The sequence below is a fragment of the Sphingobacterium spiritivorum genome (assembly GCF_016725325.1).
Taxonomy (GTDB): Bacteria; Bacteroidota; Bacteroidia; order Sphingobacteriales; family Sphingobacteriaceae; genus Sphingobacterium.
In genome coordinates this window covers 864,340-922,010 of the sequence record NZ_CP068083.1, presented here as the reverse complement: position 1 = coordinate 922,010, position 57,671 = coordinate 864,340, and the positions used below count along the sequence as shown (strand labels likewise).

At 40.3% G+C, this 57,671-nt stretch carries 51 protein-coding genes (2 of these 51 only partly in view); 21 read left to right on the top strand and 30 right to left on the bottom strand.

The window, feature by feature from the left end; translation table 11 throughout:
* A protein-coding gene (locus I6J02_RS03760; protein ID WP_201680520.1) for a HesB/IscA family protein crosses the window boundary here: on the bottom strand, window positions 1–316 show its 5' portion. Its footprint begins 38 nt before the window's first position; the window shows 316 of its 354 coding nt (coding positions 1–316); it begins with the start codon at window positions 314–316; the stop codon falls past the left edge of the window.
* A 98-nt stretch (window positions 317–414) separates the two neighbouring features.
* On the opposite strand from I6J02_RS03760, the gene I6J02_RS03755 reads away from it, so the two are divergent.
* The 9 genes from I6J02_RS03755 (at window position 415) to purE (ending at window position 8,630) form a co-directional block, all read left to right on the top strand.
* On the top strand, window positions 415–951 hold the full coding sequence (locus tag I6J02_RS03755; RefSeq protein WP_201680519.1) for a hypothetical protein: 537 nt from the start codon (window positions 415–417) through the stop codon (window positions 949–951).
* A 179-nt stretch (window positions 952–1,130) separates the two neighbouring features.
* Window positions 1,131–2,402, top strand: a complete 1,272-nt coding sequence (gene glyA, locus I6J02_RS03750) for a serine hydroxymethyltransferase (RefSeq protein ID WP_201680518.1) — start codon at window positions 1,131–1,133, stop codon at window positions 2,400–2,402.
* A 253-nt stretch (window positions 2,403–2,655) separates the two neighbouring features.
* Complete coding sequence (locus I6J02_RS03745; RefSeq protein ID WP_201680517.1) at window positions 2,656–3,249, top strand: RNA polymerase sigma factor; 594 nt, start codon at window positions 2,656–2,658, stop codon at window positions 3,247–3,249.
* A 271-nt stretch (window positions 3,250–3,520) separates the two neighbouring features.
* Window positions 3,521–4,213 (top strand): zinc metallopeptidase, encoded by a 693-nt coding sequence (locus tag I6J02_RS03740; RefSeq protein ID WP_002992692.1) that lies wholly within the window; start codon window positions 3,521–3,523, stop codon window positions 4,211–4,213.
* Between the two features lie 186 nt (window positions 4,214–4,399).
* Entirely contained in the window at window positions 4,400–5,737 is a 1,338-nt protein-coding gene (ffh, locus tag I6J02_RS03735) for a signal recognition particle protein (protein ID WP_201680516.1), read from the top strand.
* A gap of 123 nt (window positions 5,738–5,860) precedes the next feature.
* The gene (locus tag I6J02_RS03730) at window positions 5,861–6,457 is read left to right on the top strand and encodes an NADH-quinone oxidoreductase subunit A (protein ID WP_201680515.1); all 597 of its coding nucleotides are present in this window, start codon (window positions 5,861–5,863) and stop codon (window positions 6,455–6,457) included.
* Window positions 6,454–6,957, top strand: a complete 504-nt coding sequence (locus tag I6J02_RS03725; protein WP_002992697.1) for an NADH-quinone oxidoreductase subunit B — start codon at window positions 6,454–6,456, stop codon at window positions 6,955–6,957. The genes I6J02_RS03730 and I6J02_RS03725 overlap by 4 nt, the downstream gene beginning before the upstream one ends.
* A gap of 15 nt (window positions 6,958–6,972) precedes the next feature.
* A complete protein-coding gene (locus tag I6J02_RS03720; protein ID WP_201680514.1) occupies window positions 6,973–8,115 on the top strand; it encodes a 5-(carboxyamino)imidazole ribonucleotide synthase in 1,143 nt (380 codons plus the stop codon).
* 5 nt (window positions 8,116–8,120) lie between these two features.
* Window positions 8,121–8,630 (top strand): 5-(carboxyamino)imidazole ribonucleotide mutase, encoded by a 510-nt coding sequence (gene purE, locus I6J02_RS03715; RefSeq protein ID WP_201680513.1) that lies wholly within the window; start codon window positions 8,121–8,123, stop codon window positions 8,628–8,630.
* Window positions 8,631–8,672: 42 nt separating this feature from the next.
* Here purE and I6J02_RS03710 read toward each other — a convergent pair whose 3' ends face one another.
* The 4 genes from I6J02_RS03710 to bshA form a co-directional block, all read right to left on the bottom strand.
* Window positions 8,673–9,653 (bottom strand): sugar phosphate isomerase/epimerase family protein, encoded by a 981-nt coding sequence (locus I6J02_RS03710; RefSeq protein WP_201680512.1) that lies wholly within the window; start codon window positions 9,651–9,653, stop codon window positions 8,673–8,675.
* A 100-nt stretch (window positions 9,654–9,753) separates the two neighbouring features.
* On the bottom strand, window positions 9,754–10,317 hold the full coding sequence (gene frr / locus I6J02_RS03705) for a ribosome recycling factor (RefSeq protein WP_201680511.1): 564 nt from the start codon (window positions 10,315–10,317) through the stop codon (window positions 9,754–9,756).
* A gap of 30 nt (window positions 10,318–10,347) precedes the next feature.
* Window positions 10,348–11,052, bottom strand: a complete 705-nt coding sequence (pyrH, locus tag I6J02_RS03700; RefSeq protein ID WP_201680510.1) for a UMP kinase — start codon at window positions 11,050–11,052, stop codon at window positions 10,348–10,350.
* A gap of 77 nt (window positions 11,053–11,129) precedes the next feature.
* Complete coding sequence (gene bshA, locus I6J02_RS03695; protein WP_201680509.1) at window positions 11,130–12,266, bottom strand: N-acetyl-alpha-D-glucosaminyl L-malate synthase BshA; 1,137 nt, start codon at window positions 12,264–12,266, stop codon at window positions 11,130–11,132.
* A 279-nt stretch (window positions 12,267–12,545) separates the two neighbouring features.
* Between bshA and I6J02_RS03690 the strand changes: the two genes are divergently transcribed.
* From I6J02_RS03690 to I6J02_RS03675, 4 genes are all read left to right on the top strand, one after another.
* Complete coding sequence (locus I6J02_RS03690; RefSeq protein ID WP_201680508.1) at window positions 12,546–13,259, top strand: DUF1003 domain-containing protein; 714 nt, start codon at window positions 12,546–12,548, stop codon at window positions 13,257–13,259.
* A 32-nt stretch (window positions 13,260–13,291) separates the two neighbouring features.
* A complete protein-coding gene (gene arfB / locus I6J02_RS03685) occupies window positions 13,292–13,702 on the top strand; it encodes an alternative ribosome rescue aminoacyl-tRNA hydrolase ArfB (protein ID WP_201680507.1) in 411 nt (136 codons plus the stop codon).
* Between the two features lie 155 nt (window positions 13,703–13,857).
* Window positions 13,858–14,229 carry a BlaI/MecI/CopY family transcriptional regulator gene (locus I6J02_RS03680; RefSeq protein WP_201680506.1) on the top strand — a complete coding sequence of 124 codons (372 nt, stop codon included), beginning with the start codon at window positions 13,858–13,860 and terminating at the stop codon, window positions 14,227–14,229.
* Between the two features lie 35 nt (window positions 14,230–14,264).
* Window positions 14,265–15,905 (top strand): M56 family metallopeptidase, encoded by a 1,641-nt coding sequence (locus I6J02_RS03675; RefSeq protein WP_201680505.1) that lies wholly within the window; start codon window positions 14,265–14,267, stop codon window positions 15,903–15,905.
* A gap of 72 nt (window positions 15,906–15,977) precedes the next feature.
* Here I6J02_RS03675 and I6J02_RS03670 read toward each other — a convergent pair whose 3' ends face one another.
* Window positions 15,978–16,988, bottom strand: a complete 1,011-nt coding sequence (locus I6J02_RS03670; protein ID WP_201680504.1) for a LacI family DNA-binding transcriptional regulator — start codon at window positions 16,986–16,988, stop codon at window positions 15,978–15,980.
* Between the two features lie 242 nt (window positions 16,989–17,230).
* Between I6J02_RS03670 and I6J02_RS03665 the strand changes: the two genes are divergently transcribed.
* The 4 genes from I6J02_RS03665 (at window position 17,231) to I6J02_RS03650 (ending at window position 24,699) form a co-directional block, all read left to right on the top strand.
* Window positions 17,231–20,416: a SusC/RagA family TonB-linked outer membrane protein gene (locus I6J02_RS03665; protein WP_201680503.1), complete on the top strand. Its 3,186-nt coding sequence runs from the start codon at window positions 17,231–17,233 to the stop codon at window positions 20,414–20,416.
* Between the two features lie 36 nt (window positions 20,417–20,452).
* Window positions 20,453–22,225 carry a RagB/SusD family nutrient uptake outer membrane protein gene (locus tag I6J02_RS03660; protein WP_201680502.1) on the top strand — a complete coding sequence of 591 codons (1,773 nt, stop codon included), beginning with the start codon at window positions 20,453–20,455 and terminating at the stop codon, window positions 22,223–22,225.
* Window positions 22,226–22,246: 21 nt separating this feature from the next.
* Window positions 22,247–23,812, top strand: coding sequence for a DUF5123 domain-containing protein (locus tag I6J02_RS03655; RefSeq protein WP_201680501.1), 1,566 nt, complete (start codon window positions 22,247–22,249; stop codon window positions 23,810–23,812).
* Window positions 23,813–23,916: 104 nt separating this feature from the next.
* Window positions 23,917–24,699 (top strand): rhamnogalacturonan acetylesterase, encoded by a 783-nt coding sequence (locus I6J02_RS03650; RefSeq protein ID WP_201680500.1) that lies wholly within the window; start codon window positions 23,917–23,919, stop codon window positions 24,697–24,699.
* Window positions 24,700–24,779: 80 nt separating this feature from the next.
* Here the strand turns inward: I6J02_RS03650 and I6J02_RS03645 are convergent, their stop codons facing one another.
* The 11 genes from I6J02_RS03645 to I6J02_RS03595 all read right to left on the bottom strand — a co-directional run bounded on the left by I6J02_RS03645 (window position 24,780) and on the right by I6J02_RS03595 (window position 39,993).
* Window positions 24,780–26,399 (bottom strand): NADP-dependent glyceraldehyde-3-phosphate dehydrogenase, encoded by a 1,620-nt coding sequence (locus tag I6J02_RS03645; RefSeq protein ID WP_201680499.1) that lies wholly within the window; start codon window positions 26,397–26,399, stop codon window positions 24,780–24,782.
* An 83-nt stretch (window positions 26,400–26,482) separates the two neighbouring features.
* A complete protein-coding gene (locus tag I6J02_RS03640) occupies window positions 26,483–27,916 on the bottom strand; it encodes an MFS transporter (protein WP_201680498.1) in 1,434 nt (477 codons plus the stop codon).
* 14 nt (window positions 27,917–27,930) lie between these two features.
* On the bottom strand, window positions 27,931–28,596 hold the full coding sequence (locus tag I6J02_RS03635) for a bifunctional 4-hydroxy-2-oxoglutarate aldolase/2-dehydro-3-deoxy-phosphogluconate aldolase (RefSeq protein ID WP_201680497.1): 666 nt from the start codon (window positions 28,594–28,596) through the stop codon (window positions 27,931–27,933).
* Window positions 28,586–29,641, bottom strand: coding sequence for a sugar kinase (locus I6J02_RS03630; protein ID WP_201680496.1), 1,056 nt, complete (start codon window positions 29,639–29,641; stop codon window positions 28,586–28,588). The genes I6J02_RS03635 and I6J02_RS03630 overlap by 11 nt, the downstream gene beginning before the upstream one ends.
* A gap of 6 nt (window positions 29,642–29,647) precedes the next feature.
* On the bottom strand, window positions 29,648–31,048 hold the full coding sequence (gene uxaC / locus I6J02_RS03625) for a glucuronate isomerase (protein ID WP_201680495.1): 1,401 nt from the start codon (window positions 31,046–31,048) through the stop codon (window positions 29,648–29,650).
* Between the two features lie 59 nt (window positions 31,049–31,107).
* The gene (locus I6J02_RS03620; RefSeq protein WP_201680494.1) at window positions 31,108–32,754 is read right to left on the bottom strand and encodes a UxaA family hydrolase; all 1,647 of its coding nucleotides are present in this window, start codon (window positions 32,752–32,754) and stop codon (window positions 31,108–31,110) included.
* Between the two features lie 6 nt (window positions 32,755–32,760).
* Window positions 32,761–34,272 (bottom strand): tagaturonate reductase, encoded by a 1,512-nt coding sequence (locus I6J02_RS03615; RefSeq protein ID WP_201680493.1) that lies wholly within the window; start codon window positions 34,270–34,272, stop codon window positions 32,761–32,763.
* An 11-nt stretch (window positions 34,273–34,283) separates the two neighbouring features.
* A complete protein-coding gene (gene pelA, locus I6J02_RS03610) occupies window positions 34,284–35,315 on the bottom strand; it encodes a pectate lyase (RefSeq protein ID WP_201680492.1) in 1,032 nt (343 codons plus the stop codon).
* Window positions 35,316–35,328: 13 nt separating this feature from the next.
* The gene (locus tag I6J02_RS03605) at window positions 35,329–37,239 is read right to left on the bottom strand and encodes a glycoside hydrolase family 105 protein (protein WP_201681644.1); all 1,911 of its coding nucleotides are present in this window, start codon (window positions 37,237–37,239) and stop codon (window positions 35,329–35,331) included.
* 10 nt (window positions 37,240–37,249) lie between these two features.
* Window positions 37,250–38,962, bottom strand: coding sequence for a glycoside hydrolase family 28 protein (locus I6J02_RS03600; RefSeq protein ID WP_201680491.1), 1,713 nt, complete (start codon window positions 38,960–38,962; stop codon window positions 37,250–37,252).
* A 68-nt stretch (window positions 38,963–39,030) separates the two neighbouring features.
* Window positions 39,031–39,993 (bottom strand): pectinesterase family protein, encoded by a 963-nt coding sequence (locus I6J02_RS03595; protein ID WP_201680490.1) that lies wholly within the window; start codon window positions 39,991–39,993, stop codon window positions 39,031–39,033.
* Window positions 39,994–40,247: 254 nt separating this feature from the next.
* On the opposite strand from I6J02_RS03595, the gene I6J02_RS03590 reads away from it, so the two are divergent.
* Genes I6J02_RS03590 through I6J02_RS03580 form a run of 3 tightly spaced genes read left to right on the top strand, consistent with a single transcriptional unit; the run spans window position 40,248 to window position 43,795 of the window.
* Window positions 40,248–41,876, top strand: a complete 1,629-nt coding sequence (locus I6J02_RS03590) for a glycoside hydrolase 43 family protein (protein ID WP_411028020.1) — start codon at window positions 40,248–40,250, stop codon at window positions 41,874–41,876.
* Window positions 41,876–42,862, top strand: coding sequence for a pectinesterase family protein (locus tag I6J02_RS03585; protein ID WP_201680489.1), 987 nt, complete (start codon window positions 41,876–41,878; stop codon window positions 42,860–42,862). Before I6J02_RS03590 ends, I6J02_RS03585 begins: the two co-directional genes overlap by 1 nt.
* 15 nt (window positions 42,863–42,877) lie before the next feature.
* Window positions 42,878–43,795, top strand: a complete 918-nt coding sequence (locus tag I6J02_RS03580; RefSeq protein WP_236582275.1) for an alpha/beta hydrolase — start codon at window positions 42,878–42,880, stop codon at window positions 43,793–43,795.
* A 19-nt stretch (window positions 43,796–43,814) separates the two neighbouring features.
* Here the strand turns inward: I6J02_RS03580 and I6J02_RS03575 are convergent, their stop codons facing one another.
* The 13 genes from I6J02_RS03575 to I6J02_RS03515 all read right to left on the bottom strand — a co-directional run bounded on the left by I6J02_RS03575 (window position 43,815) and on the right by I6J02_RS03515 (window position 56,527).
* A complete protein-coding gene (locus tag I6J02_RS03575) occupies window positions 43,815–44,108 on the bottom strand; it encodes a chaperone modulator CbpM (RefSeq protein ID WP_236582274.1) in 294 nt (97 codons plus the stop codon).
* 3 nt (window positions 44,109–44,111) lie between these two features.
* The gene (locus I6J02_RS03570) at window positions 44,112–45,026 is read right to left on the bottom strand and encodes a DnaJ C-terminal domain-containing protein (RefSeq protein ID WP_201680486.1); all 915 of its coding nucleotides are present in this window, start codon (window positions 45,024–45,026) and stop codon (window positions 44,112–44,114) included.
* A gap of 57 nt (window positions 45,027–45,083) precedes the next feature.
* Window positions 45,084–47,774 (bottom strand): carboxypeptidase regulatory-like domain-containing protein, encoded by a 2,691-nt coding sequence (locus I6J02_RS03565; protein WP_201680485.1) that lies wholly within the window; start codon window positions 47,772–47,774, stop codon window positions 45,084–45,086.
* A 185-nt stretch (window positions 47,775–47,959) separates the two neighbouring features.
* Window positions 47,960–49,522: a M28 family peptidase gene (locus I6J02_RS03560; RefSeq protein WP_201680484.1), complete on the bottom strand. Its 1,563-nt coding sequence runs from the start codon at window positions 49,520–49,522 to the stop codon at window positions 47,960–47,962.
* Window positions 49,523–49,576: 54 nt separating this feature from the next.
* On the bottom strand, window positions 49,577–50,017 hold the full coding sequence (gene rpiB, locus I6J02_RS03555) for a ribose 5-phosphate isomerase B (protein WP_201680483.1): 441 nt from the start codon (window positions 50,015–50,017) through the stop codon (window positions 49,577–49,579).
* A 5-nt stretch (window positions 50,018–50,022) separates the two neighbouring features.
* Entirely contained in the window at window positions 50,023–50,901 is an 879-nt protein-coding gene (gene tatC, locus I6J02_RS03550; protein ID WP_201680482.1) for a twin-arginine translocase subunit TatC, read from the bottom strand.
* 75 nt (window positions 50,902–50,976) lie between these two features.
* Window positions 50,977–52,341 carry an acetyl-CoA carboxylase biotin carboxylase subunit gene (gene accC / locus I6J02_RS03545; protein WP_201680481.1) on the bottom strand — a complete coding sequence of 455 codons (1,365 nt, stop codon included), beginning with the start codon at window positions 52,339–52,341 and terminating at the stop codon, window positions 50,977–50,979.
* 75 nt (window positions 52,342–52,416) lie between these two features.
* Complete coding sequence (gene accB / locus I6J02_RS03540; RefSeq protein WP_201680480.1) at window positions 52,417–52,896, bottom strand: acetyl-CoA carboxylase biotin carboxyl carrier protein; 480 nt, start codon at window positions 52,894–52,896, stop codon at window positions 52,417–52,419.
* A 76-nt stretch (window positions 52,897–52,972) separates the two neighbouring features.
* On the bottom strand, window positions 52,973–53,962 hold the full coding sequence (locus tag I6J02_RS03535; RefSeq protein WP_201680479.1) for a beta-ketoacyl-ACP synthase III: 990 nt from the start codon (window positions 53,960–53,962) through the stop codon (window positions 52,973–52,975).
* A gap of 6 nt (window positions 53,963–53,968) precedes the next feature.
* Window positions 53,969–54,907: a phosphate acyltransferase PlsX gene (gene plsX / locus I6J02_RS03530; RefSeq protein WP_201680478.1), complete on the bottom strand. Its 939-nt coding sequence runs from the start codon at window positions 54,905–54,907 to the stop codon at window positions 53,969–53,971.
* Between the two features lie 104 nt (window positions 54,908–55,011).
* Complete coding sequence (gene rpmF, locus I6J02_RS03525) at window positions 55,012–55,203, bottom strand: 50S ribosomal protein L32 (protein ID WP_002992760.1); 192 nt, start codon at window positions 55,201–55,203, stop codon at window positions 55,012–55,014.
* Between the two features lie 14 nt (window positions 55,204–55,217).
* Window positions 55,218–55,754 carry a YceD family protein gene (locus tag I6J02_RS03520; RefSeq protein WP_201680477.1) on the bottom strand — a complete coding sequence of 179 codons (537 nt, stop codon included), beginning with the start codon at window positions 55,752–55,754 and terminating at the stop codon, window positions 55,218–55,220.
* Between the two features lie 122 nt (window positions 55,755–55,876).
* On the bottom strand, window positions 55,877–56,527 hold the full coding sequence (locus tag I6J02_RS03515; RefSeq protein ID WP_201680476.1) for an epoxyqueuosine reductase QueH: 651 nt from the start codon (window positions 56,525–56,527) through the stop codon (window positions 55,877–55,879).
* 152 nt (window positions 56,528–56,679) lie between these two features.
* Here I6J02_RS03515 and I6J02_RS03510 point away from each other — a divergent pair, with 152 nt between their 5' ends.
* Window positions 56,680–57,671, top strand: the 5' portion of a protein-coding gene (locus I6J02_RS03510; RefSeq protein WP_201680475.1) for a hypothetical protein. The gene runs 166 nt beyond the window's last position; only the first 992 of its 1,158 coding nucleotides appear in the window; it begins with the start codon at window positions 56,680–56,682; the stop codon falls past the right edge of the window.

Below are 57,671 nucleotides of genomic sequence, written 5' to 3'. Positions count from 1 at the left end.
TTGCATTCGGATTATTAAATGTAAATCCTCTTGCATCGAGACCATTTCTAAAATCTACTTCCATACCGGCCAGATATAAGCCGTGTGCTTTATTCATAAAAATACGGATCCCCTGGATTTCGTATTCTGTATCTCCCTCTTTCTTTTGGTCAAAACCTAATATATAGCTCATACCTGAGCAACCACCGCCTTCGACACCAACACGTAAACCGAAGTCTTCCGAAATCTCTTGTTGGTCTCTTAACTTTTTTAATTCCTTAACAGCACCTTCTGTCAGGGTAAGTGGAGCTTTATCAACAATATTCTCTGTACTCATCGTTATTTATTTTAAAGTCAACTAAACAAAAATACATATTTTTAGCCAGTTTTGTGATTGAACACAATTTTTGACACTTTGTAAACATTATAAGGGATATGGATTATATTGAATTTTTTAAGAATTTGTTTTTAATTGCTTTTGGCGTTTGTGCCGGATTAATCCTTGCATTCAGGCTAGTGTGGCCTAAGATAGAGGCTCTGATTATCAAAATAAAAATGCTGGATAAGAAAATGTCGGATCAAAAGGGAAGTGCGACAGGTGAAAGAGAGCATTTAAAAGCAGGTGCATATGAGCGGTTATTGTTGTTTACGGGTAGAATAGAACCCCGTAACTTAATAGCCCGCCATCTGGAGGAGAACCAAAACGTGCGAACTTTACATTTACGGCTGATTCAGGAAGTAGAAAATGAATTTCAGTATAATTTTACACAACAGCTGTATGTTTCTGCTGATGCCTGGGAAGCCGTCAGACTGCTGAAAGAAAATACAGTGATTCTGCTGAACAAGGCATTGAACGATGCTACAGATACACAGGAAGCATATGCGGAAGAGGTGTTGAAATTTCTGAGTACTTTACGTCCCGATCCTTATCAGACCACACAATTGATTCTCAAGCAGGAAGCTAACCGGTAAAAAGGGGATTTACCGCTATTAGCAATAATCCGTTACATACATAGTTCTATGCCAAAATCAAAATTATTTTGACGATTGGTTGAAATAAATAAAATCTTGACACTGAATATTTTTAAGTATTGTACTATATTTGCATTTTCAATCTAAAAGTATAATAATTCACTATTTAAAAGAATAAAATGGAAAGAGATCAGGCCATATTTAATCTTATCAACGACGAGTTGAAGCGTCAGGAAGAGGGCATTGAATTAATTGCATCGGAAAACTTTGTTTCGAAACAAGTTATGGAAGCGGCAGGTTCAGTATTGACCAACAAGTATGCAGAAGGCCTTCCGGGCAAAAGATACTATGGCGGATGCGAAGTCGTTGACGAAATTGAGACGATTGCCATCGATCGCGCAAAGCAATTGTTTGGTGCTGAATGGGTGAATGTTCAACCACATTCAGGAGCACAGGCTAATGCTGCGGTTTTCCTTGCTATTTTAAAACCGGGAGATAAGATTCTAGGTTTTGATCTATCTCATGGCGGACACCTTACTCATGGTTCTCCGGCAAACTTTTCAGGTAAATTGTATGAGCCTGTATTCTACGGTGTAGAAAAGGAAACAGGACTTATCGACTATAAACAATTAGAAGAAACTGCACGTCGCGAAAAACCAAAAGTAATTATCTGCGGTGCCTCCGCTTACTCACGTGACTGGGATTATGCACGTATTCGTAGTGTAGCAGATGAGATCGGAGCATTGGTTGTTGCTGATATCTCTCACCCTTCAGGATTGATCGCACGCGGTTTGTTAAATGATCCGCTTCCTCATTGTCATATCGTAACTACTACTACCCATAAAACACTTCGCGGACCACGTGGAGGGATGATCATGGTGGGGAAAGATTTCGAAAATCCATGGGGAATCAAGACTCCAAAAGGAGAAATCCGTACAATGACTCAATTATTAGATCTTGCTGTATTCCCGGGTACGCAGGGTGGACCATTGGAGCATACTATCGCTGCAAAAGCTATTGCTTACGGTGAAGCACTATCTGATGATTACATGAACTACATTGTTCAGGTGAAGAAAAATGCTGCAGCTCTTGCTCAGTTTTTTGTAGAAAGAGATTATAATATTATTTCAGGAGGTACTGATAACCATTTAATGTTGGTAGACCTTCGTAATAAAGATATTTCAGGTAAAGAGGCTGAAGCTGTATTAGGTAAAGCTGGAATCACCACAAATAAAAATATGGTTCCTTTTGATACACGTTCTCCATTCGTCACTTCAGGCGTACGTTTTGGTACTGCTGCTATCACTACCCGCGGAATCAAGGAAGCAGAAATTCTTCAGATTGGTGAATTGATCGACAGTGCGATCAATAATCACGCAAACGATGCTGAACTGGATAAAATCCACAGCAAAGTGAGAGAAATGATGGCTGAATTTCCGCTTTACAAATAGGAAACAGAGGTATGATAAATAAAGAGGCATTGTAATACATTACAATGCCTTTTTTGATAAAATACAAGTGTAAAGCAAATGTGAAGAAATGTTAAAAAACAGTTCTTAAATTTGAATAACCAATTATTTTCTTTTGATTTGAACTATCAAACAGAACAAAAAACTAAAATAAAATCGCCTATAGGGAAAATTTACTCTTAAAATTCAGTGCTTATTAATAGAATGCTAACTGTTAAATGTTGGGGAAAACGTTATGAAACTATTAAATAAAAAGAAGAGTGATCAAGAGTTAATTCATGCTTATATAGGTGGTGATGAATCTGGTTTGGAAGTTTTGCTGGACCGATATAAATCAAAAATCTATACTTCTATTTATCTTCAGGTTAAGGATGAACATCTTGCAGAAGATATCTTTCAGGAAACCTTTATTAAGGTAATCAATACATTAAAGGCTGGTCGTTATAATGATGAGGGTAAGTTTTTGCCCTGGGTGATGCGTATTGCACATAATATGGTAATTGACCATTTCAGACGCGAAAAGAGAGCGCCTTCTGTGGTAAATGCAGATGGTTTTGATATTTTCGAAGTGCTGCAGTTTGCAGATGAAAATGCGGAATCCAGAATGGTGAAAAATCAACGTGATATCGATTTACGCAAAATTATACAACTCTTGCCTGACGATCAGAAAGAGGTGCTTATTATGCGTCATTTCTGTGAAATGAGCTTCAAAGAAATTGCAGATATTACAGAGGTCAGTATCAATACAGCATTAGGGCGGATGCGCTATGCATTGAGTAATCTGAGACGAATGATTGAAGAGCATAATATGATTCTTCAAACAGGATAAGAACGTGTTTTAAATATTCATTTTATTAAATGTTTAATGATTAAAATCGTCCGGTTGATAATTCTTCCGGACGATTTTTTTTGTTCTCCAGAGATTTTTATCAATTTCAGAAAATAATAAAATGAATAATCGTCATGTGTAGCTCACAAGTAACAGTTCTTTTTGAGACATTCTGTCATTTTTGTATCTTAGGGGTTGCAAAAGTTCCGATCTGCAACGATTGGAATATGATTTGATAAGATTTATATATAAACAGAAAAACAGAAAAGATATGTATATAATATTATTTGTGGGCATCATGATTGTGAGTTTTGTTGTCCAGTGGAGATTTAAGAATAAGTTTAAGCAGTATTCAGAGACACCTTTATCAAGCGGGTTGTCTGGGAAAGAGATCGCTCAAAAGATGTTAAATGATAATGGCATTTATGATGTGCAGGTGATATCTGTGGATGGACAGTTGACAGACCATTATAATCCGCAGAATAAAACTGTAAATCTTAGTCCTGAAGTGTATGAAGGCAGAAGTGTGGCTGCAGCAGCGGTCGCAGCACATGAATGCGGTCACGCCGTTCAGCATGCCACAGCTTATTCATGGCTGCAGTTCAGATCGGCGATGGTGCCGGTTGTAGGCTTTGCCTCGAAACTGACTTCCTGGATTCTGATGGCAGGTGTTATTATGTTTGCTATATCCAAGGGAGGTAATTACTGGTTGCTTGCCATAGGTGTGGGTGCTTTGGCTATTACGACAGTATTTAGTTTTATAACTCTTCCTGTCGAGTTTGATGCCTCTAACCGTGCTTTGGCCTGGTTGAATACCGCTGGTATTACCCATAGCAGGGAAGAACATGACGGAGCAAAGGATGCATTGAAGTGGGCTGCAATGACTTACGTGGTTGCTGCATTATCTGCATTAGTCACGTTACTTTATTATGCTTCCATTCTGATGGGGGGACGAAGAGACTAAACTTCTTCATCGTTGTTTAATATTCAAAAGGCAAATGACTATCATTTGCCTTTTTGATTTTCAAAACAGACAAGGGTTGATGGATACAGAGCTGTCCGAAGCAAATCTTTACATGTAAAGTATGTTATTCATTTCAAGGCAATTTTGTAACTTTGTCCCTTATCAAGAAAAAGACTTTCAATTATCATGTTTCAGAATCTTCAGGATAAACTAGATAGAGCCTTTAAAGTATTAAAAGGTCAGGGTAATATTACAGAAATCAACGTCGCGGAGACAATGAAGGAAATCCGTAAGGCCTTATTGGATGCGGACGTTAACTATAAAACAGCTAAAAGTTTTACAGATGATGTAAAACAAAAAGCGCTTGGTCAGAATGTACTGACCAGCATCTCTCCGGGTCAGTTGCTGACCAAGATCATGAATGATGAGCTGACCGAACTTATGGGCGGGGCAGTAACGGAATTGGATATATCAAAAAATCCTACTGTTATTCTTATTGCTGGTCTTAACGGTGCAGGTAAAACTACGTTTTCAGGAAAGCTTGCCAGTTACCTGAAAGATAAAAAAGGAAAGAAACCTTTATTGGTTGCGGGTGACGTATATCGTCCTGCAGCTATTGACCAGTTAGAAGTGTTAGGTGGTCAGGTAGGGGTTCCTGTATTTGTAAACCGTGAATCTAATGATCCTATTGCTATTGCGCAGGCCGGTGTGGAAGAAGCAAAACGTAATGGTCATAATGTGGTGATTATCGATACGGCCGGACGTCTGGCTATCGATGAAGCACTGATGGTTGAAATTACTGCTGTAAAAGAAGCAACCAAGCCTCAGGAGATCTTATTTGTTGTGGATTCGATGACAGGACAGGATGCTGTAAATACAGCTAAGGCATTCAACGACCGTCTGGACTTTACAGGAGTAGTACTGACTAAGTTAGACGGTGATACCCGCGGCGGTGCGGCTTTATCTATTAAATCTGTTGTCAATAAGCCAATCAAATTTATCGGTACAGGAGAGAAGATGGAGGCACTGGATGTCTTTTATCCGGATCGTATGGCTTCCCGTATTCTGGGGATGGGTGACGTTGTATCTTTAGTAGAACGTGCTCAGCAGCAATTTGATGAAAAGCAGGCTGCGGAACTTCAGAAAAAAATACGTAAGAATAAATTTGATTTCAATGACTTTAAATCCCAGATTCAGCAAATCAAGAAGATGGGTAATATGAAAGACCTGATGGGAATGATTCCGGGCGTTGGTAAGGCTTTAAAAGACGTAGAGGTAGATGATAATGCTTTCAAACCTATTGAAGCGATTATTGATTCTATGACTCCTTTTGAGCGTGAAAATCCGGATGCAATTGATCAGAAACGTCGTATCCGTATCGCAAAAGGATCCGGTACAGACATCAATGAAGTTAATAAACTGATGAAACAGTTTGGTGACATGCGTAAAGTAATGAAGCAGATGTCTAATCCGGCTATGGCGGCTAAAATGATGCGTAATATGCCTAAAATGCCGGGCAGATAGTGAATATGTCAACAGGCACGTTTTTTTAAGTAATAAAAAAACGAGATTATAAAATTACAGGAAATAAGCAAAGTCTGTCAGACTTTGCTTATTTTAGTAATAAAAAAATGCTAATTTTGTGTTATGGATGATCCCGCGCAGTTATCAGAATACGGCAAGATCCTTATCATTGCTTTGGTAGGAATCCTGTTGGTGTGTGCGACCATATTTCTTGCGAAATTAATTTCCCCTAAAAAACCTAATCCCGAAAAATTAAGTACATATGAATGTGGTGAGGAATCTCAGGGAACTGCCTGGATTCAATTTAATCCCCGTTTTTATGTAATTGCCTTAGTCTTTCTATTGTTTGATGTCGAATTGATATTTGTATTCCCCTGGGCTACTGTTTTCGGACAGAGCGAATTTATTAATGCTGATATGCGTTGGGGATGGTTTACCATGATCGAAATGGCAATGTTCCTTGGGATTTTAGTTTTAGGGTTAGTATATGTCTGGCGTAAAGGAGATCTGGATTGGGTGAAACCTACACATGTACGACCATCGGTACAGGTGAATATTCCGGCAGGAGCTTATGACGCATTGAATAATAAGACATACGCTGTCCGGGATTATAAAGCGACTGCTCAAACTGCAGATGAGACATCCGATCAGCCTAAAGTAGAAAGCAAACCGAAAATCGGGTTCAAACCTGCATTTAAAAAACCGGGAGCATCAACATGAGCATAGAAAATCAATTACAAAATAATGGTGTAGTAGTGGCTAAGCTGGATGACCTGCTTAATTGGGCAAGACTATCATCTATGTGGCCTGTCAGTTTTGGTATTGCCTGCTGTGCGATTGAAATGATGGGTGCTATGGCCTCAACATACGATCTGGATAGACTCGGTGTATTTCCGAGGCCTTCTCCGCGTCAGTCAGATGTCATGATCATTGCCGGCACAGTTACCTTTAAAATGGCTGACCGTATCCGTAAGCTTTATGAGCAGATGCCAGAACCTAAGTATGTAATTTCGATGGGTTCATGTTCCAATTGCGGAGGTCCTTACTGGCAGCACGGTTATCATGTCGTAAAAGGAGTGGACAGGATCATTCCGGTCGATGTATATGTACAGGGCTGTCCTCCACGTCCGGAAGCATTAATTGGTGCATTTTTAGAATTACAAAAGAAAATAGAAAAAGAAAGTATTTTAGGTGAAACCTTGTTTCACGCTAGCGTATAAAAGATAAAATTATTTATGGCAAAAGATTTTTATGGTGAGTTGCAATTAGGGATTTTGGGCGGCGGACAATTGGGACGCATGGTCATCCAGGAAGCAATTAATTATAATGTTAATATACACGTCCTCGATCCGGATAAGAATGCCCCATGTCGCAAATTGTGTAACCGATTCGAAGTTGGATCATTAGGCGATTTCCATACCGTATATAATTTTGGTAAAGATCTCGATATGCTTACTATTGAGATTGAAAAGGTAAATGTGGATGCATTGGAAAAACTGGAGGAAGAAGGTGTGCAGGTATTTCCGCAATCACGTGTTATCAGATTAATTCAGGATAAAGGTTTACAGAAGCAATTCTTCAAACAAAATGACATTCCTACAGCGCCTTTTCAGCTGATTTCTACAAAGGAGAATCTCCTGAATGCAAATATTAGTATTCCTTATATTCAGAAATTGAGAAAAGACGGATATGATGGAAAGGGAGTGAAAAAGATTTCTTCACAAGAAGATCTGGAACATGCATTTGAAGAGCCGAGCATGATAGAGGAGTGGATTGATTTTGAAAAAGAGATTGCTGTGATCGTTGCCCGTAATGACAGAGGAGACATTTCAGCATTTCCGTTAGTTGAAATGGAATTCAACCCACAAGCTAATCTGGTCGAGTTTCTGATCTCTCCGTCAACATTGAGTTTTGAAATTCAGCAACAGGCAGAGGAAATTGCTAAAAAGATCGCCAATGATCTGCAGATTGTAGGGTTACTGGCTGTCGAAATGTTCTTAACAAAGCAAGGCGAGATTCTGGTAAACGAACTGGCTCCGAGACCTCATAACAGCGGCCATCAGACGATAGAAGGAAACTATACTTCTCAGTTTGCACAACATTTACGGGCTATTTTTAATTTGCCTTTGGGCAATACCAGCACACGTAGCAATGCAGTGATGATCAATTTGTTGGGGGAAGAAGGATATGAAGGCCTGGCAAAATATGAAGGGATAGAAGAAATCCTGGATATGGAAGGTGTGTATCTGCATTTATATGGTAAAAAGTATACAAAGCCTTTCCGGAAAATGGGCCATGTATGTATTGTGAATGATAACAGGGAACTGGCTATCAGCAATGCCCGGAAAGTTCAGGAAATATTAAAAGTAAAAGCATAAAAATAATGAGTTCAGATAATAAGCCTTTAGTGGGGATTATAATGGGAAGTAAATCAGACCTTCCTGTCATGCAGGACGCGGTGGAAGTCCTTAAAACATTGGGTGTATCTTTTGAAGTGACTATCGTGTCAGCACACCGTACGCCTCAGCGTATGTTTGATTATGCAGCAAGTGCTGCGGAGCGTGGCCTCAAAGTCATAGTGGCTGGTGCAGGTGGAGCTGCTCATTTGCCGGGCATGGTTGCTTCTATTACACATTTACCTGTCATCGGAGTACCTGTTAAATCTTCAAATTCCATTGATGGCTGGGACTCTGTATTGTCTATTCTGCAGATGCCTAATGGTATACCTGTAGCAACAGTAGCACTGAATGCAGCAAAGAATGCCGGAATACTAGCAGCTCAGATTCTGGGTACATCAGATACTGAACTGACACAAGCGCTTGTCCGATTCAAAAAGGAATTGGGAGACAAGGTTGAGGAAACGGCTCTTGAAGTTGAGAAAATGAAATTTTAATGAAAACAAAAAAGGGAAGTTTAAACTTCCCTTTTTTGTTTTCTATTTGATCTTTGATAAGGTGTTCTCTACATAATCGTAGCTCTTTTGGATACTGGCAAATTTATCGGCCATATAAATATCGTCCTGTTCTACAAAGGCATACTTCAGACCAGATTTGTCTGCATATTTTACAATATTTGTAAAATCTATATTTCCGGTACCTACTTCAGCATATTTGATTTCTTTTATAATATCTCCGAATCCGAGTTTGTCCTGTTCTCCTCCAACTATCGGTTTGGTAAAAGCTTTGTCCATATCTTTCACGTGCCACATAGAGAAGCGGTTTGGATATTTTTCAAAGTAAGATTGAGGGCTTAATCCTGATTTTTCAATCCAGTACAGATCCAGCTCAAAGTCTACCAGCTCAGGTTCAGTAAATGCTATCAGGATATCTAATCCTTTTGTTCCGTTTGGCTGATCTCTGAACTCCCAGAAGTGATTGTGATAGCCCATTTTAATACCTGATTTTTTAGATATTTCTCCGGCTTTATTGAGTTGTTCTGCTGCGTATTGATAATCTGCAGATTTTAAAGCATTGATATCAAACATAGGTGTTACCGGAGCGACTACATAAGATTGTCCTAATTCTTTGGCAATCTCTACATAACGTTCGATACTCTCTTTATCTTCATGATTTTTGCTCAGGTATTTTGACAGGTCATAATGTCCGCTGTGGGTTACCAGATTATTGTCCTCTAATACCTTTTTGAAATCTTTGATCGGTAATCCGAAAAATTCTCCTTTGGTCACATCTACACCAAATGTCTCCACGTGTTTGTAACCAATTTTTGCGATCTTCTCAATTGTTCCTTTTGCATCTTTTGCCAATTCATCCCTTAAGGTGTATAATTGGATTCCGATATGCTGGAAAGGTCCTTCTGCGATCTTTTTGGATTCACAGGAAAGAAGATACGGACTTAAAAAAGCCGCTGAAACACCGACACCAGCTTGTTTTAAGAATTTTCTCCTAGATTTGTTCATAGTTTGTTTTTTAAGATAATCCAATGTCAATTTACACAATATAAAACTAAATAAAAAGAGCCCTTAATTTAAGGGCTCTTTTTACGTGAGATATCAGGACTTAGACGGTCATAATATCTTTTTCTTTCAATTCTGCCAGTTTATCCACTTGTATGATGAAACTGTCAGTCAGTTTCTGTACTTCAGCTTCACCAACTTTGATTTCGTCTTCTGACGCACCGTCATTTTTAAGTTTTTTGATCGATTCGTTCGTATCCTTACGGATGTTACGAATAGCAATACGTCCTTTTTCAGCTTCTTCTTTCGCTTTTTTTACCAGGTCACGTCTTCTTTCTTCAGTCAATGCCGGTACTACCAAACGAATGACGATACCGTCATTTTGTGGATTAAGACCCAGATTAGAATCGATAATTGCTTTTTCGATAGCACTTATCAGTGATTTTTCCCAAGGTTGGATAACAATTGTGCGTGCATCTGTAGTATTGACATTACTCACTTGTGCTAATGGGGTAGGGCTTCCGTAATAATCTACAGAAATACCATCTAACATAGACGGGGATGCTTTACCTGCACGGATTTTTGTCAATTCAGACTCCGCGAATGATACTGCTTTAGTCATTGAATCCTTACAGTCATCAAGTTGAAGAGAAATCAGTTCGTTCATATTATGTTTGTTATATTTTCTTATGTATTATTAGCGGACAACAGTTCCTACATGTTCACCGTTGGCCAGTTTTTTCAGGTTACCTTCTTTGTTCATATCGAATACAATGATTGGCAGATTGTTTTCCTGACAAAGCGTGAATGCGGTCATATCCATTACATTCAAGCCTCTTTCATAAACTTCTGTAAAGGAAATCTCATCAAAACGGGTAGCTGAAGGATCTTTTTCAGGATCTGCAGTGTATATACCATCTACGCGTGTACCTTTTAATACTGCATCTGCATTGATCTCGATAGCTCTTAATGAAGCTGCTGTATCTGTTGTGAAATATGGATTTCCGGTACCGGCTCCGAAGATGACAATTCTTCCCTTTTCCAGGTGTCTTACTGCTCTTCTGCGAATAAAAGGCTCACAGATCTGTTCCATCTTGATTGCCGTAAGAAGGCGAGTTTTTAATTCGACTTTTTCAAGTGCATCCTGAAGAGCCATACTGTTGATTACTGTTGCCAGCATCCCCATGTAATCTGCCTGAACACGATCCATACCAGATTTTTCAGCACTTAATCCTCTGTAGATATTACCTCCTCCAATAACGATTGCGATTTCCATGCCCATGCTATGGATTTCTTTGATGTCATTGGCATATTGTCTGACACGGTGAATGTCGATGCCGTAATTTTGTTCGCCCATTAAGGCTTCTCCGCTGAGTTTGAGTAGGATGCGTTTATATTTCATGATTTTCTTTTGGAAGTTTTCCAAAAGCCAAAGATATGATAATTTTTTTAATCCCTTTATTGCCTGTTTGAAGAAAATCAACCTTTTTTGACCTTCTCAATTACTTCATTGTAGTAATTCTCATATTTGGGCATAATATTACTCAGCTGGAAGTCTTTGGCGCGGTTGAGTGCAGCCTCTTTAAACTGAAGAAGTCTGTCACAATCTTCCAGAACACTGATTGCATTTGCGGCCATTTCATCTACATTGCCAACATCACTGAGATATCCGGTTACACCATTCACGTTCAATTCCGGCAGACCACCTGTATTGGTCGAGATTACCGGTACTTTGCAAGCCATAGCTTCTAAGGCTGCCAGTCCGAAACTTTCTGAACTGGAAGGCATCAAAAACAGATCGGAAACGGAAAGTATTTCTTCAATAGCATCCTGCTTGCCTAAGAAACGCACATCGTGACAGACACCCAGCTCACGCGATAATTCTTCTGCGTTTCTTCTTTCCGGGCCGTCACCTACCATAAGCAACTTGCTTGGGATCTTTTCGTTAACCTTTTGAAAGATTCGAATCACATCATCTGTCTTCTTTACTTTACGGAAGTTGGATGTGTGTATGAGGATACGCTCATCAAAAGGGGCAATGGCTTTTTTGAAGTGGGAGCGATCCTTATTGCTGAATCTTTCCAGATCTATAAAATTAGGAATGACCTGAATATCTTTATTGATATCAAAGTATTCCAGTGTTTGGGACTTCAAATTTTCTGATACTGCTGTAACGCCGTCCGACTGGTTGATCGAGAAGGTCACAACAGGGCTGAAGCTTTTATCTTTACCTACTAAGGTAATATCGGTACCATGCAGAGTCGTTATGACAGGAATATTAATCCCATAAGTAGCCAGAATCTGCTTGGCCATAAAGGCTGCTGAAGCATGCGGAATAGCATAGTGTACATGTAGTACATCGAGCTTTTCAAATCTGACTACATCTACCAGTTTACTGGCAAGGGCTGATTCGTATGGTAAAAAATCGAAAAGGGGATATTGTGATACGGCAACCTCATGATAGAACAGATTTTCAGAGAAAAAATCCAGACGGGCAGGTTGGCGGTACGTAATAAAGTGTATTTCATGACCATTTGCTGCCAGGGCTTTACCTAATTCTGTAGCAACAACACCACTTCCTCCAAATGTAGGGTAACAAACTATTCCTATTTTCATGTTCAAAATTTATCTGATGCAAATTAAAGATTATTTCGGACAGGAGAGGATATCTTAATTGCCATAATTCTGCAAAATTTTTGAGACAGCAAAGGCAAATGAGATTTGTAAAGTAAAATAGTAAATATAAAATCCACGTGCTAACAGGATATATTATGTAAATTGGGATATTATTTTATCTATTTATGAAATATGTGTGTAGCAGAAGTCACACGGATACTTGTGCATACCATCTGTATCCGCCGGTGGGCGGACAATATTTGAAATGTAAAATTAGATATGAAAACATTCATCAGTGATCTTTCCGGCAATCCGTATCCTGTAAGAGAGAAGGTACTTGGCTCTACGCTGAGAAATGCAATAGTGCAGTTGATTCAGGAAGATCATCAGGGATTTGACCGTGATAAATGCTTGTCAACAGGTGAATTGGATTATTATAAAGAAAAATATCTGTCCTCTATTCTTAAAAAGGAAATAGGAGAGCTTACTCAGCTTGATCAGATGGTACTGGATAGTCTGAAAAATAATGAGCTTATATCAGCATCTTTGGACCAGGATCAGGATACCATGAACTTTGGGGATAAAGTCTCAGACAAAGTTGCTGAATTTGGCGGTAGCTGGACATTTATTCTTTCTTTCATCGCTTTTCTGATCTTGTGGATATTGGTGAATATATATTGGTTAAGTAACAAAGGTTTTGATCCTTATCCTTTTATTTTACTCAATCTGATCCTCTCCTGTATTGCAGCTCTGCAGGCACCTGTGATTATGATGAGCCAGAACAGGCAGGAAGAGAAGGATCGTGAACGTGCCAAGAATGATTATATGGTCAATCTGAAAGCTGAGCTTGAAATCCGTGCACTGCATGAGAAAATCGATCATCTGATCATTCATAAGGAACAAGAACTGGTCGAAATGCAGCAGTTTCAGGTGGATGTTATCAAAAATCTGATTGAAAAGATTGATAAACTTGAAAGTAAACTGAACAAGTAGGATCTGCCTGCTAAACTTTCTATTTTTGTATCATGATAGCTAATAAAGAGATTCTGCTTACAGAACTTGTATTCAAATTTTCCAGATCCGGCGGTGCAGGAGGTCAACATGTTAATAAAGTATCTTCTAAAGTTCTTCTGCAGTGGGATGTAGCCGGGAGTACAGTTTTTTCAGCTGATCAAAAGGCTACTCTGTTTCATGTTCTTTCCAATCGCATTAATAAAGATGGAATATTACAGTTGGAAAGTGATAATGACCGATCTCAGGTCAGGAATAAAGAAATTGCTATTCAGCGGTTTCTGACTCTTATTGACACAGCTTTAACCCCTGTTAAAGCCAGAAAGAAAACAAAAATTCCCTATTCTAAAGTTGTTGATCGTCTGGACAGGAAAAGGAGACAATCTGACCTGAAGAAAACCAGAAGTAAGAAATTTGATGAGTAATCTGTGATACAATTAGATTTAATTTTAAATTTATATGATTGATATTCAGTCTTTTATTATTTAAAACTAAAAATATAGTTGTAAAACTAAATATTTAGTTTTAAACTTGTTTTATAATCGATTACTGGCAATATTGTCTTATTATTCATAGAGTTATGGACGAAATCAAAGAACTTACAAAAGCAGAGGAACAAATTATGCATGAGCTTTGGGAAATGAACGGCGGATTTGTAAAAGATGTTATCGAACGCCTTCCGGAACCGAAGCCAGCATATAATACCGTGTCTACTATCGTGCGGATATTGGAAACCAAGGGTTTCCTGATGCACAAATCTTACGGCAAGAGTCATCAATATCTGCCTAAGATTTCAAAAGAAGAGTATAAGAAAGTAATTACGGGTAAATTGTTGAACAATTATTTCGATAATTCAGCAAAGAGTATGTTGTCCTTCTTTCTGGAGGAAGATAAACTGAATCTGAAAGATGTAAATGAATTGTTGGAACTAATTGCCAAACAGAAAAAATAACCAAGCGGATCGACATTATTATAAACAAAAGTATTATGATGACTTACCTGATTATGGCCAATTGTAGTATGCTGGTATTGTATATGTTGTACTACCTGCTACTAAGAAAGCTTACTTTTTTTCAGTGGAACAGAGTTTATCTGATAGGAGCATTATTAGTTTCCCTGATTGTACCCGCATTGCAGTTTATGGATTTTTCCGATAGCGTATATGCTGCCGATATTATTCCTGTAATCAAAATGAATATGATCGCTGTGCAGGGAGACGTCATTGTGCTGAATCCTAAACCTCTCACATTTAGTGTGATTGTGGTGTATTGGGTAACTGTAAGTGTGGCCGTTGTTTATTTTCTAATCAGATTACTGCGTATTTTCAGATTATTCAAAAAGCAAAATCCGAACATGTCTTTTTCGTTTTTGCAACAGATCTATGTTGGTGATGCAGTCGCAAATGCTCCTCTGATCTATGCACATGAAGATGTCCACGTGAAACAACGACATACTTACGATATCCTGTTTGTAGAGATTGTCCGTATTTTCAACTGGTTCAACCCTGTACTATACTTTTATATTAAGGAATTAAAATTTCAGCACGAATGCATTGCTGATCAAATCTGCTCCGGACTGGACAAGCGTTCCTATGCTGAAGTATTGGTAGCGAACGCAATGAGCGTGCCTGCTCATGTAATGTTTCATGAGTTTTCTAATCAATCATTTTTAAAGAAAAGAATTATGATGTTATTTCAGAACAGATCAAAATCCATCAATAGGATAAAATACGTGTTGCTACTTCCTTTAACCGTTGGTTTAGGAGTTACAGCATTAGCCTTTAATAAAACATTAGATGTTGTCAAGACAGATCTGGTATCTAAGGTAATGGATGTGCATCTTCCTCTACCGGAGGCACCCAGTTTTCAGAGGCAAAAAGTAGATGTAGAGGATAAGAAACCTACACAACAGCAAGAGCCGGTCGTAAAGACTGCGGAAGTTCTTCCGGAGCCTCCAGGGGGTATGAAAGCTTTTATGACATTAATAGGGCAAAACTATGTCTATCCAAAAGCTGCTGTTGACAATAAAGTAAATGGGATAGTGACGGTAGCTTTTATCGTGGAAAAAGATGGATCTCTGTCAAATTTTAAAATTACAAAAGATATGGGCTATGGTACAGGAGAAGAAGCTATACGAGTACTTAAAATGGCGGAGAAATGGAAGCCGGGATTAAATAATGGTAAAGCGGTAAGGGTTGCTTATACAGTGCCTTTGAGATTAGTCGCTGCCAGTGCCACACAAAATACCGAAACAGAACAAAGGGATATTTCTCCAAAAGCAGGAGTACCTAGTCCTCCAGATGAGTATATAGTTTTAACGAAAGTTGAAAAAGGTCCGGAGCCGACAGAAGGTTTTCAGAAATTTATGATGTTTATCGGGAATAATTATCAGTATCCAAGTGAAGCCGTGAAATCAGGTGTAAATGGTAAAATACTACTCACTTTTGTTGTGGAGAAAGATGGTTCACTGACAGATTTCAAAATTGCACAAGATCTGGGATATGGAACAGGTGAAGCTGGACTGGCTGTGTTAAAAAAATACAATCAGAAATGGACTCCCGGAGTTCAAAACGGGAGACCGGTCAGGGTAATGTATACGCTGCCAATACAACTCAATACAGTGGACTAAATTTGTGCTTAGCTGAAAAAATCCCGATACAATCGAATTGTATCGGGATTTTTTATAGTAAGGCTTTTATTCTTAGTTGGCCTTGATTAATTCTGTCTGTAGTATAATAGTTTCGAATTCCTCAATAGGGTAATTGGATTCTATCATTTTGATAAGCAGCTCTGTCGCTATTTTACCCATTTCTACTGCAGGTTGTCTGACAACATTCATGGTCGGGGAGAAGAGACTCACGACATTTGAATTGGTAAAGCCTGATATCGCAATCTTATTGGCCAATTCCGGATTTTTGGTTTTGAGAGCCAGTAAAAAACCGGTAGACAGACGATCACCTGATATAAATATGGCATCGAAATTCTGCTCTAAAAGTTCATCTACAACATTTTCCAGTTCATTGAGATTCATACCTCCGTATAAACAATGTTTTACCAGATCTTCATTAAAGGGAATATGGTATTTTTTCAATGCATCCTGATAGCCTTTTAACCGTTCCCGTGTGATAGAAAGATTTTTGGCATTGTTGAGATGCGCAATTTTTCTTTTTCCGGACAGAATCAATTGTTCTGTGGCCGCAAAAGCTCCTTTGTAATTGTTGACAATGACCTTGAACGTATCGAAATCTTCCGGCACCCGATCAAAGAACACGATAGGAAACCCTCTTTCATATAGTTTTCTTAGGTACGAGATATCTTCTGTCTCGGAAGCTAAGGCTATCAGCAATCCATCTACGGATCTGGAACTCAGATATTCTACATTGAGTTTTTCTCTTTCAGCCGATTCATGAGTCTGGGAGATCATCACATTATAGTTCTTCTGATAGGCAACAGACTCTACTCCATTAATAACCTGAGAGAAAAAATTGTTTGCAATTTCACTGAGTACAATCCCAATAGAATAGCTTCTTTTTTCTTTCAGACTTCTGGCTATAGGGTTGGCACGGTAGTTTACTTTTTCGGCATATTCTAATACGATTTTCTTGGTTTCCGGACTAATTTCATAGCTATCTCTTAGTGCCCTGGAGACCGTAGAAGTAGATAGATTAAGTGCCTGCGCAATATCCTTGATCGTATAGTTTTCAAATTTCATTCCTAACAAATATAAGCAATGTTGGCAAGATTACAGCAAAACGGGATTTCCTATTTTGTGACCGCAATCGATGTCGGGAACGATTGCATAACTTTTGGCCCAAAAACGGCTTCTACTGGAATTTACTTCGCATTTTTGTGATATGATAACCGATTATAAGAATTAGACAGATAACCGTAACTATTGCCTTCTTCTTATTTAAAAAAAAAATAATAACATCTATTAACTCAAACTAATCACTTATGAGTAAAGTGCTTATGCTATTAACTGCTTTTTGTCTGTCGATAGGGGTTTCTATTGCCCAAAACAGACAATTGCAAGGTACGATCAAGGCTGATGACTCGGGTCAAACGTTATCCGGAGTCAGTATAAAAGTTCTTGGTACCAATGTCAGTACCAGTTCTGACAGTAAGGGGAATTTTAAAATTAATGTTCCGGCTCAGGGCGGGACACTTCAATTTTCCTATGTGGGCTATACCACGCAATCTGTTCCCTTCAAATCTGAATCAACCCTCAACATTTCTCTGCAGAGTGTGACTAATGCACTGGAAGAAGTGACCGTCAATGTGGGGTATGGAGTCGTCAAGAAAAAGGATCTGACCGGAGCTGTGGCTTCTGTGAGTGCAGACGTGATTTCCAAAGCTCCGGTCGCTTCTGCGTTGGAAGCTATACAGGGACGTCTTTCGGGTGTGAATATTTCCAGTACGGAAGGATCACCAGATGCTGAAATGACAGTACGAGTACGGGGTGGGGGCTCTATCACGGGAGATAACTCGCCTCTTTACATTGTGGATGGATTTCCGGTGACAACTATCGCTGATATTGCACCTTCGGATATCGAATCTATTGATGTCCTGAAAGATGCTTCTTCTACTGCAATCTATGGTTCAAGAGGTGCAAATGGTGTTATTATTGTAACGACCAAGACGAGCAAGACAGGGAAATTTTCTGTGAGTTACAATGCTTTTGGGGGTATTCGTAACATTGCGAATACGCTGGATGTATTGCAGCCGCTGGACTATGCCAAGTGGCAGTATGAGCGTGCTTTACTAACCAAGAGTATTGATACCTATACCAAATATTTTGGCAACTGGCAGGATATAGATCTGTATGACGGAGTGGCGACGAATGACTGGCAGGATATTGTATTTGGTCGTACAGGTAATACTTTTAATCAGAATGTGAGTCTGAGTGGTGGTAGTGAGAAGACCAAGTACAGCTTTAGTCATAATTTTATCAAGGATAAAGCTATTATGGTGTCTTCAGGATATAATCGTCAGAATATCAATTTTAAGCTCAATCATAAGCTGCATAAGCGCGTAACACTGGATCTTGGTTTCCGTTTTTCGGATATGAAGATTGACGGGGGAGGTGCTAATGAGCAGAATGAAAAATCATCTGCAGATTCGCGTTTGAAAGCGGTAATGGTATATCCGGGTATCCCTGTTCAGGGCTTAACAGATTCAGAAGAGACCGATGAGGGGTTTAATTTATTTGATCCGCTGACTTTTATCGCTGACAATGATCAGCTTCAGAAGCGTCGCAGTTACAATTTAAATGGTAGTATAGGTTGGGAAATCGTAAATAATCTACGTTTTAAGACAGATTTTACCTTTGATGACGGAAATAATTCCAATGATCGTTTTTATGGCAAAACGACCTACTATGTGCGAAATACACCGGAAGATAAGAATCAAAATCTGCCGGCTGTAATCTTATCCAAGATCTCAAGACAATCTATCCGAACAGCAAATACGCTGAACTATGATTTCAAAAGTCTGCTTAATAAGGATCACAATCTGAATGTATTGTTGGGTCAGGAATATATTTTTACTAAATCCAATGCACTGACGAATACAGTTCACGGATTTCCGTCTACCTTTACTTTTGATCAAACCCGAAAACTAACCGCTCAGGGTAAACCCTTTTCTACAGAGAATTTTTTCAATGCAAATGATATCTTATTATCTTTCTTCGGTCGTGCTAACTACGATTTTCGGGGGAAGTATCTGCTAAGTGCTACCTTCCGTGCTGATGGTTCTTCTAAATTTGGTCCGGGTAATAAGTGGGGCTATTTCCCTTCTGTTTCCGGAGCATGGAGAATCTCAGATGAGGCATTTATGGATGCATCGAAATCCTGGCTGAATGATCTGAAACTAAGACTGAGTTACGGTACCGCAGGTAATAACAACATTCCTACGGGACAGATCGATCCGACCTTTACTGTTACACCGACCTCATGGATTAACGGATACAGTAGTTTCTGGTCTACTTCTAAGATCATGTCCAATCCGGATCTGAAGTGGGAAACAACTATTACCAGAAATCTGGGATTAGACTTTAGTTTATTTAATAGCCGTGTAACAGGTACAGTAGAAACTTATCTCAATAAAACGAAAGATCTGCTGATAGACTATCCTATTGCAGGAGTGGGATATGACAGCCAGTACCGTAATATGGGAGAAACGCAGAATAAAGGTATTGAGGTTGCTTTAAACTGGGCTGCTGTCAAATCTAAAGATTTTGATCTCAACGTATCGGCAAACATCAGTTTCAACAGAAACCGTGTTAATTCTCTGGGACTTCTGAATGCGATTAACTGGCCTTCGAGATGGGCTTCTACAGAGATCGGGTCAGATTACTGGGTGCAACCGGGCGCTGCTGTCGGGCAGATGTATGGCTATAAGTCAGCCGGTCGATATGAGGTATCTGATTTTACCGGCTATGATGCTGCAAAAGGTATATGGACACTCAAAGACGGAGTCGCTACTGCTAATGATGTAATTGGTACGATCCGTCCGGGATCTATGAAACTGGAAGATCTCAATGGCGATGGCAAAATAAATGAAAACGATAAGACGATTATTGGTAATGCCAACCCTAAGCATACCGGAGGTTTCTCTATCAATACACGTTACAAGAATTTTGATCTTACTGCACTCTTCAACTGGAGTTTTGGTAATGATATCTATAATGCCAATAAGATTGAATATACACAGACCAGTAAATATCACTCCCGTAATATGATCTCTATTATGGAAGAAGGGCAGCGCTGGACGAATCTGTTGCCTGACGGGACAATCAGTAATGATCCTGCTCAGCTTGCAGCCATGAATGCAAATACAACGCTGTGGTCGCCACTTACCAAACAGTTTATCTTCAGTGACTGGGCTGTAGAAGATGGTTCATTCCTGCGGTTAGGCACATTGACATTAGGATACACATTTTCAAGTGATCTGCTGCAAAAAGTCAAAGTAAAGAATCTGCGTATATACGGTACAGGGTATAATCTGTTTCGTATCACAAATTACAGTGGCTTTGATCCGGAAGTATCTACCAGAAGACAATCTGCACTTACACCAGGGGTAGACTATTCTGCTTATCCTAAGAGTCGCTTGTATGTGGTAGGGGTAAATCTGAGCTTCTAAGGATTGACATCAATTAATGATCAAAAATATTTAGAGATGAAAAAGACATTTTATAAAATAGCATTAGCAGCAGTATTAGGGACTTCTCTGGTCTCTTGTAATAAACTTCTGGATGCACCTGTACAGTCTGCGATGGATGAGTCTGTTATTTTCTCTTCGCCTGTACTGGCGGAGGGTGCTGTGGCAGGAATCTTACAGTCATTCGGAGAGACAAATTCATATCGTGGACGTTACCTTGTTTATTATGGTATCAATACCGATAATGAGGTGGGAAATTCACTGAAAAATACGACTGATGAAAAAAGCTTGTTAGCCAATTATCAGACGAATGCAAATAATACGCAGATGAATACGGACAATAATGCCTGGGCTAAATTTTACGAGGCTATTGAACGTGCTAATCTGGCTATCCGCGGATTACGTACATATGGAAATATTGAGAATAATGCACAATTGGCTCAGATTCTTGGGGAAGTGCTGGTCTTGCGCGCTGTGGTTTACAACGATCTTGTAAAAGGATGGGGTGATGTGCCAGCGCGATTTGAACCCTTGACGTCTGCTAATACGTATGTTCCGAGAAGTGACCGGGATGTTATTTACAAACAAATACTGGCCGACCTCAAAGAAGCCGAAAATTATCTTCCATGGCCTAACGGGAATACAAAGACTCAGTCTGTGGAGAAAGTTAACAAGGCTTTTGCAAAAGGATTGCGGGCGCGTATAGCGCTTGCTGCAGGTGGGTATGCACAGCATGCAGATGGAGTGCGCCTGAGCCGTGATCCGGATCTGGAGCGTACAAAGATGTATCAGATCGCCAAAGAAGAATGCCTGGATGTAATCAATAGCGGTTCATTACGACTTCTAGGGTTTGAGGAAGTGTTCAGGACGCTATGTCAGGAAACGAATCTGGCAGGTAAAGAGTCAATGTGGGAAATCCCGTTTTCAGAAGGTCGCGGACGTGTATTGTTTGATCTGGGTGTCAAACATACGACTACAGATAAGTATACTATGCAGAATAAAGGTGGTACAAATGGTCCGAATCCGATTATGTGGTATGAGTATGATAAGGATGATGTAAGACGTGCTGTATCTGTAGTACCTTATGAGTGGACCAATGGTAAACAGGTGCCTACAAATCTGAATAAGTGGTACTTTGGAAAATATCGTTATGAATGGATGAAGCGGGTAGTAACGTCTACTAATGATGACGGGCTCAACTGGATGTATATGCGTTATTCAGATGTGGTTCTTATGGCTGCAGAATCTGTAAATGAGTTGGATGGACCGCAGGCTGCAGCTACATATCTCAAAATGATCCGGGATCGTGCATTCCCTACACATCCGGAAAAAGTAACGGCATATATGTCTGCTGTAACAGTGAGTAAAGAAGCCTTTTTTAATGCTATTGTTGACGAACGTTCCTTAGAATTTACAGGAGAGATGCTGAGAAAGGGAGACCTGATCCGTTGGAATCTGCTCTCTGCCAAGCTTAATGAAGCCAAACAAAAACTGCAACTACTGGAAAACCGTCAGGGCAAATATGCAAGCTATCCTAAAAATGTATATTATAAGACATTGGCAGATGGTGAATCTGTCGGTATCTATGGCCTGGAAGCAGGAGAAACAGATGCAATAGGCGCTACATACGGGACTTCTAAAACGTGGAAGCTGGCTGCAGACAATGATCAGGTAGCTTATTGGGATGCCATGTTCCTCCGCGACCCGAATATGCAACAATTCTGGCCTATCTGGCAGTTCTTTATTGAGGCGAGCAACGGACAACTGACAAATAGTGGTTACAATTTCTAACTGCTTTAAAGATTAGATATTATGAAAGTACATTTAAAAAAATACGCTATATACGGAGTTTTAGGGATTTCCCTCTCTTTATCGGGTTGTTCCAAAGATTCTCTGGAAGTGATCAAAACCCTGGATACAGATCAATCTTTTTCACCGGTAGGATTAACAGCTATTCTGGATGGTAAGACATCTATTGTATTGACCTGGACAAAAGCAATCAATGCAGAAGCCTATACGGTTGAGTTGTCTGAAAGTGCAACTTTCGAAGGAACTCCTTTTAAGACCATTGATAATATTAAAATCGGTGAATTGCCATACACTATCTCCGGTCTGTCCGGAGATACGGAATATTATATTCGTGTTAAAGGTACTATGACCGGCAAGGAAGATTCAAAGTGGGTGTCAACAATATTAAAGACTGCTTCAGAACAGATCTTTAATCCGGTGGATCTGGCCACTATTACAGCTAAATCTGTGGTATTGAGCTGGCCTGCAGCTGCCGCAGTTACCAGTATTAGTCTTTCTCCCGGCAATATTCAGCGGACCCTTACAGCGGATGAGATAGCAAAAGGTTCGGCATTGATTGAAGGCCTGATTCCGGAGACGAGCTATAGTGCGATATTGCTGAATGGAACAAAAACAAGAGGCACAGCGATCTTTAAAACAGGGATAGATATAGGAGATGCTATTCTGGTGACTTCCGTGGCAGAATTAACAGCTGGAATTGCATCTGCCAAAGGAGGAGAAACTTTTGCTCTGACAGGAGGTAATTATGATTTTGTAGGAGCTACAGGTGTGTCACTGGCATTATCCAAGCCTGTTGCAATTGTAGCTGCACGCGTATCGGAAAAGCCGGTGTTGAACAATGTAGGTTTTAGCTTGTCAGCAGGGGCGGCTTTGAAGTTTCAAAATGTAATTGTTGATGGTGGGAATAATCTGAATAATGCAATCACTGTAGGTAACGGTGTGTACGGAGAGATCATTATCGAAGGCAGTGAAATACGAAACTATAAAGCCGGCGTCATTATTATGAATACCTCAGGAACTTCATCCAGTACTGTTGCAGCACTGAAGATGAATAACAATATCTTCCTGAATTATGGAAACAGCGGAGAGTTTATTGATTTCCGTACCGGATTTCCATTAAGTATCTCTTTTACGAATAATACGGTTTATGGGGTTGCTGACCGTGAATTTATTCGTATAGATGCGGCAGGTACTAATGTGTATCCGGCTGGTGGAGTTAGTATTTCTGTAAGTAATAATACACTTGTCGGACTGGCCAATGCATCCAGCAGAAGGTTTTTCTATGTACGTATTCCGGTGGCAAATCACAGTATTTCATTTACTAAGAATATAGTTACAGGTACAGTGGGTTTATTAGCCAATCAATCACAGACTAATATTACGACATTGAGTGGAAATAACTATTTCAATGCTACGAGTCTGCAAGTTACCTCATCGGGGACTGTTAAAGTAGATGCCAATGGAACAAGCCTGGATCCGGGATTTGCGAATGCTGCAAACGGTGATTTTACAATCAGTAACAATACACTCAAGGGAAATGGGGTAGGAGATCCACGCTGGATTAAATAGAGATTTAGTTAGTTATCCATATTTTAAATTTTAAAGGAGTATTCAGTATATCGAATATTCCTTTATCTGTTTATTGCTTAAAGAAAAGATTAGTATCTGTTAATATGAATTATTGTAAACTAAAAAAAGGATTATCGGTCATTTTTCTGACTGCTGTGCTCATCGGTTTGTATGCTTTTTCCAAGAAGGAACCTGCTACACTTTACATTATCGGAGATTCTACAGCTGCAAATAAGACGGCTAAAACTTACCCTGAAACCGGATGGGGGATGAAGCTGCAGGAGCTGTTTAATGAGCAGGAGGTGATTGTTGATAACAGAGCTTTGAACGGGCGTAGCACGGCTTCCTTTAAGCATGATTATAATACAAAATCTCATACAGTGGTGAATCACTGGAGACTGGTATTGGAAAAGATAAAACCCGGAGATTATGTGTTTATCGAATTCGGGCACAATGATGAAAAAATTCATAAGCCTACTGTAGGTACTTCTCTGGAAAAATTTAAGGCCAACCTTACAGAGTATGTGGAAGAGACACGTCAGAAAGGGGCTATTCCTGTACTGTTGACTCCTATAGAACGCCGAAACTGGATAAATGGCAAGCTGGTTGAAACGCATGGCGGTTACCCTGATGCAACCCGTGCGGTGGCAAAACAGTTAAATGTGCCTCTAATTGATATGCAGATTAAAACAAATAGCTTACTTTCCCGTTTAGGAGAGGAAGGATCTGTTTCCTTATTTAATCATCTGCCTCCGGGCCACGAGAATTACCCGAAGGGTATTCAGGACAATACGCACTTATCACCCAAAGGAGCAGAGCAACTTGCGAAGCTGGTAGTTGATGGCATACGGGAATTAAATCTTACGCTTGCAACTGCACTTCGGTAGTAAATTTCTGCTTTTATAAACAAAAAATGAGCCTCGTCTACAATCGTAAACGAGGCTCTGATTTTTAAAACAATTAAATATTAGAAGATATACTTCGTGCTTAGAAAATTAGACTCATTTTCGCTTACAATTTCATTGAATAGCTTTTTGTTGCTATCGGTGAATTTGGTGGCTACTAATGAACGGATAGAGAAGGAGCGAAGTGCATCGACTACCGACAGCGTTCCTTCGGCACTGTCTTTTCGTCCTGTGAACGGAAAGACGTCCGGGCCGCGCTGACACTGGCAGTTGATATTGACACGACTCACCTGATTGACCAAGGGATCTATAAGAGATGACACTACAGAAGCATTGTTGCTGAATATGGAAACCTGTTGACCATGCGGGGAGCCGATCAGATATTCTATAGGCTCTTCCAGATCATCGAAAGGTACTACAGGAATAATAGGACCAAACTGTTCTTCTCGATACAGCTTCATGGCATGATTTACCGGATATACAATCGCCGGATATACAAATGATTCCAGGGTCTCTCCTCCGTGTTCATTGACAACTTTGGCTCCATTGGCTATCGCATCTGCAATACAGGACTCCAGATATGCCGGTTTACCAACTTCCGGCAGAGGAGTAAGTGCAACCCCTTTTTCCCATGGCATACCGTATTTTAATTTGGATACTTCTGCAGATAGTCTTTTCAGGAATTCCTGTGCAAGGCTACGATGTACATATACGATCTTAATCGCTGTACAACGTTGACCGTTGAAGGACAGAGAACCTAATAACGTCTCGGATACCGCAAGATCCAGATCAGCATCTTTGGTGATGATAGCCGCATTCTTGGCATCAAGTCCTAGAATAGCCCGGAGACGGTTTACTTTAGGATGCAGCTTTTTCAGTTCGTCCGCTACACGACTGGATCCTATGAGTGTCAGTACATTAATTTTACCGGACTGCATTAACCCGGGAACAATATTATTACCACGTCCATAGATGGTATTGACTACTCCTTTAGGAAAACTGGACCGGAATGCTTCCAATAAAGGATAGTGTAAAAGTGTACCATGCTTAGGCGGTTTGAAGAGTAGCGTATTACCCATAATGAGTGCAGGAATCAGCGTCGTGAAGGTTTCATTCAACGGGTAGTTGAATGGCCCCATACAAAGTACCACTCCCAGTGGCGAACGACGTATCTGCGCGATAATCCCCTGTTCGATCGTGAAACCTGATGATTGGCGATCTATATCTTTTAACGCATCTATCGTAGCATAGATATATTCTACCGTGCGGTCAAATTCTTTTACGGAATCGGTATATGATTTACCGATTTCCCACATGATCAGTTTGACGACGATATTTTTCTGTTCGATCATCTTATGTGTAAAATTTTCTACACAGGTGATCCGGTCAGCAACACTCATTGTCGGCCATTGACCTCTGCCGTTGTCATATGCGGCTACAGCAGCATCCAGGGCTTCCTGAGATTCTTTTTCCGTACATACGGGGAAACTACCGATACGCTTTCGCTGCAAGCCATCTTTCGTCTTGACACAGATAGGTGAAAAGACTTCATTGACAGGGCCATTCCAGGCTTTCATCTCTCCGTTGGAGAGATATTCACGTTGGTCAATCTGCTCATGCAGTGCATACTCGTCAGGAATATCTTCCTCCTGAAGGAATATGTCTTCTAGGTTTAAGGACATAATATTTAAAGGTTGATTAATATATTTTATTTATATGGGGTATTCGTCATATGGAAATTAATGGTGTGAAATACTCTTTATTTTTAGAAATTTACGATTTTCATTTTAGGAACCAAAGCCTTCATTACTACCCATGCAATAAGATAGGCTATGGCACAAAAAGAAAATATTATAAAATATCCTGCTTCAGCACCCTGAAAGCCCAGGAATTGCATATGTGTTTGCTCGGCATGATCAAATAACCATCCTGAAATTTTGTTGATAAAAAATGACCCTATTCCTCCGGCGAGTCCTCCTATCCCGGTAATGGTAGCAATGGCTGCTTTCGGGAACATATCGCCGACTGTAGAAAAAATATTAGCCGACCAGGATTGATGTGCGGCACCGCCTATCCCTACAAGAATCACAGGGAACCAATAAGAGAAATGTCCTAATGGCTGAGCAAATAAAACCAGTAGCGGGAAGAAAGCGAAAATGAGCATGGCCTTCATCCGCCCTTCGTATGGGTTCATGCCTTTTTTCTCCACTAATACTGTGGGAAGGTATCCGCCATAGATAGATAATAAGGTAATGGCATAGAGTATGAAGATCGCTAATTGCCCTTCTCCATCAGAGGATTTGATATTATAAACTTCACTGAGGTAGGCTGGCATCCAGAATAAATAGAACCACCATACACCGTCAGTCATAAATTTGCCAAAGGCAAAAGCCCAGGTCTGCTTGTGTCTGAAGCAATCTTTAAAAGATACTTTCTTCACTTCCACTACACCAGCAGCAGTATCAGCAAGGGTGTCCTGCTGAATATAGGCCAGTTCTGCAGCATTTACTTTAGGGTGTACTTCGGGTTTTTTATAGATAAATGTCCAGAAACCCATCCACACAAAACCAGAAGCTCCGATAATAATAAATGACATTTCCCATCCCCATTTTGCAGCGATAACAGGTATTGTAATCGGAGCTGCCAATGCTCCAATAGTAGCACCGGCATTAAAGATGCTGGTGGATAAAGCTCTGTCTTTTTTCGGAAAATATTCTGCAGTCGCTTTAATCGCTGCGGGGAAGTTTCCGGCTTCGCCTACCGCAAGTAAGAAACGGGCAAAGATAAACAGGGTTACACTGACATTAATGATCAGACCGACATCGTTTATTTTTGAAATAGCTTCTTTTGCCCCATGAAACCCGACAAACCATTCTCCTGCTACTATTCCAGAAGTCGCAATACCACAGAAAGCATGTAGTATGGCTCCGAAAGACCAGATCCCAATGGCCCATAAAAAACCTTTTTTTGTGTCCATCCAATCTACAAACCGTCCTGCAAACAACATACTGACGGCATAGAAAATAGAAAATAAAGCGGTAATAGTTCCGTAGTCGTTATTGGTCCAGTGAAATTCCGGAGCTATAAAGTCTTTCCAGGTTAATGAAAGCACTTGTCTGTCTAAGTAATTGATCGTCGTAGCAAAAAACAACAGGATACATATTGTCCAGCGAAACTTGCCTGCTTTTATTTGGTTCATAATGGTTGTTAGGTTTAATATTTACTTTCTTGTACCAGCTTCAGCGCTAATACTGTTTTATCATATAATTCATTGTACAATCCTTTTTCCATGACTTCCTGGCTGATCAGTTTGCTCCCCATGCCTACGGCACACACTCCTGATTTAAACCATTTATGAAGGTTGTCAACTTGTAGTTCAACACCTCCGGTAGGCATGAACAATTGCCCGCGGAACAGATCCTTAATCGAAGAAATAAATTCCGGACCCAGTATGTTGGCCGGAAATATTTTAATAAGTGCTGCCTGATGCTGTTGTGCAAGACTAATCTCTGTAGGTGTCATACATCCCGGAATCCATAACAGTTCATTTTTCTTTGCTATAGCTGCTACTTCCGGATTGATGGTAGGGGCGACCAGGAAATCTGCTCCTGCAGTCACAAAATCTTCCGCCTGCCTTGCAGTGGTGATTGTGCCGATTCCTACGTATAATCCCGGAAGCTCCTGATCCCGGACAGCGATCAGTTTTTTGAAATTTTTTAAAGCGAAATCTCCTCTGTTTGTATATTCAAATACACATATTCCGGCTTTGTACAGTACACGCACCAATGCTATGGTGCCTTCTTCGCTGTCCTGATAAAACAGGGGAAGCATACCTTGCTGAAGAATAGCATCCAGTACTACTTGTCTTTTATTGCTCATTTTCTGTTTTCATTTTTAGTACATCCTCCACACTGCTGGTCGTTGCATCACTAGGGATAAAAAGCTTGTCATAGGCTGCTGCTGTTGCAAAAGATAATGTTTCTTTAGCAGTTAGCTGATGGTAAAATCCATAGATAAGGCCAGCCATAAAACAATCTCCGCTTCCTACTTTATCCAATATCTGAGTAGAAATATATTCATTGGATACGGTCAGTTCTCCTTGTGTAAAGAGTGTGGTATAATAGCGTATGCCTTGGCCGTAATCGAATCTGAAGGTATTGGCTACAGCTTTACAATTGGGATATGCAGCGATGATCTCTTTTGATGTTTCTGCTGCCTGTTCCAACAGGATATCTCTTTCATATTCTGTACTTCCAGTCAAAGAATCATGAAGTGCTGTACCCAGCATTTTATTTGCAGCCCAAATATTTCCCATTATAAGTGTGCAATAGGGAGCCAGTTCTGGTAATATTTCCAAAGGTTCTTTTCCATATTTCCACAGTTTACTTCGGTAATTCAGATCTAAGGAAACGGTAATTCCTTTTTCTGAAGCTGCTTTTACTGCCTGAAAACATATATCGGCAATGTCCTGGCTGATAGCCGGGCAAATAGCACTGAAATGGAACCAGGAAACGCCGTCAAAAGCGCTATTCCAGTCAATATCACCGGGTTTTAATTCTGCATAAGAAGAATTGGCTCTGTCATATACTACACTCGCATTTTTAAGGTCTTTTCCCTTCGGAAGATAATAGATCCCAAAGCGATTACCTGAGAATAGTACAGGGTCCATATCTACACCTATACCGGATACAGAATTGACAATATCATGTGCTATCGCATGATCGGGTACAGCGGTTAGATAAGAAGAAGGAACATCCCACAGGGCCAGGGCAGTAGCCACATTCAATTCTGCACCTCCGATGTAAAACGGAAGTTTGTTTTCGGCCAGCCACATTCCATTTCCATCCGGACAGATACGTAACAGAAGTTCGCCAAAACTTAATACCTTACCTTTTCCTGCTCCACGAAAATCTTGATCAATCATGCCGGATTAGAACTTAAAGTAGTTTTTGGCATTGAAATAAGAAATATCAGCGATGATCTTTCCGATTTCTTCCATATCATTTGGCAATTCTCCGTTTTCTACATCCTGTCCAAAAAGATCACACAGCAATCTTCTGAAATATTCATGACGCGGAAAGGACAGGAAGCTGCGCGAATCTGTCAGCATCCCTACAAGACGACTCAACAGTCCCATATTGGAAAGGGCATTCATTTGTTTGGTCATACCATCTTTCTGATCCAGAAACCACCAGGCTGATCCAAACTGGATCTTACCGGCTACAGACCCGTCATTGAAATTGCCGATCATAGTAGCGATCAGCTCATTATCAGCAGGATTGAGGTTATAGATAATAGTTTTCGCTAATTTATCCTGTGTATCCAGCTTGTTTAAAAATTTGGATAGGGCTCTTGCCTGACTAAAATCACCAATAGAATCCCATCCGGTATCCGGACCGAGTATGCTGAGCATACGGCTGTTATTATTACGCAGTGCTCCCAGATGATACTGCTGTACCCAGCCTTTTTCATGATCCCATTCCGCAAAATAGATCAACATAGCCGATTTGAATTTCAGATTTTCCTGACAGGAGATGGTCTGGCGGGATCTGATCTTAGCGAAGATGTCTGCGATCTCCTGTTCTGTATAGTCTTCTGCATAGATTTGTTCCAGTCCATGATCAGAAACAGAGCATCCATTTTCAGCGAAGAAATCATGACGTTTTTTCAAGGCATCCAGATAGTCCTGTAGGGTGGATATGGAGCGGTCAGATACAGATTCCAGTTTATTGATATATGCATTCAGCGCCTCTATATCATCACTATTCATCGCTTTATCAGGACGAAATGCGGGTAACATTTTGAAAGACTCTTTCTCAGCGGCGAATTGTTGGTGATAGTTTAAGCTGTCAGTCGGATCGTCTGTTGTACAGACGACTTCTACATTCATTTTTTTCAATAATCCTCTTACCGAGTATTCCGGTGTCTGTAATTTGGCAGCAGTCTCTGCATAGATTTTATCTGCTGTCTTTGATGATAGCAGATCCGTAATGTCGAAATATCTTTGCAATTCCAGATGCGTCCAGTGATACAGCGGATTGCGCATGGTCGAAGGAACTGTTTCGGCCCATTTTCTGAATTTCTCTTCATCAGACGCATTTCCGGTTATATATTTTTCATTGACACCGTTGGTACGCATAGCACGCCACTTGTAGTGATCTCCGTTTAGCCATACCTGGCTGATATTTTCGAAAGACGCATTATTGGCAATCTGTTCAGGTATCAGGTGATTATGATAATCAATGATAGGTTGATTCTTAGCAAAATTATGATATAAGTCTTGAGCGGTCTTTGAATGTAAAAGAAAGTTTGGATCTAGAAAGCTTTTCATTTTGAGTAAGTTGTAATACTTTTTATGTTCTAATATTTGTTGTTCTGTATCCGGAGAAATTAAAGGCTTACTCCTCTTTTCCATGGGATAAAATCGTCCTGATTAAGCAGTACAGCTTTAGGGATAATCTCACCACTTGCTGCTTTGATACAGTACTCCAGAATGTCTTCTCCCATTTGTGCTATTGTCTTTTCACCTTCTATTATAGGACCTGTGTTTATATCTATAATGTCTCCCATTCTAGCTGTAAGTGCATTATTTGTTGCGACTTTTATTACAGGGCATACCGGATTACCTGTAGGTGTACCCAATCCTGTGGTAAACAGAATTAACGTTGCTCCTGAACCCGCTTTACCAGTAGTGGCTTCTACATCATTGCCTGGTGTACAGACCAGATTCAGTCCCGGTTTTGTGGCCGGTTCGGTGTAATCCAATACATCTACAACAGGAGAATTTCCTCCCTTTTTTGCTGCTCCTGTACTTTTTATGGCATCTGTAATAAGGCCGTCTTTTATATTACCGGGTGAGGGGTTCATATGGAATCCGGAACCCGCATTTTCCGCAGCATTGCTGTACGCTGTCATGAGCTGTATAAATTTGCGGGCGGCAGATTCATCAATAGTTCTGTCTATCAGATTCTGCTCTGCACCACACAGTTCCGGAAATTCGGCTAACAGTACTGTACCCCCAAGTGTGACGAGAAGATCTGAGGTATATCCTACTGCAGGATTGGCACTGATGCCACTGAACCCGTCACTGCCACCACATTTGACACCTAACACCAATTTACTTACCGGTGCCGGCTGACGTTCTGTTTCATTAACTTCAGTGAGTCCGACAAATGTCTTTTGGATAGCTTCCTTGATCAGTTGTTCTTCACTTTGAGATTGCTGTTGTTCGAAGATGAACATCGGTTTGTCAAAGTGCGGATTACGGTTTTTGAGATCTTCTAAAAAATCCTTCACCTGCAGATTCTGGCATCCAAGACTGAGGATGGTCACACCTGCTACATTAGGATGGTCCGCGTATGCTGCCAATAATTTGCTGAGTACAGCTGCATCCTGACGTGTCCCTCCACACCCTCCCTGATGATTCAGAAACTTGATTCCGTCTACATTTTTGAAGAGACGTCCGGCTTTGCTTTGACTGGCTGCTAAAGACAATTCGTCTGCAGCAGACAGGTCTGCACCATTTTTGTAGGCTTCGACCAGATGACGTGTATAGGTCTTGTATTTATCTGTGACAGCATAGCCAAGTTCATTGTGAAGGGCTTCGCGGATGACATCCAGATTACGATTTTCACAGAATACAGTAGGGATGAATAACCAATAGTTCGCAGTCCCGACACGACCATCCGGACGCACATAACCATTGAATGTACGACCTTCAAACTTAGACACGTCTGGTGCATGCCATTCGTAATGGTAGGGGCGATATTCATACGGTTCGGAAGCGTGTTTGGTATTTTCAGTATCCATTAATCCGCCTTTACCGATATGGTGCTGAGCTTTTCCAACCAATACGCCATACATCATTATGGGATCTCCTGCATTCATTTCCTGCATAAAGAATTTATGTTTGGCAGGAATATCATCGAGTAAAGTATAATTTTCTCCATCATAAATAATAGTCTCCCCCTTGACTAAATTTTGTAAAGCCACTAATACATTATCATTGGGATGGATTTTTAAAATTCTGGTTACCATGTTTTATTATATTGTTTTTTCAGCCTGTAAAGATTCGATTGCCGATATTGCACCGCTGTTTTTTAATGTATTCAATTGTTTGCTTACACTTGCGGCAAAGCCCGGTAAATTGTTCAGGTTAGCACCCCATAGATTTGGATCTGCCAGAACTTTTTCTACCAGTGTTTCCGGATCGTTCCAATAGCTTGCCAGCAGGGGAGCATGTTCATCCTGTAGTATATACTTCTTTTCTCCTACAGTTGTACAGTAGCCATCGCTTGTGCTTTTACTGTTCATAAAAAGCAGATAAGCAGCAAAACCTAAAGCCATGTGCTGCGGTACATGTTCATATTTTTGATACCATTTTTCAAACAGTTCCCGGTTTCGCATCTCCATTTTTGAGGTATAGTTCATCGCTATGGACTGCCATTTATGTTCGAGTGAAGGGTTTCTAAAGCGATCTATAACACTATTCGCAAATGAAGCCGTATCCTCACGGCTAATACTGTTACTCAGGATTGCTGCAGATATTTCGTCTTCCATCAGTGCCTTGATGTAAGCTTTGAAAGCCTCATCCTGCATTGCCTCTTTAACGGTTTCAAACCCCGCTAATATGGCCAGGGCACAGCTTAAAGTATGCGTGCCATTAAGTAAGCGTAGCTTCAGTTCTTTGAATTTGCTGATCGATGGGGCGATAAATATCCCTTTGTCTGCTTGCGCAAAGGAAAGTATTTCTGCAACTCGGGGATGTTGAGATTCTATAGCCCAGAGTCGGAAGGGTTCTGCCATGATAGTAAGATCATCTGTATATCCGAGTTGCTGTTCCAATATCTCTTGCTCTTCCTGCGGAAGTTTTCCGGGTACAATTCTGTCAACCAGTGTATTGCAGAAATGATTATTTTCTTTTAGCCAGTTGATAAATGTTTCTTCCAGATTATTTTGTACGGCCAGATCAAACACGATCTGTTGAAGTTTGGTTGCGTTATCACTTATTAATTCGGCAGGTACGATCACCATTCCGCTCTCAGGAGAGCCGCCAAAAGCGTTGAATCTTTCATATAGAAATGCAAGCAGTTTGCCCGGATAAGAGGATGGTGGCATATCTGTTACTTTATCTTCACTCATCACAATCCCGACTTCAGTCGTATTAGAGAAAACGACCTGCATCTCGGGGCTATGCGCAGCTTTCAAAATTTCTTTCCAATCGTTTGCTGCAGAAAGTACGCGGTTGATGGATGAGTTAATAATATTCTCGTGTATTTTATTGCCTTCTTCTATTCCACGTATAGCTAATGTATACAGACCATCCTGTGTGGAAAATGCATCGACGTCACCCTGACTGGTAGATTTGACGACAAGAATCCTTCCATTGAAGATACCCTGACGATTGGCGTTGTCAATAAAATAATCCGGCAGTCCGCGTAACAATACACCTGTTCCGAACTGCAATACTTTTTCAGGAAGATCGAGAAGATTGGCCGACGGTTTTACCAGTTCGGTATGCTGTATATGTTCTAAATTTCTTTTGTTGAGTATCATTGTATTTTCTTTTATTCTTCTATCTTATTTTTCTTTAACCACTTTTGATAATCTTTTTGAACAAAATTCAGCGGCCATACGCCATACCATGCGTAGCCATTACGCCGTTCTTCACTGACTTCAGACAAGTTGTATTTGATGGAATTATCCCTGTCTCCGAAGATGGGACGATTATCTTTCAGGTCATAAAAACGTGCCCATACCACAGCATCCGGATCTTTTACAAGCTGGCGGGTAGGTTTATTTGTTGCAGGATCTTTAGTGAAATCAAAACGATAACCCTCAATATCGTTTGATTCAAACCATTTCTTGGCAGATTTGACGGCCTGGATTACTTCTGCAGAAGGCTGTTCAAAGCGCATTAGAAATTTGACAACTCCCATAGATTCGCTGCTGCTCAGCGATGCAGGTTCAAAGTTGCGTGCCTTGGCCGGTTGGAGCGTATTCTGGTCATATTGTGCCGCCCAGATGGTGAGCGTTCCGTTCTGTCTGACCTGTGTTTTCAGAATACAGTCTAATCCGCGTTTTACAGCATCTTGAGCCCGTTTGCTAAGCCCGGAACGTACCACTTCATACCCTTCAAGTTTGTTCGATACATTGTAAAGAATATCCAGGGCATTAATCATCGCATTATCGTTGTACGTGATTTCACCCCTGTAAAGAGAGGCATTGGGATAATACTGCGGAAATCCACCGTTTGGATACTGCATTTTCAACAGATATTCTATACCTCTTTCTACCGCTTTCAGATAATTAGGATTTTTAGTTTTGTGGTAAGCCTGTATCAGATATTCAATTTCACGTGATGTAGCTTTATTATCTATAGTTGCATACTGATCTGTAGTCTTGCGAATCTTATCGGCCAGAGATTTATCTATCGGTTTAGAATAATCTACTGTGGATTTATCAGCGAGCTGTTTAGACCATGCTCCTACAGGTAACTGATAACGCAGCATTTTATCTGCCAGACTATCCGTCTGGGTCTGTGCATGGACAATGCCGGCACTTATCAGTATAAACAATATTCCTAAAGTCTTTTTCATACGTCCTCTTTTGTTATTTTGATTGACTGATTAACCAGTTTACCAGATCATTAGTGGCATTCCAGTTTTGATATTCGGCAGGCAATTTACGTCCGTCGATATACTCATTATAAAACCAGGGATCTCCCACTGCAAAGACGGTACCTTTACCATATTTCGCAGTAGCAATGATGATATCACCCTGATCTGTAAGATTGGCTACAGCAGGTTTTTTAATCTGTAGGGTAGAAATTTCTTTGATGTAGATTTTTGATGTTGTCTTGAAAATCGGATTTGATTTGGGAATCAGGATTGCTCCCTGTTCAAAGTTTTTGCCTTGTACGCGGTTACGGCTGTCTTCATTAAAGGTGATTCCGAATTTTTTGGATAGTGTGTTGAACTTCACAATTTCACAATTGCCACTATCATTTAATAAGAGCACAAGGACGCCACCTGCTTTGACCCATTTTTCTATAGCTGAAGCCTCTTTTTCATTCATAAAGTGAGGGTTTTCAGTTTCTTTTTCTGTATCCGGATCAACGATAATATAAATATTGCTTCCTTTTAATTGCTGTGCATCGGGAGCTGTCCTTAACGTATTGGTAATTGCGCCGCTACGATTAAAAATTCTGCCCATAAAAGAAAAACCATTGTTATCTTCCCCGTTCCAGAGGTAGTGGTAAGGTTCTTTCAGTCCGGAAGGCTCTACTTTGTATTCATTATTGTAATAATTGTCAAGTGTGACGACTTTACCCTTTCCTTTTTTCGGAGCATTGATCCATTCAAGCTCTAAAGCAGCCAGCATAAAGGGTCCTACACCTTTAGGATCATTGGAAATAACTGGCTCGCTCATATAGTATTCGAAAGATCCGTCTCTGTAATTCTTGGAGCCACCTAATCCGGATACTGCTACAGTCTTGTTCAGGTCTACACGATCTGGTCCTGCTGTTGTAACAAATTCTTTCAGTAATCCCTGATATCCTTTGCGAACTGCAGGAAGGTAGGATTCGGAAATGTAGCCTTTACGAACAGATTTGGCAAGGCCGTAAACAAACATACTCGATGCTGAAGATTCAAAATAGTTTTCTTTTCTGTTTACATTCAATATATCATACCAGACTCCGGATTTTTTGTCCTGAAAATCAACAATAGCTTTTGCTGTACGATTCAAAATAGCTAACAGTTCCGGTCTGCGCGGATGATCTGCCGGGAAATTATCCAGTACATCTACCAATGCCATTGTAAACCAACCCATTCCCCGTGCCCAGATATGAGGGGAAAGACCGGTCTGAGGGTCAGACCATTTTTCCTGACGGGATTCGTCCCAGCCATGATATAACAATCCTGTTTTCGGGTCACGGGCATTTTGTTCCATGAAGCGGAACTGATCTGCTACATCATTGAATACTTCAGGTTTGTTCATGAGTACAGCATATTCCGTATAGAAAGGCTGTCCCATATAAAGTCCGTCCAGCCACATTTGGTAGGGGTAGACTTTCTTGTGCCAGAATCCGCCCTGTTTGGTTCTCGGATGCTCCTTGAGCTGATCAAACAGGATAGAGGCAGCTTTTAAATATTTATCTTTTCGTGTTACCTTATACAGCATCAGCAAGGTACGGCCGTTTTTTACATTATCAATGTTGTGGTCAGCAAGTTTATAATTTCTGATGTTACCCTCATTATCTACATATTGATCCATCCAGTTCTGAATATAATTGAAATAGACTCCGTCTCCGGTGTTACGCCAGACTTCGGTCATCCCTTCGAGGGTTACTCCCAAATCATATGTCCATTTCGGACCTTTCTTTTTATTGACAAAAGTTTCATCTTTAAACATTTTGTCGATAACAGTAAGGGCCATTTGCTCGGAAGTAGCTTTTTGCGCAAATGCCGAAGGTATCTGAAGTACTAAAATGACTTGTATATAGAAGAATAATCTTTTCATCATGAGGCTGCTATTTAGCTATTTTGATTACGTTTTTAGATATACCTGGACTAAGATCTGATGTCTGCTTGGCTTTAGATACATCTGTACCTGAGACGCTGATATTTTTGCTTTTCTCGCCGGAGACCTGAAATAGTGTTTCTGAACCGGCAGGATAACTGAATGCCGAAAATTTGATGTTCTGGCTATTGTCAATATGCACGACCGGTTTCGTTTCAGGTGTGATAACCTTTACATTTTTCAGCTCTATATCTGTCGATTCAATGATCTCAATTCCTTTTTTTGACTTGATAGAAATATTTTCCAGACTCATTCCCTTGATGTTCATCTCCGGTAAACCTCTGAAGAAAATTGCTTTTTCGGCTCCGTTCACTACAACATCTTTGATTTTGAAATTGCGAAATTGTGGAGTCGCTTCAGTGACCGGAAGTGTAACGGCTTTGACCGCTTCCTGTTTGTCTCCAATCAACGGAATAGGATCTTTTGCTTCATAATACATGTCTACCAGAATAGCTTCTCCCGGAATATCAAACATGCTGATACGATCTATAAAAATATTCTCCACAACACCGCCACGGCCACGGGTTGTCTTGAAACGCAAACCAATGTCTGTTCCGATAAATGAACAGTCATATACCCAGATGTTGCGGGCTCCGCCACTCATTTCACTTCCGATTACAAAACCACCGTGCGCATGATAGACTACATTGTTGCGGATAATAACATTTTCCGTAGGAACAGCACGCAGACGACCCGCTTCGTCACGCCCGGACTTGATGCATATACCATCATCACCGACATCGAAGGTGCTGTTTTCTACCAATACATTTTTGCAGGACTCAATATCGATCCCGTCACCATTCTGTGCATACCATGGGTTTCTGACCATTACATTGCGCACTGTCAGATCCTGACATAGTAAGGGATGGAGATTCCATGCCGGTGAATTCTGGAAAGTGACTCCTTCAAGAAGAATCTGTTTACAGTTGTTCAAAACTAACAAGTTAGGTCTGAAAAAATCTTTAACATCCGCATAGTCTGCAGCAGTCTTTCCCGGTACCACAGCACTTGGATTTTTTGTTTTAGAACCATTCAGCGAACTTGCTGAAGGATACCATATATTTTTCTCCTCATTCAGTACCCCGCCGGATTCCACCATTTTTTTCCACTGGGAGGCTGTCATTTTACTTTTTTTGACCATTCGCCATGCACCACCGTTACCATCGATAATACCTGTCCCTGTGATTGCTATATTTTCAAGATTACTTCCGGAGATAGGACTTTGGTTACGCCATGCCGGCTGACCTTCCCAATTTGCTTCCACTAATTTATACTGATCAAAATCATCCGTGAACAGCAGAATAGCATCCCGCTGTATATGCAGATTGATATTACTCTTCAGTTCTATCGGACCTGTTACCCATACACCGGCAGGGATTAATACGACTCCGCCTCCCTTTTGACTCGTTTCTGCAATGGCCCTGTTTATCGGTTGCGTGTTCAGTGAAATACCGTCACCCTGAGCGCCAAAGCGTACAATACTGATGGTATCGGCTTTTATGTTGACTTGTTTAATGCTAGGTAGAGAAGGAGCTGTCTGTGCTTGAGCTGAATCGTATGAGGAGAGTGTAAACCATCCCAGAAGCGCAAACTTTAAACCCAATACTATTGTTTTGATCTGTATCATCATATGGTATCCTAAATATATAACTGGTTTGTTCATAGCAAGTGTACGTTGTTTCCTATTAAAATTGAAGAGAAATCTATGCAATCGTTACCGGTAAATGCTGTCTACCGGAGAGACAATAAAGGGTTCCAATCTTTAAAAACAGCCTCTAAAGTTACTTTTCGGGCTTCATCTTCAGAGAGTTGGTGTGACCATTTGACTCTGTTTTGTGACAAACTTCCTGTACCTGTATTATTATATTCTGCGTAATACACGGTTTGTTCATTACTTTCCTTACCCCAATTGTGCCAGCCTTCTGCTGCAATAAAAGCCGGCAGCTGGCTATTCATAAAAATAACTTTGGCATAAGGTCTCCATGGGCGTCCCAGATAAAAACGTTTGGTATCCTTGTCGCCCGTAATATGGCATTTGTTGAAAACATATCCATAGGCAACTGTATCAGGAGTAGAAGCAGCAGTGATATATCCGCTGTTTTTGCAGTGCAGTTCACATTCTTCAAACCAGGCTGTAGAAGATCCGAAGATATAATCTACAGTTCCTTCTATATAGCAGTTGTAGTAATACTGCCGGCTACCTTTGCCATAGGTGTAGAGCGTATCCTGAAAACCTAAAAAACGACAGTTTGAAAAAACCGCACGGTCACTGGCTACCCATACCGCTACCGCCTGGCCAACCGGGCCGGCAGAATTCTGAAAAGTAATATTCTCTGCTACAAATCCATCTCCGTACAGGTATACACTCGAAGAGCCCGAAGTCCCCTTTTCTTCTCCAAATGTATTTTTACGTTGCGCAAAGTCTTCGTAAGTCAATATGGTCTTATCTACCTGTTCACCGATTAGTCTGACATTTTGTTTTGATCCGGCCAGAATGAGTTTTTCTTTATAAATCCCGTTTTTGATATAGATAGTGGTGACTGTCTTGCGAAAATCAGGTACGGCATTCAAAGCTTCTTGTACTGTTTTGAACTGTCCGCTGCCATCCTGTGCAACACTATAATCATAGGATCGGGCAACAGCATATTGAAGTCCCGTAAATAGTATAACCGTAAAAAGCACTAAATTCCTCATCGCAATGGATTCTTAAATTGGTTGTTTTTTCTTTACAATTTGATTGGCGTGAATCCAAATTACTCATTAATGGATGAAAAAAGTCCTGTTTTCATGGGAATAAATCCGCAATCGATACCGGCAACGATTGCGTAGTAATACATTGCTATTTTAATGTAAATGGGCTATTCTTGTACTGACCGATTACCGAATGGCATATATAAGCCATTAAAAATTGTAAATCTTATTTCTGTCTTATGAGACTACCATTGAAAATTTCATTCTTGCTGTTTAGTATTAGCTCCTTAACTCATTTTGCTTATGCCCAACAACCAAAGGGCTCACCTTCCAGTGTCTGGGTAGCTGATCTTGGAGATGGCTATTACCAAAATCCAATTTTGAATGCAGACTATTCCGACCCTGATGCAATTCGTGTAGGAGATGATTTTTATATGATAGCTTCCAGTTTCAATCATGTACCGGGGATTCCGTTATTGCATTCGAAGGATTTGGTTAACTGGACTATCTTAACACATGTCCTTCCGCAACAGCAACCTTATGATGTATTTCAGAAAGTGCAGCATGGGAACGGGGTGTGGGCTCCGGCTATCCGTCATTATAATAATGAATTTTATATCTATTATCCAGATCCTGACTATGGTATATATATGGTGAAAGCAAAAGATGCTGCAGGGCCGTGGTCTGAACCTGTTCTGGTATTTGAAGGAAAGGGACTTATCGATCCCTGTCCCTTCCGTGATGAAGACGGACAGCATTACCTTGCTTTCGCTTATGCGGGCAGTCGTGCCGGATTGAAAAGTGTCTTGGCTATAGCACGTATGAATGAAGCAGGGACAGCGGTATTGGACAGGGGAGTGATTGTATATGACGGGCATAAACTGGATCCGACAATTGAAGGACCTAAAGTATATAAGCGTAACGGGTATTATTACCTTTTTGCTCCCGCGGGCGGAGTTTCTACAGGCTGGCAGCTGGTACTCCGGTCTAAGGATATTTATGGACCATATGAGCGTAAAGTAGTCATGCATCAGGGAAATACGCCAGTCAACGGACCTCATCAGGGCGCATGGATAGATACACAAAGCGGAGAAGACTGGTTTGTACATTTTCAAGATAAAGATGCCTATGGACGTGTCGTACATTTACAACCTATGAAGTGGGTGAATGACTGGCCTGTCATTGGCACAGATAAAAATGGGACAGGAACAGGCGAACCTGTAATGAAGTTCAGAAAGCCGAACGTAGGGAAGACTTATCCTGTAGCAACTCCTGCTGAATCTGATGAGTTTGAAACAACTTTATTGGGTAAACAGTGGCAATGGCAGGCAAATCCGGACGGAAGCTGGCTAATGCCAAGTGATGCCGGACATCTCAAATTGTATACGGTAAATGTACCCTCTTCGTATAAGAATTTACTGGATGTACCAAATATCCTTACACAGAAAATGCCTGCAGATGAATTCATGGTTACGACAAAGCTAAAGCTTATTCCTAATGAAAAATTAAAGAATGAAAGAGCAGGTTTCACAGTATTGGGAGAAAATTATTCAACCCTGTTTATCCGGCAATCGGCTGAGGGACCTGCGCTTTACTATGCAAAATGTACAAACGGATTGAAATCGGGAACGGAACAGGAAAAGCTATTGACTAAAGTGGAGAAGGAACAATATGTTTATCTTCGGGTAGAAGTCCGGAAAGGGGCTGTCTGTAATTGGTCATATAGTCTGGACGGGCAGAAATTTACAGCGATAGAGGATAAGTTTGTGGCTAAACCCGGGCGATGGATAGGAGCGACTCTCGGTCTGTACGCTATTCGTGATCAGCAGATCAACGACAGCGGATATGCAGATGTAGATTGGCTGCGGATAGAAAAACTCAGATAATGAAGACTAAGATCACAATATGGTTTCTGCTGTTGTATACAACAGTGTTTGCGCAGCAACCCCTGAAACTTACAGTTGCACAGCAAGGTACGGCTGATTTCAGGACAATACAGGAAGCCGTTTATGCGGTAAGAGACCATTTTGAACAACCCGTACAGATATTTGTAAGGAACGGTATTTATCGCGAGAAACTGATTATTCCGGCGTGGAAACGTTATATCCATATCGTGGGAGAGAGCAGAGAAGGAACGATTATCCGGTATGATGATTTTTCAGGAAAGGACAATCCTGACAAGACAACAGGTCTGGATAAGATAAATACTTACCTGTCTTATACAGTTCTGGTACAGGGTAATGATACGAGACTGGAAAATCTGACCATTGAAAATACTGCAGGCCCAGTAGGTCAGGCAGTGGCTTTACACCTGGAAGCGGACAGAGTGGCCGTCAAAAACTGCAGTATATCAGGGTGGCAGGATTCTTTTTATCTGGCGAAAGATGGTACACGAAATTATGTGGAGGACTGCTATATCTCCGGATCGACCGATTTTATTTTTGGAGCTGCCACTGCCTTTTTTAAAAACTGTGTTATTGAGAGCCGGAGCAATTCATATATCACTGCTGCATCTACGACCCAACAATCGGCATTTGGATTTATATTCCAAGATTGTAAACTGATAACCAAAGATAAAGCGGTAACTAAAGTGTATCTGGGCAGACCATGGCGACCTTATGCCAAAACAGTGTTTATCCGGTGTGAACTGGGGGAGCATATAACAGCTAAAGGCTGGGATCCCTGGAACGGAGATAAAATGTTTCCGGACAAATATAAGACAGCCACTTACATCGAGATGGCTAATTATGGTGCCGGCGCCGCAGATCTTTCGGGGCGTGTAACATGGAGCCGGCAATGGAGGAAGTACAATAATAAGGATTATGCTCTCCAAAAAGTTTTCGGGGACTGGGATCCATTAAAAAATCAATAAGAAATGGTATTCGATATGAAGCATATGCGTAGTTTCTTCGTTCTTCTGTTTATTCTGCTGACAGCTACTGTATCAGCTCAATCTGATTTCCCGCGCGATACCAGTTTTACACTTAACAGTGCTTATCAGAAGGATCGGAAAAAATTTCCGGATATCCGTACAGTTGCCGAATACCAAGGAGACGATATCCGGACTCAAAAAAATATTCTTTACAAAGAAATAGGAGACAGAAAACTTCTGTTGGATATGTATGCTCCCACTAAGCAGAATCGGAAATATCCTTGTGTCATTATGATTCATGGCGGAGGCTGGCGTTCGGGTGATAAAGATATGATGGCCGGCTTTGCTTCTTACCTTTCTCTTCGGGGATATGTAGTGCTCAGTGTCGGATACAGATTATCTCTGGAGGCAAAGTATCCTGCAGCGGTGGATGATATACAAGATGCGATTGCATGGGCCAGGAAGCATGCAGACCAATACCAGATTGATAAACGAAAAATAGTAACACTGGGTACATCTTCAGGCGGACAGCTCGCCAGTTTGCTGGGTACTAATAATCATACGGATAAGCGCAAGCAGGTTCAGGCTACTGTGAATATTGACGGTGTATTAGCTTTTCATCATCCCGAATCTGCTGAAGGTGAAGTCGCGGCCTTATGGCTTGGAGGTAAATATGAAGAGGTCCCTAAAGTTTGGGAGCAGGCATCGGCTCTGTACCAGGTCAGTAAAAGAACCGCTCCGGTGTTATTTATGAATAGTTCCTTTCCCCGGTTTCATGCCGGAAGGGATGATATGATCCTGAAGCTGAAAAAATACGGGACAGATGCTGAAGTCTGTACCTTTGATCCTTCGCCCCATACTTTTTGGTTTTATGAGCCCTGGTTTACTCCAATGCTGGAAAAAATAGATCACTTTCTGAATCGGGTACTATAACATCAGGGCTACCGGAGAGTTATCCCTGTTCCAGACTTCTCATTTTAGCCTGTAGCAGACGTAATTCTTCCTGCAGACGTTCTACCTTCTGCAACAAATGGTGTGCGACTTCTATCCCTTGAGGATTGACATCCAGATCATAATATAATGCAGCAAAGCGTTCCAGATTTCTCAACTCGTCCTCATCTACGTATTCTACATTATGTTCTACAGTAATATGGATCAATTCGCTATCCCTTAGTATCTGAATAAAAGATGCCTCCACCTTTCTGGAATGACAAAAGTCTATTATCTTAATTTTTGTAGTTTCCATCACTTACTTTTTTAGTTCAGCTAATTGTTTGAATAGTGCTTTCTCTTCTTCAGAGAGCTGTGTCGGGATTTGTACATTGATCGTAACATACAGATCTCCGAACTGATCCTCTTTTCTATAGACCGGAAATCCTTTACCCTTTAAGCGCATCTTGGCTCCGTTCTGTGTTTCAGGTTTGATTTTAAGTTTAACCTTACCTCCGAAGGTATCCAGAGTTGCTTCTCCACCTAAAATAGCGGTGTAAAGATCGATATCCAGATTCGTATACAGATCATTTCCTTCTCTTCTGAATCGTTGATCCTTATCCACCGTAAATGTAATATAGAGATCTCCTTTAGGTCCTCCGTTTATTCCTTCGCTGCCGTGTCCTTTTAATTTTATCTTCTGCCCGTCTTCTACACCAGCGTGGATCGTGATCCGGATATTCTGCCCGTTGACCGTAAAAGTCTGCTGATGCGTAGTATAAGCTTGCTGTAAGGTGAGGTGTAACTCCGCATTAAAATCCTGACCTTTGAATGTACTTTGTCTTCCTCCGCCACGACGGCTTCCAAACATTTGCTCGAAAAAATCGGAAAACTGACTGTCATCAAAGTTTCCGGAGTATGCATTTGAATCACTGCCTCCTCCGGCAAATGGGTTGCCTGCCCCGGAACTCCGTCTGTATTGTTGCTGAGCTTTCTCATATTCTTCCCCATGTTTCCAGTTCTCTCCGTACTGATCATACTTTTTACGTTTTTCAGGATCTGTAAGCACTTCATTTGCTTCATTGATTTCCTGAAATTTTTGTTTTGCTGTTTCATCATTCGGATTGAGATCAGGATGGTACTTCCGGGCAAGTTTGCGGTAAGCTTTTTTTATATCATCCTGAGAAGCGGACTTATCCAGCCCCAATATGTTATAATAATCTACAAATGCCATTTTAATTATTGCTTTAGACTACGTGTTTATTTGAAAACATACAATTTACAGAAAGGTTTAATCTTTTACCTTTATCAGATTAAATTTATGAACATACCCTAATAAAAAGTACTGCCGTAATACAATTGAATTTACATAATAGGTCGTATTGCCCTGTGTCCCCCAATAGTTGCTGCTATTTTGATTGAGTATATCAAAACCCGATAATTTGATCTGTGACTGGCTATTGATATTATAGAAAACCGAAGCGTTCAGGATATTAAAATTTTGTCGTGCATTCAGACCGCTTGCTCTGTTTTCAAGCGAATAACTGGATTCCAGAGAAAACCCTTTTATCGGATTAATATTTAAACCCATGCCAAAAGTATGTGTCTTGTACTGACTTTCAATAAAATCCGGATTATTTTTGACAGTATTAAAGTTTCGGTTGGTAGAGAAAGAATATTTCGGAGATATCCCTATCAGATTGTTCCACATCAAAGATAATTCCTGTGTGAAGGTGCTGGACCAGGTTGTAGATTTATTATCGATATCATTGATGGTAGAGTAATTCTGATAACTGTAACTATTCGAGTTTTGAGAAAAATAAAGTTGCCATTTTTTGCCGTTCAATATATTATAACGCAGGTAGAAAGCAGCATTTGCTCCACTGACTTTACCAGACTGAAATGCCTGCATGGTATAGTGTCCGGTTTCATTCTCCCGCCAGCTTTTGTATCCAACGCTTCTGTTCTTAGAGTTAAATCCGCCATTGATTCCCATTTGATATTTCTGTGCATATTTATTATAGCTTAATCTGAAATCCTGACGTTCTGTATTATCGAAATTAAGAGATGGCAATACGGTATACAACGGATCCTGATCTCTGCGCTGGACGACGATTTGTTGTGTCTCCGGACCTTCCAGATCTTTAGACCATGATAGTTCCAGTTCTTTATACCGTACAGAAATATTAGGCAACCAATAGCTTTGTTTTTTATTGATATCCGGTGCTATTTCCAGGAAGTCAAAATAATTCTTTTTAGTCTGATAAGCTGTTCCGAAATTGACGGACAACTTATCTACAGGTTTCCAAAAGAACTTTACTCCCGATATATAATCCTGATCCCTGTATCTGTAATTATTTTCAAGTTCAGTGGCCCGTACAGTCCCGGTATTATCTTTGTTAATCAGAAGTGATTCTGTAGAACGGCTACGGGAGGTATTAAATGTAAAATAAAGTTCGAAATTGAGCTTTTTTATAGTCTTATTTCCATAATTGAAAGAGTTTCCAAAACTATCTGATTTTCTCTTTGCATTCATATTCTGCCATATGTTGCGTGCAGCCCCATTATTCTGTTGGTATATATGAGCGATTTGCTCATTGATATTATCATTTTGACCACTATTGATGTTGAGATTATTTCTGAATGAAACAACATGATTTGGTGTTATTTGCTTTTCAATAAAAAATCCATGTTCATAGGTTAGTTGTTTCTGGTCTCTATTACTATTGTTTTCACTCCTGTTGAGCATAGCGGATTCTGTGCTGTTTTCTCCGATACTGCTATTCTTGTTTTTAGTGTTTTCTAATTGCAGACGAGGTGTAAATTCAAAATATGCCGTTGTGTCAAAACGATGCCGAAGCAAGGTCTTGATATTGTGTTTCCATGCTTTGCTTTGTGCTTCAGAGAAATATGTGCCTAATTGCTTCTCTCCGTCATAAAGAGAGGTACTGCTATTCCTGTTTTCGCTGTCATTATTGTTGTAGGACAGCATATACATGAAATTGAGTTTTGTTTTCCTTCCCCAGTCATTATTGAGATTGAATCCGCCCGCAACGTCATTACCTATACCCCAGTAATTCCGTCCTCCGAAATTATCAAACCCGTAATTCTCCGCTCTTCCAAGTCCTGCATGCTGCTGCAGTTCGCCATAGTCAAAACTTTGTCTGTTGATATTATTGCCGAATCCTATAAAACTCAATTGTAAGGTATCTCTGAAGGTATTAAACAAGCCCCCGGCCTCATATCGCTTACGGGTGCCGCCACTGCCGTAAACTTTACCAAAATCTGCTTTCAGAAAATCTTTTTTAAACTTAAGATTGATCGTTACAGGAAGACGTTCCTCATTTTCAACGATTCGCTTTGATTCTCCCTTATCTCTGTACACCTGTACCGTTTTGATAAGAGAAGCATCAAGATTTCTAGTAGCGATTTTTAAATCCGTGGCAAAAAAATCCTTTCCATTTACTTTGACAGAAGACACCTCTTTTCCCTGATAGTAAATAGTGCCATCCATATTCACCTGAAGCCCCGGAAGCTGCTTCAGTAGTTCTTCTACATTGGCATTGGGTCTTGTTTTGAAATAGGCCGTATTATATTCCAACGTGTCTTTTGACATGCGGATAGGAGGGGCACTCGTGATATTGACTTCTTCCAGCAAGTTTTCGGATAGTTTGAGAACGCCCATATTCCTTGCTTCATGATCTTTAAGAGAAAGTGTCTGTTGAAAAGGTTGTCCGGATATGTGTGAAATATAAAGTAGAAGCTCCCGTTCCACCGGAAGTTTAACCAGACGAAAATTTCCCTTTTCATCAGTCAGTGTATAAGAAACTACAGTTGAATCTTTTTTGTTAAGAACACTTACAGTAGCTTTTTCCAAAATCTTGTCTTCAGCATTGTGTACAGTACCGGAAATTAATCCGGAAGATTGAGCAAAGGAAAGATGATACATAAGCATAGAAAGCCCGAGTAGCAATAATTTCATAAAGGGTTTATTGATTATGCTACAATAATATTAAAATATATTTAACTATATGATTAATAAAAGTTAATTAACAATTATTAACTAATAGCGATGATTCAAGTGTTTTCTTTTTGTTCTGAAAACTAAAAAAGCCTTTTCCAGATTACGGAAAAGGCTTTTACAATTTATGGTAAGAAATAGAATTTTTATTCTTTGTTACTGTCTACGACCAGTTTTTTATCGCGATTGGCAATCTCCCAGGCTGTGTAAAAGGCTAATTTTTCACGCTTGACCATCATCGGAAAGTCTATCTTTTCAATGGTGTCTTCTGGGGTATGATAGTGAGGGTGTAATCCTGAAAAATAGAAAATGACAGGGATTTTGTGTTTGGCAAAATTATATTGATCAGAGCGGTAATAAATACGCATAGGATCTTTAGGATCATCATACATATAATCCAGTTCCATCTTTGTAAAATCATCATTAGCTTTCTTATTGATTGCATGCAGTTCGGAACTCAGTTTATCTGATCCGATAACATGAATATAATTGTGATTTCCATTCAGATGTTTATCATCGATACGACCTATCATATCCATATTCAGACAGACCACAGTATTGGATAGGGGATATACAGGATTCTCCGAGTAATACTCAGATCCAAGGAGACCTTTTTCTTCTGCAGCAAAGGCAATAAAGAGAATGCTGCGGCGAGGGCCGTGACCATCAGCCTTAGCCTGAGCAAACGCGCGGGCAAGATCCAATACTCCGGTTGTACCGGAGCCGTTATCATCAGCCCCCGGAAAAATAGTGCCGTTCTCATCGATTCCGTCATGATCATAGTGACCGGATAAGACTACTATTTCATCCTTCAGGTCCGTTCCTTCCAATAGTCCTAATACATTCGCATCATTAAGCAACTCTTCAGTAATTCCATATTCTGCAGTGAATTTTACGGGTATCTGAGTAGACTGGACGGTGTTATTTTCTTTGAATTTCTGAAAAGATATGTTCTTCGTCTGAAGAATATCATTTGCAATCGCAGGTGTGATAAATGCGACTGCAGGATTTACTGAAACTCCCTTTTCTGCTTTATCCTTTTGCAATTCGTAAGAGCCTTGGGTCAATCTTCCAGCCATTCTTTTCAGCATAAGTTCAGTTGTAACTGAAGCCGCCAGAATTAGCTTAGGATTCTTTTTAACAAGATGCTGCAGCTTTTTATTCCCGGAAGTACTCCATTCTGATTTCTTCGAAGTACCCGTGATCAGGGAATTTCCAGCGTTATCTGTAGGTTCATCATCTAAGATCAGTAAAACGACCTTATTGCTGACATCTATATTTTCATAATCGTTGTATTTCGCATCCTCAATACCATATCCAACAAATACAATATCTTCAGCCTGTATAACTGTCTTTTCATTATCTCCCAGAATAAAGAAGTCCTTTCCGTTTTTGAAATCATTATTTCCTACAGTGAACTTACTGACTTCAAAACGTTTGTTCTTCAGATTTATTTTTTGAAAATAACCGGATTGCGGAGCTGTCAATCCTAATCTTTTAAATTCGGCTGCAATATACTGAGCTGCTTTTTCGCCACCTTTCTGTCCGGTACCCCGGCCTTCGTATTCTTTGGAAGATAGAATAGTAAGGTGTTTTTTCGCATTCTCCTCATTCAGCATTTCAGCGTACTTTTTCTGAACAGGCTCCTGCGCAAAAGCACAGCTGTATAACCAAGGCAGAACACTCAGAAGTATTATAAGTTTTTTCATCAGAAAATAGGTTTATTAAATAGGGTAGCGGTGAGCTACCCTGGAATGTTATACTTAACAAGAGATTTTATTGACGCGGTTAGCGTGACGGCCGCCTTCAAAATCTGTAGTCATAAATGTTTTTACGATTGCTTTTGCCAGATCCAGACTAATGAAACGGGCAGGAATACATACAATATTCGCATCATTGTGCTGACGGGCTAATGCTGCAATTTCTTCCAGCCAGCATATTGCCGCACGAATTTCCTGATGCTTATTAGCGGTGATCGCTACACCGTTAGCACTACCGCAGATAAGTATACCTTTGTCAAATTCCTTGCTCTCCACAGCGGAAGCTACAGGATGCGCAAAATCCGGATAATCTACAGAATCTGTAGAATGGGCTCCAAAATCTTTTACTTCATAACCCAACTCCTGCAGAAAGGGGATCAGTTCTTTTTTGTAGTCAAATCCTGCGTGATCGCCTCCGATAGCGATAGTTTTTACTGAACTCATATTCTCTATTTATTACTATAAAATTCTTTTTCTTTGGCAGCTCTTGCCTTCTTTACATTTGCCGATACCATGATACTGATCTCATAAAGAATAAACATTGGTGCACTCACCGTAAGCATAGTAATGACATCCGCACTTGGTGTAATCACGGCTGCAATGACCAGAATGATAACGACAGCGTATCTTCTGCTGGCCCGCATAAATTCGGGAGTCATCAATCCGATTTTGGATAAAATAAAAATCAGGATTGGTAATAAAAATACTATTCCACAGCCTAAGGATAGTGTCGCAATAGTAGACAGGTAAGAATCAATGGTAATCTGGTTGGTGATCTCTTCACTTAATGATACATTAGAAAGAAAATTCACAGAAAGTGGAACAACAATATAGTATCCGAAAAGCACTCCTAATGCAAACAGAATAGTCGCATAGAAAACAAACCCTCTCGCAGACCGTTTTTCTACATCGGTCAAAGCCGGTTTGACGAATAACCATACTTCAAAGAGAAGATACGGGAATCCTAAGGCTACAGCCGTAATCAGACAGGAGTTAATCTGTAACATAAACTGACCTGCCATCTCGGTATTGATAATGTTGAATGGAATTCTTTCCACACAAAAACCATCAATATGTAGTAATTCGCCAACTTTACACATCATTCTGTATGTCCAGAAATCAAGCTTTTTAGGGCCCATAATAATTTCATTGAACACATAGTCATAGAATGTGAAAGCTAATGTCGCAAATACTGCTACGGCTAATACAGAACGGATGATATGCCATCTTAAGACCTCTAAATGGTCGAAAAAGGACATTTCTCCTTCAATATTCTTTCCTTTATCTTTAATAGCTTGAACCAGGCTTGATTTAGTCATTTTACTCATAATACATGATCGCGAAAAACAAAAATACCATTCTTATTGGTAAGAATGGTATTTTTTGCTTCTGTAAAAGAAATTTTATGTATTCTCCTCTTCTTCAGGATACTTTGACAGATCGAAAGTCTCCATGAATTTAGTTGTGAAGTTTCCGGCTCTGAAATTCGGATCCTTTAAGATTCTCAAATGCAGAGGGATAGTTGTATGTATACCTTCGATAACAAATTCGCTTAATGCTCTTTCCATCGTCGATATCGCTTCTTCACGGGTCTGCGCTACAGTGATCAGTTTAGCGATCATAGAGTCATAATTCGGAGGAATAGTATATCCGGAGTACACGTGTGTATCTACACGCACACCATGTCCACCCGGAGAGTGGAAATTAGTAATCTTTCCCGGTGAAGGGCGGAAGTTCAGGAACGGATCTTCAGCATTTATACGACACTCTATAGCATGCATAGTCGGTTCGTAGTTTTTACCGGAGATAGGAATCCCTGCTGCAACTTTAATCTGTTCTTTGATCAGGTCAAAGTTGATAACCTCTTCAGTTACGGGATGTTCTACCTGAATACGGGTATTCATCTCCATAAAGTAGAAATTACGGTGTTTGTCTACCAGGAATTCAATTGTTCCGGCACCTTCGTAATTAACAGCTTTTGCGCCTTTAATAGCGGCTTCACCCATTGTCTGGCGAAGTTCAGGTGTAATAAACGGAGAAGGTGCTTCTTCCAATAGTTTTTGGTGACGACGCTGAATCGAACAATCGCGTTCTGATAAGTGACATACCGTTCCGTATTGGTCACCTACGACCTGAATCTCGATGTGACGTGGTTCTTCAACATATTTTTCAAGATATATACCGTCGTTCCCGAAAGCTGCTGCAGACTCCTGACGTGCAGAATCCCATGCGCCTTCAAAATCTTCATCTTTCCAGATGATACGCATTCCACGACCACCGCCACCTGCTGTAGCTTTGATGATCACCGGATATCCGATTTCATTGGCAAGTTGTATACCTTCTTTGACGTTGCTTAATAAACCTTCAGAACCCGGTACTGTAGGAACGCCAGCCTCTTTCATAGTTGCTTTAGCGGAAGATTTATCTCCCATCTTTTCGATCTGTTCTGCTGTAGCACCGATAAATTTGATGCCGTACTCTGCACAAATAGCAGAAAAACGAGCATTTTCAGATAAAAATCCGTACCCAGGATGGATTGCATCTGCATTAGTCAGTTCTGCTGCAGAAATGATGTTAGGGATATTTAAATAAGAATCTTTACTTGGCGGAGGTCCGATACAGACTGCTTCATCCGCAAAACGGACATGAAGACTATCTCTGTCTGCTGTAGAATAAACCGCAACACTCTTAATGCCCATTTCACGACACGTGCGAATGATGCGTAAGGCGATTTCACCTCTGTTGGCAATTAATATTTTTTTAAACATGAGTCTTAATTGATGTTTCTGTTAGGCGATTTCTCGCTGAATATGCTAATACTTCCTTATAAGAGAAGTATATTCTTAGCTAGGATCTACCAGGAATAATGGCTGATCGTATTCAACAGGTTTAGCGTCATCAATTAAGATTTTGACGATTTTACCTGAAACTTCAGATTCAATTTCGTTGAAAAGTTTCATTGCTTCTACGATGCAAAGAACTTTTCCGGGAGTGATCTCATCACCAACATTCGCAAAGTTTGGTTTACCAGGACCTGCAGCACGGTAGAATGTTCCGATCATCGGAGATTTTACAGTGATGTAGTTTGCATTATTGTCAGCAGCAGCGGCTGCAACAGGAGCAGCAGGAGCAGTTGCAACAGGAGCAGCTGGTAAAGCTTGTGCGACAGGAGCTGCAACTGGTACAGTAGCTGTAACGATTGTAGGTTCCTGATTAGTCTTTATTGTGATTTTAAAATCTTTTTCTTCGATTGCAACTTCATTTACACCAGATTTTGCAACGAATTTGATCAGATCTTGTATTTGTTTAATATCCATACTCATATTAGCAGGTTTTAGATGTTTAAATGTTTAATGTTTCAAAAAAATTAGCCTGTAAAGGTAATAAATAAATAGGGTATTAATATGCCCACTTTAAATAAATAGAGCCCCATGTAAATCCTCCGCCAAATGCGGCAAGGATCAGGTTATCTCCTTTTTTCAATTGACTCTCCCATTCCCAAAGACACATTGGAATAGTCGCACTGGTCGTATTTCCGTATTTCTGGATATTAACCATTACTTTTTCTTCCGGCAGACCTACACGCTCAGCTGTCGCATCGATGATACGTTTATTAGCCTGATGAGGTACCAGCCAGTTGATATCAGCAGATGTCAGATTATTCTTGTCCATGATCTCTGCTGCAACGTCAGCCATATTTGTTACCGCAAATTTGAATACCGTACGGCCTTCCTGATAAGCATAGTGCATTTCAGCATCTACAGTCTCATGCGTTGCAGGATTTAAGGATCCTCCACCTTTAATATTAAGGTATTGTCCGCCTGATCCGTCCGTTTTGAGGATGGCATCCTGAATACCCATTCCTTCTTCGTTTGGTTCTAACAATACAGCACCACATCCATCACCAAACAGGATACAGGTGTTGCGATCTTTGTAATTGACTACTGAAGACATTTTATCCGCACCTACCACCAATACTTTTTTGTGAGTACCGGAAATAATAAATTGTGAGGCCGTGTTCAGCCCGAATAAAAATCCCGAACAAGCCGCCTGCAAATCAAATCCCCAGGCATTTTTTGCGCCGATTTTATCCGCAAGTATATTCGCCGTTGCCGGAAATAACATGTCAGGAGTACTCGTACAAAATACAATCAGATCTATTTCTTCCGCAGTAATTCCTCTTTTTTTCAAAAGACCCAATACTGCAGGTACAGCCAGATCTGAAGTAGCTTTACCTTCCCCTTTCAGGATGCGTCTTTCTTTGATACCTGTACGAGAGACAATCCACTCGTCATTGGTGTCAACCATTGTTTCAAGCTCCTTATTTGTAAGCACATAGTCAGGAACATAGCCATTAACAGCTGTAATAGCTGCATGAATTTTTGACATAATACGTTAATTGAAAACAGATCTGATCTTATCGATAAAATTCGACTCGATCATAGCTCTTGATTGTAAAACCATGTTTTTGATAGCTTCCGGAGGAGAAATACCATGCCCTATAATAACAGGAGCATTCACTCCCAGAATAGGGGTACCTCCGTACTGTTCGTAATTGAACCTATCAAAGAATTCATCATTTATTTTCTTTTTCTTGGTCACCACATAAAAGGACTCCGCCATTTTCAGAATAACATTACCTGTAAATCCGTCGCATACCATTACATCAGCGAGATCCGTGAAAAGATCTCTTCCTTCAATGTTACCGATAAAATTTAATTGGGGATTGTTTTTGAGCAGGGGGTAGGTTGTGGTTGTAAGGATATTTCCTTTTTCTTCTTCTTCGCCAATATTGACTAATCCGACTTTAGGAGACTGTATACCTAATACATGTTCAATATAAAGACTTCCCAGTATAGCAAATTGATTTAGCATTTCGGGTTTGCAATCTGCATTAGCGCCTACGTCTAACAACAGGCCGCTACCACCTTTAAGTTTGGGAACGTTGGTGGCGATAGCCGGACGTAAAATTCCCGGTACTGCCTTCACGCTGAAAAGAGCACCGACCAACATAGCTCCGGTATTACCTGCTGAAGCAAAAGAGTCAATCTCTCCGTTTTTCAAAAGGTCAAAACCTCTTACTATACTGGAATCCGGTTTTTTGGCAATTGCTTTGGTCGGGTGTTCACCCATTCCAATATTATCAGGAGCATGTACAAAATCAAAATCCTCAATACGAGCTCCTAATTCCTGGATACGCTGCTTAGCAGCATGTTCGTCACCGATAAGAACAATACGTTGTTCTGCTGGCAACACTTTTTGAGCTTCAATAGCTCCTAAAATTGTGGATTCCGGAGCAAAATCCCCTCCTAAAATATCTAAACCAATCTTCATTCGTTATTATTTTTCGATTCAATAATACGCAAAAACATCCCAAAGTAAAGCATAAAAGATAAATTTTACACTTATTTTGGGATGTTTAATGTCTTGAAAGATTGTTAGACAACAGCTGTATTTTCGATGATTAATTTACCGTTGTAGTATAAATTTCCATCTACTGTGTAAGCACGGTGAGGTAAATGAACCGCGCCAGTTTCTTGACAAACTGTTAAGCTAGGTTTTTCTGCTTTATAATGTGTTCTTCTTTTGTCTCTTCTTGATTTAGAAGTTTTACGCTTTGGATGTGCCATCTCGTATTTCCGTTTTAGTTATTTTTTATATTTCTTAATGCCGACCATCTGGGGTCAATGTGTTCTTCTGCACTGTTCTCTTCTTCGTCCTCGATTTGATTGACTTTCGCCAACATCTCCGGATCGCATGATTGATTTAAGCCTTGTTCGCTGCACTTGGTGTAATAAGGTACCGCTACATTGATATACTCATAGAGTAAATGTGCAATGTCAAATTCATAATCATTTTTGGATAAAACGATTACTTCTTCGGTGTCTTCTTCCCAGTTTTCATCAGTAAATTTGACAAGGACCCGTTCTTTTACATCGATTGGACTGTCAAATTCGGACAAACATATATCGCAAGTCAGTTTGATCGTTCCGGTAATAGTAAAGTGGACAATCAACATGTTCTCTTGCTTCTGCAAGTCTACCTGAGCTTTTAAGTTTCCATCTTTGACAATGGAATGCTCAAAACAATCAAAGAACTTCTTTTCAATGTCAAAATCAAAACTGTGTTTCCCTGCATTCAGCCCGGAAAAGGGTATCCTATATTGTTTTAGATATTTCACAATCCTGCATTTGAGCCTGCAAAGGTAATTATAAATCTTATAGAAAGGAAATTTTTTTCAATTTATTTGAGAGCCTCAAGAGCCCGGAAAAACCTTCCTGAATTACGCCTGCAGGTGAGTTATTATTCGTAGTAATTTTTTCCTAATTCTATACGGTCACGACCGCTTTTTAATCTCCAGTGATTCGTGTCGCGAAGAGAATATGCACAACCGCAATACTCCTGCATATAGAATTTTTCCTTTTTGGAGACCTCCAGCATTCTTGCCGATCCACCTTTCTTTCTCCAGTTGAAGGTCCAGTATTCCATACCTTCATGACGGGATGCTGCACGAAGTCCACAGTCATTGATCTGCTCCATGTTTTTCCATCTGGAAATACCTAATGAACTGGAGATGACATCAAAACCGTTTTTTGCAGCATACTCTGCTGTTTTTTCAAATCGCATATCAAAACACATCGTACATCTTATCCCACGCTCAGGCTCCTGTTCCATTCCTTTTGCAAGTTCAAACCAATGATCAACGTCATAGTCTGCGTCAATGAAAGGGATATTGTGCTTTTCTGCGAAACGTATATTTTCATCTTTACGCAAGTCATATTCCTTGCGTGGATGGATGTTTGGATTATAAAAATAGATAGTAAAATCAATATCTGAAGCAATCAATGCTTCCATTACTTCCCCGGAACAAGGGGCACAGCACGAATGAAGCAATAGTTTTTTGCCTTCGTTCGGGAGTTCTAATTTTTCACGCTTGAATTCTTTACCGTCCATACCAGTCCTGATTAAATGCGTTGCAATTTTAACGAAATTGCACAATATTTGCAACAATTGACTGTTAATGTAGCAGGAAGGCTGCATAATACGTCCTCTTTTCAGATAACTATTTTATACATTTGTAACAGCATTTAAGTTAGCATTGTAAAATGAAGAAATTCTCCAAAGCCCTGATTTTATCTTTAATGGTTGTAAGTGTGATCGCCGGCGTCGTATCCTGTGAGCGTTCCGATGATGAACCGCCTGTTACGAAAGGCAAAATAGGTCGTCTATATATATCTTTTTCAAATTACCGTGACGGGGCTACTCCTTTCCCTACTATAGGGATTATTGAAGATGCAGATTCTGTATTGGCAAACGGAGGGGATATGTCTACTATCTTCAAATTACGCAATATATCCATTACCTCAGGAGTTAAAGGTGGAGCAACTCTTTATTTTGATCCTTTTGTACAGCGTATTTATCAGTCCCCTAAAAATGAGAATGGATTAAGTGATACGGTCCTAAGACATATGAGCTATAATCTCAACGGGATTCCGGCCAGTACCAATAGCATTCAAAATAGTGTAATGGGAAGTGTCAGAGGTATGGCTATTAATATTCCGGAGAATAATAATGAGCCCAGATTCCTGTATGTTACCAAAACAAGCCGGACAGGTATTAACAGGGATGTACAACCTGTAGGAATCTATAAATTCAATAGTGCTATTGCAAACGGGTATGTCAGATATGGACAGAAAATTACCTTAGCCGGATTGGGTGAAGAGAGAGCACCATGGGGATTGGCCATAAATGGAAAAACATTGTATGCTTCTATATCGGGGCCTAATGGTGGTGTCATGGTATTACCTAATGTTGTTAATAACTTGGATACGTTGCTGGCTGACTATTCCAATACACAAATGCATACAATTGCCGGAGCTTCAAAAGTAAGAGGAATCTCTTATCATCTGCTCAAGGATATACTGGTGTTGACTGATTATACAGGAGAAGGATCTTCGGCTGTAGGAAAAATATATATCATTGAGAACTTCTCTAAACTTCCGGCAGGTGAAATTACTCCGACCCGAACTATTCAGGGGGCAAGTACAGGGCTTATTGAGCCGGTGGATGTCTCTATTGATAAACGTGCGAACGGCAC

Coding starts and splice junctions, on each gene's coding strand:
- I6J02_RS03755 (WP_201680519.1), top strand. CDS start 415: ATGGATTATATTGAATTTTTTAAGAATTTGTTTTTAATTGCTTTTGGC.
- glyA (WP_201680518.1), top strand. CDS start 1,131: ATGGAAAGAGATCAGGCCATATTTAATCTTATCAACGACGAGTTGAAG.
- I6J02_RS03745 (WP_201680517.1), top strand. CDS start 2,656: ATGAAACTATTAAATAAAAAGAAGAGTGATCAAGAGTTAATTCATGCT.
- I6J02_RS03740 (WP_002992692.1), top strand. CDS start 3,521: ATGTATATAATATTATTTGTGGGCATCATGATTGTGAGTTTTGTTGTC.
- ffh (WP_201680516.1), top strand. CDS start 4,400: ATGTTTCAGAATCTTCAGGATAAACTAGATAGAGCCTTTAAAGTATTA.
- I6J02_RS03730 (WP_201680515.1), top strand. CDS start 5,861: ATGGATGATCCCGCGCAGTTATCAGAATACGGCAAGATCCTTATCATT.
- I6J02_RS03725 (WP_002992697.1), top strand. CDS start 6,454: ATGAGCATAGAAAATCAATTACAAAATAATGGTGTAGTAGTGGCTAAG.
- I6J02_RS03720 (WP_201680514.1), top strand. CDS start 6,973: ATGGCAAAAGATTTTTATGGTGAGTTGCAATTAGGGATTTTGGGCGGC.
- purE (WP_201680513.1), top strand. CDS start 8,121: ATGAGTTCAGATAATAAGCCTTTAGTGGGGATTATAATGGGAAGTAAA.
- I6J02_RS03710 (WP_201680512.1), bottom strand. CDS start 9,653: ATGAACAAATCTAGGAGAAAATTCTTAAAACAAGCTGGTGTCGGTGTT.
- frr (WP_201680511.1), bottom strand. CDS start 10,317: ATGAACGAACTGATTTCTCTTCAACTTGATGACTGTAAGGATTCAATG.
- pyrH (WP_201680510.1), bottom strand. CDS start 11,052: ATGAAATATAAACGCATCCTACTCAAACTCAGCGGAGAAGCCTTAATG.
- bshA (WP_201680509.1), bottom strand. CDS start 12,266: ATGAAAATAGGAATAGTTTGTTACCCTACATTTGGAGGAAGTGGTGTT.
- I6J02_RS03690 (WP_201680508.1), top strand. CDS start 12,546: ATGAAAACATTCATCAGTGATCTTTCCGGCAATCCGTATCCTGTAAGA.
- arfB (WP_201680507.1), top strand. CDS start 13,292: ATGATAGCTAATAAAGAGATTCTGCTTACAGAACTTGTATTCAAATTT.
- I6J02_RS03680 (WP_201680506.1), top strand. CDS start 13,858: ATGGACGAAATCAAAGAACTTACAAAAGCAGAGGAACAAATTATGCAT.
- I6J02_RS03675 (WP_201680505.1), top strand. CDS start 14,265: ATGATGACTTACCTGATTATGGCCAATTGTAGTATGCTGGTATTGTAT.
- I6J02_RS03670 (WP_201680504.1), bottom strand. CDS start 16,988: ATGAAATTTGAAAACTATACGATCAAGGATATTGCGCAGGCACTTAAT.
- I6J02_RS03665 (WP_201680503.1), top strand. CDS start 17,231: ATGAGTAAAGTGCTTATGCTATTAACTGCTTTTTGTCTGTCGATAGGG.
- I6J02_RS03660 (WP_201680502.1), top strand. CDS start 20,453: ATGAAAAAGACATTTTATAAAATAGCATTAGCAGCAGTATTAGGGACT.
- I6J02_RS03655 (WP_201680501.1), top strand. CDS start 22,247: ATGAAAGTACATTTAAAAAAATACGCTATATACGGAGTTTTAGGGATT.
- I6J02_RS03650 (WP_201680500.1), top strand. CDS start 23,917: ATGAATTATTGTAAACTAAAAAAAGGATTATCGGTCATTTTTCTGACT.
- I6J02_RS03645 (WP_201680499.1), bottom strand. CDS start 26,399: ATGTCCTTAAACCTAGAAGACATATTCCTTCAGGAGGAAGATATTCCT.
- I6J02_RS03640 (WP_201680498.1), bottom strand. CDS start 27,916: ATGAACCAAATAAAAGCAGGCAAGTTTCGCTGGACAATATGTATCCTG.
- I6J02_RS03635 (WP_201680497.1), bottom strand. CDS start 28,596: ATGAGCAATAAAAGACAAGTAGTACTGGATGCTATTCTTCAGCAAGGT.
- I6J02_RS03630 (WP_201680496.1), bottom strand. CDS start 29,641: ATGATTGATCAAGATTTTCGTGGAGCAGGAAAAGGTAAGGTATTAAGT.
- uxaC (WP_201680495.1), bottom strand. CDS start 31,048: ATGAAAAGCTTTCTAGATCCAAACTTTCTTTTACATTCAAAGACCGCT.
- I6J02_RS03620 (WP_201680494.1), bottom strand. CDS start 32,754: ATGGTAACCAGAATTTTAAAAATCCATCCCAATGATAATGTATTAGTG.
- I6J02_RS03615 (WP_201680493.1), bottom strand. CDS start 34,272: ATGATACTCAACAAAAGAAATTTAGAACATATACAGCATACCGAACTG.
- pelA (WP_201680492.1), bottom strand. CDS start 35,315: ATGAAAAAGACTTTAGGAATATTGTTTATACTGATAAGTGCCGGCATT.
- I6J02_RS03605 (WP_201681644.1), bottom strand. CDS start 37,239: ATGAAAAGATTATTCTTCTATATACAAGTCATTTTAGTACTTCAGATA.
- I6J02_RS03600 (WP_201680491.1), bottom strand. CDS start 38,962: ATGAACAAACCAGTTATATATTTAGGATACCATATGATGATACAGATC.
- I6J02_RS03595 (WP_201680490.1), bottom strand. CDS start 39,993: ATGAGGAATTTAGTGCTTTTTACGGTTATACTATTTACGGGACTTCAA.
- I6J02_RS03585 (WP_201680489.1), top strand. CDS start 41,876: ATGAAGACTAAGATCACAATATGGTTTCTGCTGTTGTATACAACAGTG.
- I6J02_RS03580 (WP_236582275.1), top strand. CDS start 42,878: ATGAAGCATATGCGTAGTTTCTTCGTTCTTCTGTTTATTCTGCTGACA.
- I6J02_RS03575 (WP_236582274.1), bottom strand. CDS start 44,108: ATGGAAACTACAAAAATTAAGATAATAGACTTTTGTCATTCCAGAAAG.
- I6J02_RS03570 (WP_201680486.1), bottom strand. CDS start 45,026: ATGGCATTTGTAGATTATTATAACATATTGGGGCTGGATAAGTCCGCT.
- I6J02_RS03565 (WP_201680485.1), bottom strand. CDS start 47,774: ATGAAATTATTGCTACTCGGGCTTTCTATGCTTATGTATCATCTTTCC.
- I6J02_RS03560 (WP_201680484.1), bottom strand. CDS start 49,522: ATGAAAAAACTTATAATACTTCTGAGTGTTCTGCCTTGGTTATACAGC.
- rpiB (WP_201680483.1), bottom strand. CDS start 50,017: ATGAGTTCAGTAAAAACTATCGCTATCGGAGGCGATCACGCAGGATTT.
- tatC (WP_201680482.1), bottom strand. CDS start 50,901: ATGAGTAAAATGACTAAATCAAGCCTGGTTCAAGCTATTAAAGATAAA.
- accC (WP_201680481.1), bottom strand. CDS start 52,341: ATGTTTAAAAAAATATTAATTGCCAACAGAGGTGAAATCGCCTTACGC.
- accB (WP_201680480.1), bottom strand. CDS start 52,896: ATGAGTATGGATATTAAACAAATACAAGATCTGATCAAATTCGTTGCA.
- I6J02_RS03535 (WP_201680479.1), bottom strand. CDS start 53,962: ATGTCAAAAATTCATGCAGCTATTACAGCTGTTAATGGCTATGTTCCT.
- plsX (WP_201680478.1), bottom strand. CDS start 54,907: ATGAAGATTGGTTTAGATATTTTAGGAGGGGATTTTGCTCCGGAATCC.
- rpmF (WP_002992760.1), bottom strand. CDS start 55,203: ATGGCACATCCAAAGCGTAAAACTTCTAAATCAAGAAGAGACAAAAGA.
- I6J02_RS03515 (WP_201680476.1), bottom strand. CDS start 56,527: ATGGACGGTAAAGAATTCAAGCGTGAAAAATTAGAACTCCCGAACGAA.